The organism is Pseudoalteromonas sp. T1lg65, from assembly GCF_051930985.1.
Lineage (GTDB): Bacteria > Pseudomonadota > Gammaproteobacteria > Enterobacterales > Alteromonadaceae > Pseudoalteromonas.
This window is the reverse complement of record NZ_CP196837.1, coordinates 3863186-3920856: the sequence shown is the minus strand read 5'-3', so window position 1 is coordinate 3920856 and position 57671 is coordinate 3863186. Positions and strand designations below refer to the sequence as shown.

At 42.7% G+C, this 57671-nt stretch carries 50 protein-coding genes and 1 pseudogene (2 of these 51 running past the window's edge); 37 read left to right on the top strand and 14 right to left on the bottom strand.

What is annotated here, in order from left to right; translation table 11 throughout:
* On the top strand, positions 1-805 hold the 3' portion of the coding sequence (locus tag ACSLBF_RS17415) for a site-specific integrase (protein WP_440054599.1). It extends 365 nt beyond the left edge of the window; 805 of the gene's 1170 nt are visible here — the last part of the coding sequence; its start codon lies beyond the left edge, outside the window; its stop codon occupies positions 803-805.
* 82 nt (positions 806-887) lie between these two features.
* Here the strand turns inward: ACSLBF_RS17415 and ACSLBF_RS17410 are convergent, their stop codons facing one another.
* A complete protein-coding gene (locus ACSLBF_RS17410; RefSeq protein WP_014611895.1) occupies positions 888-1037 on the bottom strand; it encodes a hypothetical protein in 150 nt (49 codons plus the stop codon).
* Positions 1038-1275: 238 nt separating this feature from the next.
* Here ACSLBF_RS17410 and ACSLBF_RS17405 point away from each other — a divergent pair, with 238 nt between their 5' ends.
* Complete coding sequence (locus ACSLBF_RS17405) at positions 1276-3582, top strand: AAA family ATPase (RefSeq protein WP_440054598.1); 2307 nt, start codon at positions 1276-1278, stop codon at positions 3580-3582.
* Positions 3579-5534, top strand: a complete 1956-nt coding sequence (locus ACSLBF_RS17400; RefSeq protein ID WP_440054597.1) for a UvrD-helicase domain-containing protein — start codon at positions 3579-3581, stop codon at positions 5532-5534. The genes ACSLBF_RS17405 and ACSLBF_RS17400 overlap by 4 nt, the downstream gene beginning before the upstream one ends.
* Before the next feature lie 92 nt (positions 5535-5626).
* On the opposite strand, the pseudogene ACSLBF_RS17395 reads toward ACSLBF_RS17400, so the two are convergent.
* The 3 genes and pseudogenes from ACSLBF_RS17395 to ACSLBF_RS17385 form a co-directional block, all read right to left on the bottom strand.
* Positions 5627-5970 (bottom strand): annotated as a pseudogene (locus tag ACSLBF_RS17395) (helix-turn-helix transcriptional regulator).
* A 59-nt stretch (positions 5971-6029) separates the two neighbouring features.
* Positions 6030-7706 (bottom strand): DUF927 domain-containing protein, encoded by a 1677-nt coding sequence (locus ACSLBF_RS17390; protein WP_440054596.1) that lies wholly within the window; start codon positions 7704-7706, stop codon positions 6030-6032.
* Between the two features lie 12 nt (positions 7707-7718).
* Positions 7719-7919, bottom strand: coding sequence for a helix-turn-helix transcriptional regulator (locus ACSLBF_RS17385; protein ID WP_000147416.1), 201 nt, complete (start codon positions 7917-7919; stop codon positions 7719-7721).
* A gap of 531 nt (positions 7920-8450) precedes the next feature.
* Between ACSLBF_RS17385 and mobI the strand changes: the two genes are divergently transcribed.
* From mobI to dinD, 4 genes are all read left to right on the top strand, one after another.
* On the top strand, positions 8451-9020 hold the full coding sequence (gene mobI, locus ACSLBF_RS17380; protein ID WP_440054595.1) for a conjugative transfer protein MobI(A/C): 570 nt from the start codon (positions 8451-8453) through the stop codon (positions 9018-9020).
* 447 nt (positions 9021-9467) lie between these two features.
* Positions 9468-10061, top strand: a complete 594-nt coding sequence (locus ACSLBF_RS17375) for a restriction endonuclease subunit S (protein ID WP_054745251.1) — start codon at positions 9468-9470, stop codon at positions 10059-10061.
* Position 10062: 1 nt separating this feature from the next.
* Positions 10063-11595 carry a type I restriction-modification system subunit M gene (locus ACSLBF_RS17370; RefSeq protein ID WP_440054594.1) on the top strand — a complete coding sequence of 511 codons (1533 nt, stop codon included), beginning with the start codon at positions 10063-10065 and terminating at the stop codon, positions 11593-11595.
* A gap of 11 nt (positions 11596-11606) precedes the next feature.
* On the top strand, positions 11607-12467 hold the full coding sequence (gene dinD / locus ACSLBF_RS17365) for a DNA damage-inducible protein D (RefSeq protein WP_069453889.1): 861 nt from the start codon (positions 11607-11609) through the stop codon (positions 12465-12467).
* Between the two features lie 6 nt (positions 12468-12473).
* On the opposite strand, the gene ACSLBF_RS17360 is transcribed toward dinD, so the two are convergent.
* The 4 genes from ACSLBF_RS17360 to ACSLBF_RS17345 form a co-directional block, all read right to left on the bottom strand.
* Entirely contained in the window at positions 12474-13088 is a 615-nt protein-coding gene (locus ACSLBF_RS17360; protein WP_440054593.1) for a recombinase family protein, read from the bottom strand.
* Between the two features lie 133 nt (positions 13089-13221).
* Positions 13222-13659, bottom strand: a complete 438-nt coding sequence (locus tag ACSLBF_RS17355) for a hypothetical protein (protein WP_440054592.1) — start codon at positions 13657-13659, stop codon at positions 13222-13224.
* 125 nt (positions 13660-13784) lie between these two features.
* Positions 13785-14216, bottom strand: a complete 432-nt coding sequence (locus ACSLBF_RS17350) for a hypothetical protein (protein ID WP_440054591.1) — start codon at positions 14214-14216, stop codon at positions 13785-13787.
* Complete coding sequence (locus ACSLBF_RS17345; protein ID WP_440054590.1) at positions 14213-15055, bottom strand: hypothetical protein; 843 nt, start codon at positions 15053-15055, stop codon at positions 14213-14215. The genes ACSLBF_RS17350 and ACSLBF_RS17345 overlap by 4 nt, the downstream gene beginning before the upstream one ends.
* 1080 nt (positions 15056-16135) lie before the next feature.
* On the opposite strand from ACSLBF_RS17345, the gene ACSLBF_RS17340 reads away from it, so the two are divergent.
* The 29 genes from ACSLBF_RS17340 to thpR all read left to right on the top strand — a co-directional run bounded on the left by ACSLBF_RS17340 (position 16136) and on the right by thpR (position 50193).
* Positions 16136-16576 (top strand): flavodoxin domain-containing protein, encoded by a 441-nt coding sequence (locus ACSLBF_RS17340; RefSeq protein ID WP_440054589.1) that lies wholly within the window; start codon positions 16136-16138, stop codon positions 16574-16576.
* Between the two features lie 419 nt (positions 16577-16995).
* A complete protein-coding gene (gene mnmG / locus ACSLBF_RS17335) occupies positions 16996-18885 on the top strand; it encodes a tRNA uridine-5-carboxymethylaminomethyl(34) synthesis enzyme MnmG (RefSeq protein ID WP_440054588.1) in 1890 nt (629 codons plus the stop codon).
* A gap of 15 nt (positions 18886-18900) precedes the next feature.
* A complete protein-coding gene (gene rsmG, locus ACSLBF_RS17330) occupies positions 18901-19521 on the top strand; it encodes a 16S rRNA (guanine(527)-N(7))-methyltransferase RsmG (RefSeq protein WP_440054587.1) in 621 nt (206 codons plus the stop codon).
* A 14-nt stretch (positions 19522-19535) separates the two neighbouring features.
* Positions 19536-20318 carry a ParA family protein gene (locus ACSLBF_RS17325; protein WP_440054586.1) on the top strand — a complete coding sequence of 261 codons (783 nt, stop codon included), beginning with the start codon at positions 19536-19538 and terminating at the stop codon, positions 20316-20318.
* 15 nt (positions 20319-20333) lie between these two features.
* On the top strand, positions 20334-21266 hold the full coding sequence (locus ACSLBF_RS17320; RefSeq protein WP_440054585.1) for a ParB/RepB/Spo0J family partition protein: 933 nt from the start codon (positions 20334-20336) through the stop codon (positions 21264-21266).
* 138 nt (positions 21267-21404) lie between these two features.
* Entirely contained in the window at positions 21405-21785 is a 381-nt protein-coding gene (locus tag ACSLBF_RS17315) for an ATP synthase subunit I (RefSeq protein ID WP_440054584.1), read from the top strand.
* 15 nt (positions 21786-21800) lie between these two features.
* Complete coding sequence (atpB, locus tag ACSLBF_RS17310) at positions 21801-22658, top strand: F0F1 ATP synthase subunit A (protein WP_440054583.1); 858 nt, start codon at positions 21801-21803, stop codon at positions 22656-22658.
* A 58-nt stretch (positions 22659-22716) separates the two neighbouring features.
* Positions 22717-22950: a F0F1 ATP synthase subunit C gene (gene atpE / locus ACSLBF_RS17305; RefSeq protein WP_010604143.1), complete on the top strand. Its 234-nt coding sequence runs from the start codon at positions 22717-22719 to the stop codon at positions 22948-22950.
* A gap of 42 nt (positions 22951-22992) precedes the next feature.
* A complete protein-coding gene (gene atpF / locus ACSLBF_RS17300) occupies positions 22993-23463 on the top strand; it encodes a F0F1 ATP synthase subunit B (RefSeq protein WP_440054582.1) in 471 nt (156 codons plus the stop codon).
* Positions 23464-23479: 16 nt separating this feature from the next.
* On the top strand, positions 23480-24013 hold the full coding sequence (gene atpH / locus ACSLBF_RS17295; RefSeq protein ID WP_440054581.1) for a F0F1 ATP synthase subunit delta: 534 nt from the start codon (positions 23480-23482) through the stop codon (positions 24011-24013).
* A gap of 14 nt (positions 24014-24027) precedes the next feature.
* Positions 24028-25569, top strand: a complete 1542-nt coding sequence (gene atpA, locus ACSLBF_RS17290; protein ID WP_440054580.1) for a F0F1 ATP synthase subunit alpha — start codon at positions 24028-24030, stop codon at positions 25567-25569.
* 52 nt (positions 25570-25621) lie between these two features.
* Positions 25622-26482, top strand: coding sequence for a F0F1 ATP synthase subunit gamma (gene atpG / locus ACSLBF_RS17285; RefSeq protein ID WP_440054579.1), 861 nt, complete (start codon positions 25622-25624; stop codon positions 26480-26482).
* A 32-nt stretch (positions 26483-26514) separates the two neighbouring features.
* Positions 26515-27900 carry a F0F1 ATP synthase subunit beta gene (gene atpD, locus ACSLBF_RS17280; protein ID WP_440054578.1) on the top strand — a complete coding sequence of 462 codons (1386 nt, stop codon included), beginning with the start codon at positions 26515-26517 and terminating at the stop codon, positions 27898-27900.
* A 13-nt stretch (positions 27901-27913) separates the two neighbouring features.
* Positions 27914-28330 (top strand): F0F1 ATP synthase subunit epsilon, encoded by a 417-nt coding sequence (locus ACSLBF_RS17275; RefSeq protein WP_440054577.1) that lies wholly within the window; start codon positions 27914-27916, stop codon positions 28328-28330.
* A 289-nt stretch (positions 28331-28619) separates the two neighbouring features.
* Entirely contained in the window at positions 28620-30701 is a 2082-nt protein-coding gene (locus tag ACSLBF_RS17270) for a winged helix-turn-helix domain-containing protein (RefSeq protein WP_440054576.1), read from the top strand.
* 146 nt (positions 30702-30847) lie between these two features.
* Positions 30848-31018 (top strand): hypothetical protein, encoded by a 171-nt coding sequence (locus ACSLBF_RS17265; RefSeq protein ID WP_440054575.1) that lies wholly within the window; start codon positions 30848-30850, stop codon positions 31016-31018.
* A 235-nt stretch (positions 31019-31253) separates the two neighbouring features.
* Positions 31254-31592: a hypothetical protein gene (locus ACSLBF_RS17260; RefSeq protein ID WP_440054574.1), complete on the top strand. Its 339-nt coding sequence runs from the start codon at positions 31254-31256 to the stop codon at positions 31590-31592.
* A complete protein-coding gene (locus ACSLBF_RS17255; RefSeq protein ID WP_440054573.1) occupies positions 31592-32836 on the top strand; it encodes an HlyD family secretion protein in 1245 nt (414 codons plus the stop codon). The genes ACSLBF_RS17260 and ACSLBF_RS17255 overlap by 1 nt, the downstream gene beginning before the upstream one ends.
* Positions 32836-35058, top strand: coding sequence for a peptidase domain-containing ABC transporter (locus ACSLBF_RS17250; RefSeq protein ID WP_440054572.1), 2223 nt, complete (start codon positions 32836-32838; stop codon positions 35056-35058). The genes ACSLBF_RS17255 and ACSLBF_RS17250 overlap by 1 nt, the downstream gene beginning before the upstream one ends.
* Before the next feature lie 850 nt (positions 35059-35908).
* On the top strand, positions 35909-36073 hold the full coding sequence (locus tag ACSLBF_RS17245; protein ID WP_440054571.1) for a hypothetical protein: 165 nt from the start codon (positions 35909-35911) through the stop codon (positions 36071-36073).
* A gap of 90 nt (positions 36074-36163) precedes the next feature.
* Positions 36164-37594, top strand: coding sequence for a radical SAM protein (locus ACSLBF_RS17240; RefSeq protein WP_440054570.1), 1431 nt, complete (start codon positions 36164-36166; stop codon positions 37592-37594).
* 598 nt (positions 37595-38192) lie between these two features.
* Positions 38193-39551, top strand: coding sequence for a bifunctional UDP-N-acetylglucosamine diphosphorylase/glucosamine-1-phosphate N-acetyltransferase GlmU (glmU, locus tag ACSLBF_RS17235; protein ID WP_440054569.1), 1359 nt, complete (start codon positions 38193-38195; stop codon positions 39549-39551).
* A 193-nt stretch (positions 39552-39744) separates the two neighbouring features.
* On the top strand, positions 39745-40989 hold the full coding sequence (locus ACSLBF_RS17230) for an HlyD family secretion protein (RefSeq protein ID WP_440054568.1): 1245 nt from the start codon (positions 39745-39747) through the stop codon (positions 40987-40989).
* Between the two features lie 15 nt (positions 40990-41004).
* Complete coding sequence (locus tag ACSLBF_RS17225; protein ID WP_440054567.1) at positions 41005-43143, top strand: peptidase domain-containing ABC transporter; 2139 nt, start codon at positions 41005-41007, stop codon at positions 43141-43143.
* Between the two features lie 493 nt (positions 43144-43636).
* On the top strand, positions 43637-44851 hold the full coding sequence (locus ACSLBF_RS17220) for a lanthionine synthetase C family protein (protein WP_440054566.1): 1215 nt from the start codon (positions 43637-43639) through the stop codon (positions 44849-44851).
* 10 nt (positions 44852-44861) lie between these two features.
* Entirely contained in the window at positions 44862-47996 is a 3135-nt protein-coding gene (locus ACSLBF_RS17215; RefSeq protein ID WP_440054565.1) for a lantibiotic dehydratase, read from the top strand.
* Between the two features lie 219 nt (positions 47997-48215).
* Complete coding sequence (locus ACSLBF_RS17210; RefSeq protein ID WP_440054564.1) at positions 48216-48731, top strand: hypothetical protein; 516 nt, start codon at positions 48216-48218, stop codon at positions 48729-48731.
* 148 nt (positions 48732-48879) lie between these two features.
* Positions 48880-49605, top strand: a complete 726-nt coding sequence (locus tag ACSLBF_RS17205; RefSeq protein ID WP_440054563.1) for a helix-turn-helix domain-containing protein — start codon at positions 48880-48882, stop codon at positions 49603-49605.
* 63 nt (positions 49606-49668) lie between these two features.
* Positions 49669-50193, top strand: a complete 525-nt coding sequence (gene thpR / locus ACSLBF_RS17200) for an RNA 2',3'-cyclic phosphodiesterase (RefSeq protein WP_440054562.1) — start codon at positions 49669-49671, stop codon at positions 50191-50193.
* A 2-nt stretch (positions 50194-50195) separates the two neighbouring features.
* On the opposite strand, the gene ACSLBF_RS17195 is transcribed toward thpR, so the two are convergent.
* The 4 genes from ACSLBF_RS17195 to ACSLBF_RS17180 form a co-directional block, all read right to left on the bottom strand.
* Positions 50196-50840 carry a hypothetical protein gene (locus ACSLBF_RS17195; protein ID WP_440054561.1) on the bottom strand — a complete coding sequence of 215 codons (645 nt, stop codon included), beginning with the start codon at positions 50838-50840 and terminating at the stop codon, positions 50196-50198.
* Positions 50801-51520, bottom strand: coding sequence for a hypothetical protein (locus ACSLBF_RS17190; protein ID WP_440054560.1), 720 nt, complete (start codon positions 51518-51520; stop codon positions 50801-50803). Before ACSLBF_RS17190 ends, ACSLBF_RS17195 begins: the two co-directional genes overlap by 40 nt.
* A 41-nt stretch (positions 51521-51561) precedes the next feature.
* Positions 51562-52848, bottom strand: coding sequence for a LysM peptidoglycan-binding domain-containing protein (locus tag ACSLBF_RS17185; protein ID WP_440054559.1), 1287 nt, complete (start codon positions 52846-52848; stop codon positions 51562-51564).
* A gap of 251 nt (positions 52849-53099) precedes the next feature.
* Positions 53100-53954 carry a LytTR family DNA-binding domain-containing protein gene (locus tag ACSLBF_RS17180; protein ID WP_440054558.1) on the bottom strand — a complete coding sequence of 285 codons (855 nt, stop codon included), beginning with the start codon at positions 53952-53954 and terminating at the stop codon, positions 53100-53102.
* Between the two features lie 200 nt (positions 53955-54154).
* On the opposite strand from ACSLBF_RS17180, the gene ACSLBF_RS17175 reads away from it, so the two are divergent.
* Entirely contained in the window at positions 54155-55366 is a 1212-nt protein-coding gene (locus ACSLBF_RS17175; protein ID WP_440054557.1) for an acyltransferase family protein, read from the top strand.
* Positions 55367-55431: 65 nt separating this feature from the next.
* Here ACSLBF_RS17175 and ACSLBF_RS17170 read toward each other — a convergent pair whose 3' ends face one another.
* A complete protein-coding gene (locus ACSLBF_RS17170; RefSeq protein ID WP_440054556.1) occupies positions 55432-57411 on the bottom strand; it encodes a TonB-dependent receptor plug domain-containing protein in 1980 nt (659 codons plus the stop codon).
* A 131-nt stretch (positions 57412-57542) separates the two neighbouring features.
* Positions 57543-57671, bottom strand: the 3' portion of a protein-coding gene (locus tag ACSLBF_RS17165) for a LytR/AlgR family response regulator transcription factor (protein WP_440054555.1). The gene runs 621 nt beyond the window's last position; only the last 129 of its 750 coding nucleotides appear in the window; its start codon lies beyond the right edge, outside the window; its stop codon occupies positions 57543-57545.

Genomic DNA, 57671 nt, shown 5'->3' with positions numbered 1-57671 from the left:
CCATCTCCACCGTTATCACCGCCACGCAGAACTCACTTTTGAACAGGTAGATAAATACTTCTTGGAAGGGTTCCGCCATTACCTACAGCATGAGGCAATGACAAAATCAGATACCGGCCTCTCCAGGAATACCGCCTGTAGCTACTTCAATAAAATTCGGGCAGCACTCAACCAAGCGCAACGAGACCGAATCATCAGAGATAACCCTGTTGAACAAGTCAAATCCATCAAAGCAGAGAGGACACAGCGCACTTACCTCACTCTGGATGAGGTAAAGGCCCTTACCAAGGCAGAATGCCGTTACGATGTGCTACGGAGAGCATTTCTGTTCTCCTGCACGACTGGACTGCGCTGGTCAGACATTCATAAACTGGTGTGGGGTGAAATTGAACTATTTTCCCAAGGTCACTACCGAATCATCTTTTCCCAGATAAAGCTCAAAAATTCTGGCAATGGCCTGCAATATCTCGACTTACCGGATTCAGCAGTACGTTTGCTCAACTTGGAAAACAGGGGTAAATCTACTGAACGGGTTTTTAAGGGTTTACGTTACGACAGCTATAGCAACGTCGCGCTAGTGCAGTGGGCCATACGTGCCGGAATAACCAAACACGTGACCTTTCATGCTGGACGACACACCTTTGCAGTAAACCAACTTGCCCGTGGCTTGGACATCTATTCCCTTTCCAGATTGCTTGGCCACAGCGAACTCAGAACGACAGAAATCTACGCAGACATTCTGGAAACCCGTCGCACAGAGGCCATGCGAACCTTTCCTGATATCTTCGATGAGTCATCAGACTAAGAGCATTATTACGACCAAACGACTACATATTTACAAAGAAAAGGGCACCTCGACAGTGCCCTCCATCAACCACATAAGATCGTTAGTTTTTACAGCCGTTCTTATCGCATGTGATTTTCTCGTGGGAATTAACCCAGTGATCAGCATTTTTCTTTGTGTCAGTGCCGCAGCCAGTGGTGCCGCCTTTAGCACCGCTGTGTACAACACCTGTTGGTGTATGTTTAACAGACATTTTTACCTTCCCTAGCTATTGATGTGTTATTGGTGTCAAATGACACAATAAGGAATAGTAGTCCAAAGCTCATATGTCAAAACAATACGATTACTTTAGGCATAGGCCTGTTATTTAGGTGACTAAATGCACATCGATATATATAAAAGTAACTTATTATACTGAAGTGCAACAGAACACTTCACCAATGAAGTCTTTTAATCTCATAATTTTATAACATTCGCATGGAGGCGTATCAATGCCAGACATCCCCCCTGAGACCGAAGTATCCAAAGGTATTAAACTTCGATTTGTCGAACTTAGTAATTTCCGTCGGCTAGGAAAAGTGCAGCTGAACATTGATGAAAAAACCACAATTTTGGTTGGCGCCAATAATAGTGGAAAAACATCTATTCTTGCGGCGCTACGACATTTCCTTGCAGATGGGTCTCCCTTTAGTGCTTTCGACATCAGTATTTCCAAATGGTCAAAGCTGCGAGCCCTTGGCAAAGTTTGGGAAGAACTGACTGAAGACCCTTTAACTGTTACCGAATCAGAAGAAAAGTGGAAAGATCAACTCCAGATACTGCTAGAAACCATGCCAGTATTGGACCTCTGGTTTGATGCAGATGTTGGAATGTATCACTATGTTGCTCCATTTCTATCCAAATTTAGCTGGAAAGGTGGCGCTGTTGGTATTCGCCTTCGACTGGAGCCGGTCACCAATATTGAAGAGCTCAAGCAATTAGCATGGACTTACTGCTCTGCACGTTCACCAGTTAAAGATATGGGACAAGATTCATTAGCGTGGCCCATAGACCTACTTGATTTTTTTCTGCGTGAGCCATTGAAGCTTGGGCGCGTTCGTGCATACAAATTAGATACCGATAACAACCCGATTACGGAACTGGTATCCTATGAAACTCAGACACTTGATGTCCAGACAAGTCCGATTGACCGAAAGCATCTATCGAGATTGATTCGTGTTGATTTCATCGCAGCTCAGCGTGGATTCGGAAGTGAAGAAACTGAGTCGCGGCCATCATCCGCTCTTCAACGAGTTGGCATGTTTTCAAATCAGCTAATCAAGTTTGCTCAACAACACTTAAACGTTGCTAGCTCCGGACATAGCCAGCGTGTAGACCTTATTAAGGCAGTGGCACTTGCTCAGAAAGAGTTAGACAGTAAGATTCAAGAAGCCATAGCCGATTCAGTTCAGGAAGTGCAAGAGCTTGGTTATCCAGGGTTGCATGACCCTCAAGAGATTCGTTTTCGTACACGTATCCAAACTGCTGACCTTCTCGATCACAGTACTGCGGTCCAGTACAGTATGCAGAAGGATTCAATAGAAGAACTCCTACCAGAATATTCTATTGGACTTGGTTACCAGAATCTCCAATCTCTCAGCTACCAACTAGTTTCATTTAGATCTGCACGACTTAAGCCTGAAAAAGGCTCCCCAGTCCCTGTACACATAGTAATGATTGAGGAGCCTGAAGCCCACCTACATGTTCAGGTGCAGCGTATATTTCCAAGCAAAGCACATAAACTAATTAGTCCTACTGAGAAAGACGCTTCAAGCCTAAATAGCCAATTGATCATAAGCACTCATTCAAGTCATCTAGCTCATTCGGAGAATTTTGACCGGCTCAGATATGTTCGCCGTGTGGCTAAGAGCGATACGATTCCAATGCCGACGACAGAAGTTGTCAATCTAGCCGAAGTCTTTGGTGATGATAAAAAAACACGCCAATTCGCTGAGCGTTACTTCCGTGTTCAACATACGGACCTTTTGTTTGCTAACGCAGCTATTTTTGTGGAAGGAGTCGCGGAGCGAATGTTGGTGCCACTTTTCATAGAGCGTTATTTCAATGAACTGAACAGTCGTTACATTTCCTTTGTTGATATAGGTGGAAGCCATGCCCATCGACTCAAACCTCTCATCGAAAAGCTCCGGATCCCTACAGTAATAATTACAGATATCGATCCTTGCGAAGAAAAGGAAGGCAGGCCTAAGAAAAATGGTGACCCGACCAAGGAACTAGTCGCTGTTGCAAACACCGGGCAACCCGAACTTCAGTGTGGTAACCCTACCTTACGTGGCTGGCATCCGAAACTGCAAAAACTTGATGATTTCAAAACCCCGACTGAAGGTCAGTTGGTATGGAATGAAATCGAAGATTGCCATGTATATTTCGCTTGGCAGTTACCTATAACCAAAGCTAACAATTGTTGGCCCAGCACATTTGAGGATTCACTGGTTCTTACGAATGTCTCTTGGTTCAAAGGGTTGATGGATGAGAAATTCGATGAAAATGGAGTAGAGATTGAAGTTCCCAAAGGGGCTCTTGGCTCTGTTGCAAAAAAGGCGGTAGAAACCGAAGATTTTCAACAGCTACTTAGTGAACTGCACTCTCTGATGCACAGCTCTTTTAATAAAGGCGACTTCTCTGCCAGCGTCTTTGAATTAGTATCTTCAGGCGAGGATATTGAATGTCCGGGGTACATTGCCAATGCATTAACTTGGTTGCAGAAGCAACTTGAACCAAGCGGAGTGATGGAATGAGCAAACAAAGTATCATCACTGACAACGACAGAGATGCGGGAGTAGTCGAAGAAATTTGCGGCTACCTTACTGAAGTTCCTCCTCGCAGCTACTTTCTTTTCGCTGGAGCTGGTTCTGGGAAGACGAGAACTCTCGTAGAGGTCTTGCGGCGGATTACTGGAGTCGTAAAACACGAAAAAGGGGAGCTCCTTGCAAGAAACTTGCGTTTGTATGGGCGTTCAATTCGAGTGATCACATACACGAAAAACGCGGTTGGGGTCATTAACGGGCGCCTAGGGGAGAATGACCTAGTAAAGGTATCTACGATACATGCATTTTGCTGGGAGCTCATTAGTGGATTCAACGATGATATCAAGGCGGCTCTTATTGCAATCAAAGAAGCTCAGCTTGAAAAGGAAACTGAGGAAGCACTTGCAAAACCAAAGGGCATCACTCCTGCTAAACAACGGGATTTGGATGAGATAAGAGAAGATATCGAGGGATTTAGAAACACAGACCTATTTATCTACCACCCGGATCGTATGACATATGGTCCAGGAGCGCTTGCCCACAATCATGTGCTTGACGTAACAGCATGGCTTTTAAAAAACCGACCAACCTTAACGAGGATCCTAAAAGATCAACATCCAATTGTGCTGATTGATGAATCTCAGGACACAATGAAAGGTATGCTGGATGCCTTATTGACTATTGCAGAACCGAGAGGAAGTGGTCTAACTATAGGACTTCTAGGAGATCACCGACAGCGAATATATATGGATGGGCATGCCGATCTTCCGAGTTTAGTTCCTGATAGCTGGGCGATGCCAGAGCTGAAAATGAATCATCGTAGCCAACGCAGAATTGTTGACCTAATTAATACAATTTGGGAAGCGAAGCTAGAAGGACGAACCCAACCTGCTAATGGAATAAGACAGCATTCAAGAACCGAGAAAGCTGGCGGTTTTGTACGAATTTATATAGGTGATACAAAGATATCTCCAGAAGATAAAGCTATCGGTGAACGTTGGTGTGCAGATCAGATGTGTAGCGCAAGTGGCGTTGAGGCTTGGTCAAAAGGAGAATTTCAACTGCTCGCACTTGAGCATAAGCTTGTTGCTACGCGTGGATCTTTTCTTGATATATTTAATGCAATGGTTCTACTAGATCCAAATGCGGCAGCACCCAGTGGCAGTGGAGAGAACAAAGGTCCGGCTATTGTGCAAGCCTTATTGAACGAAATTATCGATTTAGAGGGGTGTATCAATCCCAATGAGACAATTGATGAGTTTAAAGTCACTGAGGTTTTTAGGCGCTATGACTGTCTTGATAGGATACCGGAAGATACAGTAGAGCGAGCAAAGCGTGTTGAAGAAATACTTAGAGCAATTGAAACTTTCGCCGCAGCTTGTGCAAGTCCTCTTGCGACCGTGGGAGAGGTGCTCGAACCAATCTTGAGTGCCAAATTGTTTAACGTTGATAATCGCTTAGCTGTTGGGTATGCAGACAAATCACCTCCACCTTCTGTGCCAGCGAGAGGTGAAGAAGAATCCAAACAAGATAGGTTGCGTCGCGGATTGTGTGCACTATTTTCAGCCCCTTGGAATCAATTAAAAAAATACTGCAACTATCTATCTGGCAATTCAGTTTTAGCTACTCACCAAGTAGTAAAAGGTTCAGAATTTCCACATGTGATGGTTGTCATGGATGATAAGTTGGCTGGTGGCAACCTTTTTTGTTACGACAAGATTTTTGGTGGTGTTAATCTAAGCAAAAGCGACAGCGAAAACATAAATAAAGGCAAAGAAACAACCATTGATCGAACACTACGTTTACTTTACGTAACATGCAGTAGAGCTGAAGAGTCTCTCGCTCTTGTGCTTTGGTCATCAGATCCAACAGCAGCCCTAGAAAGAGTAAAGAATAGTGGTTGGTTTATTGGCAAAGAAGTTGAGGCTATACCATCCCCGTAAAAACATCATATCGTTACATGTCACGATAGCATAGTCGTGACATGTAACGCTCAATTCTACGAATTTTTACTTTCATAAAGTTAAAGCAATATTTAGTATCTCCGGCCATACAATTTTCGGTTAGCAACTAGATGATCAGCAGCGGCTTTATCAATCTCATCAGAAGACGCCACACGATTACTCTGCAGCCAAGCCAAGATATCTGCTCGCCTGAAGAACACCCGATTGCCATTAGGTTTGAAAAATGGGATCTTGCGTTCGTGAGTCAACCGGTACAAAGTGCTTTTCTTTAACCCTGTCAGCTCAGCACATTCCTCAACTGTCAGGATTTCCTTTGTTGTGTCAGGACGTTGCTCGTTTTTGATATGATCGGTAATCATTTTTTAAGCAATGACATATCCATCAGCATGCGCTGAAGCATCTCTTTTTCAGTCATGTTGATACTCCTTTACCTCAAAATCGAACAGGGAAATGTGGGAAAGTGGGAACACTGAGCTAGTCGTCATGTTCAACCCTCTCTAAATCTTCAAGATGGCGCCTAACTTGGTCAGGTTTGAGCGCAAAAAAACGTTGAAACTCACCATTAATCCGCGTCTTATAGGTTCCCCTAGAGCGCTCATTCGTTACCAAGCAATTGCGTTGTAACAGCACCTCCACTTCCCTCATGTAATGGGTCGGCAGTCCGAGCCGCTTCAGGAAGTGCGATTTATAAATCAACCACAACTCACATCCCTCGTGCGAGCGTCGAAAACCAGCTCCCCCATGACCTCTCGCTTGCTCAATATCACTGAGACTGCGCTCCCAGACTTTCATTGCTCGTTCCAGCGCTTTGAGAAGCCGGAATTCCTCGGAATTTCTGGAGTGGCCTCGATTGTCCAGCCAAGCCTTCAAGGTTCGGTGGACGGCTGCCAAGGACTCTTCCTCGCTCCAAGGGAGGATAAAATTCCTACTACCGAGACAAAGTGCCGCCCCGATGAGGGCAAACCGACTGATGACTCGTTGCACCTGCGATGCCATCTGGTCGCTTATCCAAATACCGCTTAGGCGACCAATTTCGTGACTCAGGTAGCTATTCAGCTCGTCATGACGCTCGGTCAGTAACGAAATCCACTCGCGAATTACGGTGCCATGGTAGTGCTGACAAGACGATTTAAGCTCGTCCACAAATTGCTGAGAATGCTTGTGACCATGCAATTCGTCGAACGCACCGTAGGTCCCAAACACAGGGAGCTCCACCAGGCGTATCTGCTGACCAGCGCGTAACGGTTTACCGATCTGCTGAAGTAGCTCTGCAATCCAGACTTCTCCACTACTTAACACCAGCGTTCGCCAATGAGAAGTCATGGCCAGCTCGCCGGAAACGTTGGCGCGTAGCTTCCCAGAGCCGTTCATGATCTGATAAATGGCTGTATCGATGTCTTCCGGGCGTGCCATTCCGATTTCGTCCAACGGCAACAACATGTCGTTATGCTCTGAAGAGACTGCCGCTAGTCCGTTACTGGTTGAAATCCAACTGCGGACATAGCGGTTGCTCCCATAGACGCTGGCCGCCAATTGCAACAAGGTCGTTTTCCCAGTCGACGATGCCCCAACCAGATGAATGGCGCCATTTTCCATACCAGAAGATGCGATTAGTGGGGCAGCCAGCGCCGTTCCAATACTGAATATTGCTAACGGGTTGCCTCGGCATAGCTGACCGACATAAGTCTGCCAATCGCTGAGACTTCCGGATTCCTCTAACGTTGTAGAACCAGATAGCTGACCTACGAAATGGTGCGGTTCGTCAGCTGAACCGATAGTCCAGTTACAGGTTGCAAACACTGAACCATGCCAGCCTGTTCGATTAACCACTGTCGCCGGAGCAGCAAGAGCCATCTGTTCTATTAGATAATGTTGAAGCCTACTCCAACTTGACTGGCCAGGAGTTAAGGGATACCCAGTATCGACCAGCATATCCCTGATCTGACGTGCATTATCACTATTCAGGTCTCTGGCATACACAACTTCACGTAACCTAACCCCATCAAAATTTTGCCACTCTAGCAGCGCTCCATGCCCATGTCGTTTGTCAGTTAAACGAGTGCGAGCCAACACCTGAATCCAACCACCTATTCGCAGCCACCGATCAGAGGACAAGCAATAGAGCCCATCATCCTGCAACTTATATTGCATCACTAACCCCCATCACAAATCACTCAACCAAGCTGTGATGTCGCTGTACCGAAAGCGAACAGTACGACCATTGGGATTGGGTTTTATTGGAGGAGGAAAACGTCCATCGCGCACGTAACGGCGAAGTGTGGCTTGTGACGTTTGCAAAACGTCACACACTTCAGCATAAGTCAGTAACCGTTCTTCTTGTTTAGGTTGGTTATTACCCGTCATGATGACTCCTGTTTATTATCTAACTTGCAGGAGCAATCATCTCGAAAAAGACAAACTAAGCAGACCGCTGGAACTGTCCTTTTTTGGAACTTCAATAATAAATTTCAAGATGCTGATATTTAATGACATTTATTCAACATGTAGATTAAAAACAGCCACTGAAGAGCAAAAATCTAAGCCACCAATGAGTTGCCCGACATAACCGTATCAATTTGTGCGCCAGTGAATACCCAGAGAAAAACTTTCACATGTGAAAGCTTAGAGACCTGTCGATTTACACCTCTTAAAGCCATGTCCCCCATTAAAAATGGAATCGTTTAGCTCAGGTCTTTTATTGGCGATAAAGCTTGTATGGAATAAACCTGTCCAGGTCCCCCATCAGATAATTATCTGGATAGGAATTGGCTAGGTCTTCTGGCTAAGTCGCCATAACAAAAGACCTAGGTGCCCAAAAAGGGCATGAAGACGGCGGATGAAAGTGGGCATGTAGCAATAGACTGACTCTGTATTTACGACACAGAGGATAATTCTATGACTGACACTTCTAATCCATTTACGACTTTGGAAAAACAAATTGCTGCTTGGAATACTTTTGTCTCAAGCGATGACAAGAAGATAGATCACGACGAGGCAATGCTTTTCACCCATTCGTCATCACAACAGTATTTACGTTACGTACACAAGTCTGTTGAGCTGGAACAACTGCGTTATTACTACATAGCACGCCGGATTTCAGATCTATTTTGGCAACATAACAAAGCTCATCGAGGTAAGGAAACACCCGGTTATCCGGGACACTACGGCTGCAGAGCACGACTACGAGATAGAAAGTTTGAAATGTACTGGTTCTACAATGAGTTCACTCGTAAAAAAGGAACTGATGGCTATAACGTCATCAGCCATTATCTACCTCGTGGTGACCAATATCGCTACCTACGATCAACCTTTTCCCTTGCTCAGGATTGGGAAAAACCAGTCATAGAGTTCGTTGAAGACAACTTTGCCGTCATTCGTCGAGCAAATGCCAATCTGATGCGGATACGACAATTGTGTCGTTGGAACGAAAATAAGCTCGTTGAAATGACAGATAGCCTTAATTAGTGGAAATAAAGAGAAAAACGTTCTGAACAAACAAAAATAAAAATCCTTTATTTTCATTATGATAAAGGAAAATCATTAAAAAACACAAAACTAGGAGGGCCGTACTACTTGCGGTGCATCAAAAAGAGATCTAATATCATCCTGTAACTAGGAGAGTTCTCCTAGTGTACGAGGGAGGGGCAACTCCCTCGTACAGATACACCTTTAATCAAGGAGACTAAAATTCATGCACAGAATAAATTATCAAAATACTGGGACAAATGCTACAAAGAACGACAAACGACCAATGCTAGTAAGATTAACCTTTTTTATTCTTCTTCACATAGCATCTACCACACCTATTAACTATGACTTATCTGTTCACATTGGTGAAGTTTCAATTTATCAATCTGTTAGTATCAATCAACATGAAGGAAAAGGGGAGTAACTCCCCCTTCTGTTAACCTTATGAACATATCCAAAACACTAGCTGAGATAACAACGATAAAACTTGGCATGGCATTTACCTCAGCAATCAAAGACAAGGGTAATGAGGGTTCGTGCTATCTCATTCAGACAAAAGATATTACGCTTGATGGCAGTATAACAGCCAACACACTGGCAAAAGTGATTCCGGAGGGTAGTCCTGATCGTCATTACTTAAGACCTGGAGATCTTTTATTTCGTTTGAGAGGGCCAGTGTTTTCTGCGGCGATCTTTAGTGAGGAATGGGATAGACCTACCATAACAACCAATCAAACCGCGGTGATACGCTGCAATCACAACCTTATTTCACCTTATTATTTACAGTGGTACATCAACTCATTGTTAGGGCAACGTTACTTTAATGGAATGAGTGAAGGAACCAACATTAATAAAGTGACCGCAAAAATTCTGGCTGCAATGCCGATAGATTTACCACCATTAGAGCAACAGTACCAAATCGAAAAAATCCACAGAAACTGGCTTGCACAAAAAGAAACCTATCAGCGTCTAATTGTTAATGGCGATATTTATTTTGACCAGTTATGTACGCAGATTCAGTTAGGAAATCAGTCATAAAATGAACGAAAATATCAATCAAGACAGAATAAACAAAGCATTGTGGGACTCTTGTAACATTTTCCGTGGCACTACCGACGCAGATGATTACATAGACTTAATCCTAACCATGTTATTTCTTAAGTACATTTCTGATGTATGGCAAGACCATTACGATGGTTACAAAGCTCAGTATGGTGATGCTTCAGAGCTCATCAAAGAGACGATGAAGTACGAGCGTTTTGCGCTACCCAAAAACGCCAGCTTCTATTATTTGTACGAACATCGTTATGAACCTGGCAATGGTAAGCGCATTGATCAAGCACTGCATGCCATTGAAGAAGCCAATGGCACTAAACTCAGAGATTCAGGGAAAAGCGTGTTCCAAGATATCTCTTTCAACACCGACCGCTTAGGTGAAGATAAACAGAAGAACAACATCCTACGTTATCTGCTGGAAGTCTTTGCTAAGCCGGAACTCAACCTCAAACCTAGTCGCGTCAGTACATTGGATGTAATTGGTAATGCCTATGAATACTTAATCAAAAACTTCGCAGTAAGTAGTGGCAAGAAATCCGGTGAATTTTATACCCCACCAGAAGTCAGTGACTTGATTGCAGAGTTGCTTGAACCGCAGCCAGGCGACAGTATCTGCGATCCTACCTGTGGTTCTGGCTCACTATTGATAAAATGTGGAAATAAAGTACGAACAAAATTTGATAGTAAAAACTACGCTCTCTATGGACAGGAGATGAATGGTTCAACTTGGTCACGGGCCAAAATGAATATGTTCCTGCACGGTGAAGACAACCACAAAATCGAATGGGGCGATACCATTCGCAATCCTAAGTTGTTGGATAAAAACGGCGACTTAATGATGTTTGATATTGTAGCGGCCAACCCGCCGTTTTCTGTAGTTCAATGGGGACATGAGGACGCTGAAAATGACAAGTTAAACCGTTTTCGTCGTGGTATACCGCCAAAAACTAAAGGCGACTATGCCTTCATTCTACATATGATAGAGACACTTAAACCTAAGACTGGTCGCATGGGGGTAATTGTTCCCCACGGTGTGCTATTCCGAGGCTCAACTGAGGGCAAAATCCGCCAGCAATTGATTGACGAAAATCTACTGGATGCAGTGATTGGCCTGCCAGATAAGCTCTTTTATGGAACCGGCATTCCAGCCGTAATTCTGATTTTCAAAAAAGAAAAGGTTGATGACAACGTCCTATTTATCGATGCCTCACACGAGTTTAAACCCGGTAAAAACCAGAACCAACTCAGTGCCGACAATATCGCAAAAATCGTCGCAACCTACAAAGCGAATGAAAACGTCGATAAATACGCCTATCTTGCCAGTCTGAAAGATATCCAAGATAACGACTACAACCTCAACATTCCACGTTATGTAGATACTTTCGAAGAAGAGAAAAAAATCGACCTGATGGCTGTACATGCTGAGCGTGAACAACTTAAAGCCCACTTAGCTAGTTTGGAGGATGAAATGACAGGTTATTTGGCCAAATTGGGCTTTGGGAACAAGGCAAAATAAGGAGGGACAAAATGGAACAACAACAAATTCAAACACTCACAACAACCTTTGAAGGTCATGCTCAGCAAACCGAAAATGGTGTTGAATATTGGTTAGCGAGAGATCTGCAACACCTATTGGGCTATGGGAAATGGGATAACTTTGTCAGCGTCATATCAAAAGCTAAAACTGCCTGCGAAATAAGCGGCCATGCCATTGTGGACCATTTTGCCGACGTCGGGAAAATGGTCGAGCTAGGTTCAGGCAGCCAACGAGAAATCGACGATGTAATGCTTACTCGTTACGCTTGCTATCTGGTTGCACAAAACGGTGATTCACGTAAACAAGAAATAGCCTTCGCACAAACCTATTTTGCAATGCAAACCCGTAAAGCAGAGTTAATTGAACAACGTTTGCTAGAAGCTGAACGAGTGCTAGCACGGCAAAAACTATCAGCCACCGAAAAAGAGCTCTCCAGTGTTATATTTGAACAAACTGGCGGTAACCAAAACTTTGCATTGATCCGCAGCAAAGGTGACACTGCACTGTTTGGTAAAAGCACACAAGCAATGAAAGCCCAATGGCAAGTGCCCGATAACCGCCCGCTAGCCGACTTTGCACCAACGATTATTCTCAAAGCCAAAGACTTTGCCACTGAGATCACTATCCACAATGCACGAACACAGCAGATGACCCGCGAGCAGCAAATATCCATCGAGCATGTAACCAATAACGATGCTGTACGCCAAACACTATTAAGCCGAGGTATACGACCAGAACATTTACCACCTTCAGAAGATGTGAAAAAGGTCGAGCGACGATTAGCATCCGCAGACAAAAAGTCATTGAAAAACCCGGACACGCTAAGTGATGGGGATACAAACAATGAATAATTTGAACTAGTCCATACTCTTCGAGATAGTAGCAATCAGATGCCGCGAACACCCCAACATATCTTGAATGTCACTATAGCTATGCCCAGATTTCAGTAGGCTGGCTATGTGATGGTGACGTTTGAGATCTGGCTGACGCCCATTATACTTACCATCGGATTTAGCCTTTGCGATCCCCTGTGATTGGCGACGTCGCCGGTCATCATAATCTTTGCGGGCAACCGCCGCGAGCATGTCCAACATCATGGCATTGACCGCCTGTAAAATAGCGCCGGTAAAGTCAGTTTCGCTATGTTGTTGCAAAGCCAGCCAACTGGTAGGAAGTTCCGGTGAAACAATGGCTAGACGTTTGCTGGCCAGCTTTTGTTTCAACGTATCCCAATCACTTTGCTTGAGCCGCGCCAGACGGTCGATTTGTTCAACCAGCACAATGTCACCCTCGCCTGACTCGGCAATCAAGCGCATCAACTCAGGCCTGTGCAGCGTGGCACCAGAAACATTCTCAATATAAAAAGCGGCGATTCGCTGGCCATGCTGAGTAGCAAACTGAATCAAGGACTCGCGAGCCCGTTCAGCATTTTGTTCTTTGGTTGATGCGCGAAGGTAAGCTCGAATGAACATCTAAGTCTCCACAGTCTGTTATAAGTGGTGCTTTATCTCTGGTCTGGTTTAGGTGCTTCTATTGGTAGTAAAACCAGTCTGATGGCTAGTTCCGTTGATGTGTACTCAAAAGGAACCAGCTAAGAGCTAAAAATCAATCATCAAACCCAATATGGTTTCGGTAGTCGTAATCAAAGCTATCTGGAAGCCCACAACCTACATGACGACCTATTTGAGTCGAAATATACTCATCGTAATCATCCATTTTTCTTTTACGGCTTTTAGTTTTTCGTCGAATTGGTGCTGGATAATTTTCATTTAACTCCATCATATTTCTGACAAACGCAACGAATAGATAGCCAGCCCAAAGTGCCAAAGACATTTGCCAACATAAATAAGTAAGTGCACACCAAAAAGGAACAGCTAACCACCATCTGCGTTGGATAAATGTGAAAGCTTTAAAGCACCAAATGACCAATGGCAAACCTGCAAGCAAGAATCCCCATACAGAGTCTTGAGCCAGCATCAATCCGAATAGCAGAACACCAAGCAACATTATATTTACTAAATCACTTTTGAGATTTTGAATCATGTTTCCCCTCCCACTCTTCAGCTTGAGGTTTGCTTTGGCCTGACAATTTCTGGTTGGCTCTATAGCTGTAAAGACACCAGAAGGTGACCAAACTAAAAAATAGGAATAGCCCAAGCATTCCCCACTCAAATGCAGTCATAGCTACCTCCGCTCACTCGAATATCCAGTCCTTGCAAACTGAATAACTTGGAAAACATAAAATCAGTCATTTCATCGAGTTCAGATGGTTCAAATTCAGGCACGGTAAGGGGCATACCGAAATACTGAAGGTTCCGGTAGGATGATGGCTCGAAAATGCCCTGCGGATAGCGGTCGAACGTGTTGAAAGCCTGATTCAGTCTGAGATCAACAATCCAACCGCCTGGAAGCTCAATCCAGCTATGGGGATAGACTAGTTCTCCCGTGATCTTGCATTTGACACATCCCACTCTAGGCTGATGGAACACCGAATTTCTCGTCAATAGATGACTGATCAGGTAAGTAAGAATGACGGGGTCCATTTGGACTTCATCCATCGCCAAAACAATATTGTCTAGCTCCTGATATTCACTTTTCATAATGCAGACTCCTTAAACAGCAGTTGTTCCCCTTGCTCATACAACACTGGATATGGGAGAGACTGGCCATCCTTAACCACATGGTTTGGTGGAAAATAGATCACCATCCACGATGGCAATGCAGCACTGACGGCTCTATAAAACTCATCAATTGGAAAGTCTTGTGATCCTGACTGACGGAACACAAAGCGAGAATAGTTCTTCAGGTGATTAACAGCGATGTTATAGCTTTCTGACTCACCATCTTTAATGTAGAGCGGGCTCTTCCAGAGATAAGGAGTCGTAATGTTGTAAGCAACCACACATTGACCAATACCGCATCCATGCTCGGCGCTTTCAACAGACCAAAGAATCATGGGATGACCATCAATTTCTGGCGTTTCTACATTACTCAGTTTAGTGACATTCAACGCCATATCATCGGCCACATGCTGAATTGCCAGATCGACAAGATGCACATATTTCTCATAAGCCTGAGATTCTGAGGTAGCAGCAGATGCGGGCATCCATCCCATTAGACTTGGTCTAGCCGAGGGATTGTCTGGTGTCATCATTATATCGGTAGCGTTAAACACGAACGTCTGCGTACCAGAAAGACGCAGAAGCGGATCATTAAATGAAGTCGTTAGCCTAGCGAGCCCAAGTAATGGAACCAACATACCTTTGCTATAAGAGTGGACACCATCGTGGGAATCTCTCAAATCCAAATCGTAGATGCCCCCGGCTCGCGCTAGATTTAAAGCCCGAGATTCATCTTGAACATAATGACGGGGTCCGGTTACGCAACCAGACAAGGACACACATAAAGCGATTAATGATAAAGATGGGTATTTTTTCATGATTACCTCCAGCTTTATAAAGATTCGCATGGAGATAGTAAAACGCAAGCTATTTTGATAAATAATTATTAAAAATCAATACTTTGTACTGATAGTGCAAACTTCAAAATGGGTAACAATAAAGATAATAATTTTGTCCCACTTTCCCAGATATCCCACTTTAAAAATGCTGCAAATCGCCTAGAATGGGTTCTTCCATGGCAAAACCTAACAAAAGGTTGCACTCCACATGTGCGCCAATAGCTTTCTAACACTTTGAGTGTTTTTACATTTTTAGTTTCTGTATCGGTAAATAACCACTGCTGAGGATAAGAGTTTTGAAAGTGTTAATATTTAAAAACCGACGATTCTTCTAATCCAACGAAGAAATTATTGGGCAAATTCGCTTATCCACAGTTGAGATTAAGTAACAAACAACCATAACAGACGTAGTTTTCTACTGCGTCTGCCTCATTATTATTTAATAACTTTATACTGTATACCCCTACCTTTAACACCCATCAACAGTGCTATTGAATGTTACTGAGTACAAAACACAGCTATGAAAACGCAATTAGCTTCACAGCTTTGCAAAGATAGCGGCGTGTTTATCGGCACTGTTACCAGCCAAACTCACTAAGCAAAACAGATTATATTCCAGCAACCACTGGGATCAACCGTTGTAAAAACAAACAATCAGTATTAATTGTCCTATTTTTTTAGATTCTTTTAATATAAGGATCTAGCTATAAAGATCTAAAAAAACGGATCGATTTCAACCCATTAGATCCTTATCCACATAACTTCATCCACAAAGCAATTTTTATACTGAAAATAGCATCTCAGTGATTCACTAGGGTTAATAAAAGCAACGAATGGATATGGGTTAAACTCAACTACTTCATAGAATATCCACAAATAACTCACTGAAAACGCAGGTGGAATAATTTATTTAGTCTTTATAATTCAAATAGATAAATTTAAATATATATTTTTGCCTAGTTTTCACCCGTTAATTTTTATTCAGTTGTTCAAACAGGCTCTTTACATATTCACGCGAACAGATAATATGGCGCCCATTAGAGGATTGGGCCACTGTCTATGCAAGCTATCGATATCATTGTTGGAAGCCAAATGGGATCAGCAGAATATGTTGCTGAACAACTATTAGAATCTTTGGAAAATCAAGGGATTAATGCTGTTCTCCACGAGCAACCAGATCTTTCACAATGTACGAATTCATATTGGCTACTCGTAACTTCAACGTATGGAGCCGGAGACTACCCTGATAACCTGCTTCCTTTTATAGAAGCACTGAACGGCACAGAGACCATGGCAGATCGATGCTTTTCAGTGGTTGGGATCGGGGATTCAAACTACGACACTTTCAATCATGCAGCCAATAATTTAGCGACTTTACTAAAGGAAAAAGGAGCAAAACAATTATTGGAGGTGAAGAAAATCGACGTACAAGATCCCGAGTTACCAGAAGATACCGCTCTGGCTTGGTTGCCACAGTTTGTGGAAAGCTTACCTCAGTGAGGTAGATCTAAGATACACATAAGTTATACACAATTTTTAGTATTTTTAGATCCCATTGTGGATAAACACTGATCTAACTGCTGATCTAAGCATACTTATCCATTGGATAAAAAAACTCAGATCTACCCCTGTGTATAAAAGAGCTATTTGATCAGAGGTTCTAAGCTGGTTGATCCGATCTAATTCACATCATTTGATCTAAGCTAACGCTATGGATCTAGTAAGAAATTAGAAACTATTCACAGAAATGCTGGGCAGTAGTAGTAAGATCAATAAAGATCTTTAAAAAGATCCTTATATATATTAAGTGATCTCTTTTTAGACTTGTATAAACTTTAACCATTTCCCTTCTGGATATTTCTAGGTAGAATACCCATCCTTTCAAAACAGACTTGGTTGTTATAAGTAGGATCCCGTTAATGATTTATCATGAACATTTTGATGTCATCGTAGTTGGTGGTGGCCACGCTGGTACTGAAGCTGCTCTAGCAGCCGCGCGTATGGGAATGAACACCCTATTATTGACGCATAACATGGATACACTGGGACAGATGTCGTGTAATCCAGCGATCGGCGGGATCGGTAAAGGTCATTTGGTTAAAGAGATCGATGCACTTGGTGGCGCGATGGCCAAGGCAATTGACAAAGGTGGCATCCAATTTAGAACATTAAACTCTTCTAAAGGACCAGCTGTTCGAGCAACTCGAGCTCAAGCAGATCGGGCTTTGTATAAAGCTGCAATTCAAGAAACTTTACAACATCAAGAAAACCTAAAGATCTTTCAGCAATCCTGTGATGATCTAATTGTTGAAGGTGATCAAGTTAAAGGCGTAGTTACACAAATGGGACTACGTTTTGGCGCAAATTCCGTAGTATTAACGGTGGGTACTTTCTTAGGTGGTCAGATTCATATTGGTTTAGAAAACTTTAAAGGTGGCCGAGCTGGTGATCCTCCTTCTATCGCTCTAGCTGAGCGCCTACGTGAAATGCCATTTCGCGTTGATAGGCTAAAAACCGGAACTCCACCACGTATCGATGCTAGAACCGTTGATTTCTCTGTAATGCAGGAACAGCCTGGAGATACACCTACTCCGGTATTTTCATTTATGGGTAAGGTTTCTGATCACCCAAAACAGATCCCTTGTTATATCACCTATACCAACGAAAAAACCCATGATGTGATCCGTGAGAATTTACATCGTTCTCCTATGTATGCTGGCGTCATAGAGGGTATTGGTCCACGTTACTGCCCTTCTATCGAAGATAAAATAGTACGCTTTGCGGACAAAGAAAAGCATCAGATCTTTGTTGAGCCCGAAGGATTGACCTCTTATGAGTTATATCCGAATGGTATATCAACGAGTTTACCTTTTGATATTCAACTTGAAATCGTCCGCTCAATTAAAGGATTTGAGAATGCGCATATCTGTCGACCAGGTTATGCGATTGAATATGACTTCTTTGACCCAAGAGATCTCAAACAGTCTCTGGAAACAAAGTTTATTAACGGTTTATTCTTTGCTGGTCAAATAAACGGTACTACTGGTTATGAAGAAGCTGGTGCGCAAGGCTTGATTGCTGGTATGAATGCAGCCCTTCAAGTGCAAGGCCGAGAAGCTTGGACTCCACGTCGGGATGAAGCGTATGCGGGTGTGCTTATTGATGACCTTGCGACATTAGGAACCAAAGAACCGTATCGTATGTTTACATCGCGAGCGGAATATCGTCTGCTATTACGAGAAGATAATGCCGATCTGCGTTTAACTGAAAAAGGTCGTGAACTTGGCTTGGTTGATGATGAGCGTTGGGCTGCTTATAACAATAAATTAGAAGTAATGGAATTAGAAACACAGCGCTTGCGTAATACCTGGATCCATAAAGATCATCCAGCACTAGATCAAGTCAATACATTACTTAAATCTCCACTAGCCCGCGAAGCGAGTTTAGAGGATCTGATCCGTCGCCCTGAAGTAAATTATCATGACCTGATGAAGATTGAAGGATTGGCATCTGATCTCGATAATATCCAAGCGTTGGAACAAGTTGAGATCCAAACCAAGTATGCTGGTTACATCGCTAGACAGTTAGATGAAGTTAATAAGCAACTTCGTCATGAGGAAACTCAACTCCCAGCTGATTTTGATTATCGTCAAGTTAGCGGCTTGTCAAACGAAGTAGTTGCCAAGCTAACTGATGCGCGTCCACAAACAATTGGTCAAGCATCGCGTATTTCTGGTATCACCCCTGCTGCGATTTCGCTATTATTAGTGTATCTGAAAAAGCAAGGGCTACTGCGCAAGTCTGCGTAGTCGCAACGGAATACCGTGTTACTAGAGCAATTAAACAATTTACTCTCACAAACTAATATTGAGCTAAGTGAAAATCAAAAACAGCAGCTGGTCGACTATGTCCAGCTGCTTGATAAATGGAACAAGGCTTATAATCTAACTTCTGTCCGCGATCCCAAAGAAATGATGGTTAAACACATCATGGATTCTTTGGTAGTGGCTCCACACTTAAGCGGTAAAAATTACATTGATGTCGGTACTGGACCTGGCCTACCAGGAATGGTGTTGGCCATCGCCCGCCCTGATATTCAATTTGTGTTGTTAGATAGTTTGGGCAAACGTGTTCGATTTTTAATGCAAGTAAAACATGCACTTGGTATTGAAAATGTGGAACCTGTTCAGTCTCGTGTTGAAGAATATCAAGCAAGTGTTAAATTAGACGGGGTACTCAGCCGTGCATTTGCTTCATTACAAGATATGGTGCAGTGGTGTTCGCACTTAATCGATAGCGATGGCGTATATTTAGCCTTAAAGGGACAATTTCCTGACGAAGAGTTAGCAAATCTGCCTACTGGCGTGAGTTTGTCGCAAGACATCAACCTTGTGGTGCCACAACTTGAAGGTGAGCGCCATTTGATCATTCTTTCAAAAGATTAATAGTCGAGGATAGTGTGGCAAGAGTCATTGCAATAGCAAACCAAAAAGGTGGTGTAGGAAAAACCACCACCGCGGTGAATTTGGCCGCGTCTATGGCAGCAACAAAGCGCAAAGTGCTGTTGATCGATTTAGACCCACAAGGTAACGCAACCATGGGAAGCGGTGTTGATAAGTATGATGAAGTAGCAACCATCTATGACTTATTAATTGAAGATATGCCAATAGACAAAGTTATTTGTACCGAAACTAGTGGTGAATATCATCTTATTGCTGCTAACGGCGATGTTACCGCTGCTGAAGTGAAGCTTATGGAGCTATTTGCTCGTGAAGTTCGTCTTCGCAACGCACTTGAGTCAGTACAAGATAAATATGAATTTATTTTTATTGATTGTCCGCCCTCTCTAAACATGCTCACGGTTAACGCCATGGCTGCAGCCGATGCGGTATTGGTACCTATGCAATGTGAATACTATGCGCTTGAGGGATTAACCGCATTGATGGATACCATTACTCAATTGGGTAAGTTAGTAAATCCAAATTTACAAATTGAAGGGATATTGCGCACTATGTACGATCCGAGAAATCGTTTAGCCAACGACGTATCGGAGCAGCTAAAACAGCATTTTGGTGATAAAGTATATCGCACTGTCATTCCACGCAATGTGCGTCTTGCTGAAGCGCCAAGTTTTGGTGCCCCAGCCATGTATTATGATAGAGCTTCTAGCGGCGCCAAAGCATATTTAGCTTTGGCCGGAGAAATGTTAAGACGTAAAGAAAAGCAAGCTGCTGTTGCTTAAGAGGATAATAAAAACATGTCGGTTAAAAAACGTGGTTTAGGTCGAGGGTTGGATGCCCTGTTAAGTTCTTCTAAACCTTCGCAACCTGCTACTCCCTCAACGGAATTACAAGACTCTGTATCTCCGGGTGACTATGTGACTCAATCATCGGAAGAACAAGAATTAAAACGACTTCCTATCGAGTGGTTCAAGCCTGGCAAGTATCAACCTCGCAAAGACATGTCGGAGCAAGCACTAGAAGAACTTGCTAACTCGATCCGTGCGCAAGGTATTTTACAGCCAATTGTGGCGCGTAAAATTGATCAACAAAGTTATGAAATAATTGCTGGTGAGCGTCGTTGGCGTGCTGCACAGTTGGCGCAGTTAGACACGATACCCTGTGTAATTAAAGATGTACCAGACGAAGCGGCAGTCGCTATTGCGCTGATTGAGAATATCCAACGAGAAGATTTAAATGCAATGGAAGAAGCCATTGCCTTGAATCGTTTGTTACATGAATTTGAACTAACTCATCAGCAAGTCGCCGAAGCTGTAGGTAAATCGAGAACAGCTGTAACTAACTTGTTGCGTCTCAATAATCTCAATGATGATGTAAAAATTTTGTTAGAGCATGGCGATATCGAAATGGGACATGCTCGTTGTTTATTAGCGCTTGAAGGCGAAGCTCAGTCCGATGCCGCGCGCACTGTCGCAGCAAAAGGGCTAACAGTCAGAGAAACTGAAAAATTGGTTCGCACTCTTTTAGAACCGGTGGCTAAAAAAGAAGCAAAAGCCAAAGATCCAGATGTTAAGTTGCTAGAACAACAACTTGGTGAAAATTTAGGCGCTAAAGTAGAAATAAACTACAACCAAAAAGGGAAAGGAAAATTGGTTATTTCCTACGCCAACCTTGATGAATTGGATGGGATCTTAGGGCGCATTAACCCAGATTTAAAAGAACCTTCCTAACCCTCACTATTTAACGGAATGTGGCGTCTAAAAAACGTCACATTTTGTCCCGTCAAGTTGCAAATTAGGCAGAAACAAGTATAATTTCGCCAGTTTTCATACCCTGATAAAATTAAATGTCATTAAGGTTAATATAAAGTGACTCAATCGTTAGCCCGCCCATACCGGCGAGCCGCATTAAAAAGCGTATTAATTCAGGGTATCGTAGCAATTTTAGCTGCAGTAATCGTTTTCATAGGTTGGGGAGTACAAGCAGGCGTTTCAGCGTTGGCTGGCGGTCTGGTTATGGTACTCCCTAATTTTGTATTTGCCGTTTATGCATTCCGATTTATGGGAGCGTCTAAGGCAAATCAAGTGTATTCCTCGATTAAACGAGGAAACGGATTAAAATTTTTGCTAACTGTTGTGCTCTTTGCGCTGATTTTTAAGCATTTTTCAGTGGTTATGTTGCCCTTTTTTGGCGCTTATATACTGGTAATGTTCGCACAATGGTTCGCCCTTATTTTTTTTAATCATTAACTTTTGGGATAAAACATGGCTGCAGAAGAAGTTACTATATCGAGCCATATTCAGCACCACTTGACGAATGCCAAGATGTGCTCGACCGATGCCGGTCTAGCCTTCAATAAAGCATGTGCGGATAGTGGTTTCTGGGCATGGAATATAGATACCCTCGCATGGTCAATCGGCTTAGGTCTTATTTTCTTATGGATCTTCCGAAGTGCCGCTAAAAAATCCACTACAGGTGTTCCTGGTAAGTTCCAGTGCTTTATTGAAATGATAGTTGAGTTCGTTGGTGACAACGTACGCGATACCTATCATGGTAAAAGTGCACTGATCGCTCCTTTGGCCCTAACTATCTTTGTTTGGGTGTTCTTAATGAACTTAATGGACTTGATTCCTGTTGATTTCTTACCTGCTTTCGCTGGCTTTGTCGGTGAGCAAGCATTTGGGGTAGATTCTCACGACGTATATATGAAGATTGTACCAACTACTGACGTGAATATGACCGCGGCACTGGCTATCGGTGTATTTATTCTGATGATCGGTTATTCAATCAAAATCAAAGGTATCGGTGGTTTTATTGCTGAACTAACACTTCATCCGTTCAGCACCAAAAACAAGATTGGTATGTTGTTCTTAATTCCTTGTAACTTGTTACTTGAAACCATTGCTTTGGTTGCGAAGCCGTTCTCATTGGCACTGCGTTTGTTTGGTAACTTATATGCGGGTGAATTGATCTTCATCTTGATTGGTACAATTGGTTTAATGCAGTTACCGCTGCACTTTATTTGGGCGGTATTCCATATTTTGGTTATCGTATTGCAAGCATTCGTATTTATGATGCTGACAATCGTATACCTAAGCATGGCAAGTTCAGACAACCACTAACAGATTTTTTAAAAATTAACTTTAACTTTAATTTACAATTGAAACTTTGGAGAAAAAAATGGAACTAGTATTAGGCCTTAAGTTTATCGCTGTTGCTCTACTAATCGGCTTTGGTGCAATCGGTACCGCTATCGGTTTCGGTAACATGGGTGGTAAATTCCTTGAAGCTTGTGCTCGTCAACCTGAGCTTGCGCCTTCACTACAGGTTAAAATGTTCATCCTTGCTGGTCTAATCGATGCGGTAGCTATGATCGGTGTTGGTATCGCAATGGTAATCCTGTTCGTACTTTAATTCTAATTTTTGAACAGCTTACTATTTTAAGGAGGAGTGGTTGTGGATATTAACCTCACTCTAATCGGTGAATTAATTGCGTTTACGGTATTCGTACTTTTCTGTATGAAATTTGTATGGCCGCCGCTAAATGATGCAATTGAAGCTCGCCAGAAAAAGATCGAAGATGGTTTGGCTGCCTCTGATAAGGCTGAAAAAGATCTTGAGCTTGCGCGTGAAAAAGCTGCTGAGCAGCTTAAAGAAGCAAAAGCACAAGCGGCTGAAATTATCGAACAAGCTAAGAAGCGTGCTGCGCTGATTGTTGATGAAGAGACTACTCGTGGTCAACAAGAGCGTGAAAACATCATTGCTCAGGGACACTCTGAAATTGAGTCTGAGCGCAACCGCGTAAAAGAAGAGCTACGTACTCAAGTAGCTGCACTTTCTATCGCTGGCGCTGAGAAGATTTTAGAGCGTGAAATCAATCAAGCCGCACATAGTGACATCGTTGAAAAACTTGTCGCTGAGCTTTAAGTAGGAGGGTATGAGCATGTCTGAATTGACTACTATCGCTCGCCCATACGCTAAAGCGGCTTTTGAACTTGCTGTTGAAAAAGGCACAGTTGAAGCTTGGAATGAAATGCTGTTCTTCGCAGGTCAAGTGACCCGCGATGAACAGGTTCAGACTTTATTAGGCTCTATCTCTTTAGGGTCTGAGCAAGCTGAAATCATTATCAAGCTATGTGCAGAACAACTCAACGAGCAAGGCCAAAACCTTATCAAGCTGATGGCCGAAAATGAGCGTTTAGCCGCCATTCCAGCTGTTGCAGACTTGTTTGCTGAACTAAAAGCAGACTACGAAAAAGAAATCGATGTTGATGTGATTTCAGCAACAGTGCTTGCAGATGATGCGCAAGCAAAATTGGTCGCGGCACTTGAAAAACGTTTCGCACGCAAAGTTAAGCTGAATTGTAGCATCGACGAAGCCCTTGTAAGTGGTCTAGTTATCAAAGCCGGTGATACCGTCATTGATGGTTCAGTTCGCGGCAAATTAGATCGTCTTGCGACGTCGCTACAATCGTAATTGGGAAAAAGAGCATGCAACTTAATTCCACAGAAATTTCTGCACTGATCAAGCAACGCATTGAACAGTTTGAAGTTGTAAGTGAAGCGCGTAACGAAGGTACAATCGTATCTGTTACCGATGGTATCATCCGCATCCACGGTCTAGCTGACTGTATGCAAGGTGAGATGATTGAGCTTCCTGGCAACCGTTATGCTATCGCATTGAACCTTGAGCGTGACTCAGTAGGTGCGGTAGTTATGGGTCCATACGCAGACCTAAAAGAAGGCGTAAAAGTTAAATCAACTGGTCGTATCCTTGAAGTACCAGTCGGTCGTGGTCTACTTGGTCGTGTTGTTAACACGCTAGGTGCACCGATCGATGGTAAAGGCGCTATCGACAATGACGGTTTTGAACCAGTTGAAAAAATCGCACCTGGCGTAATCGAGCGTCAGTCAGTAGATGAGCCAGTACAAACTGGTTATAAGTCTATCGATGCGATGATCCCAGTAGGTCGTGGTCAGCGTGAACTTGTTATCGGTGACCGCCAAACTGGTAAAACAGCATTAGCTATCGATGCTATCATCAACCAAAAAGACACAGGCGTTAAGTGTGTGTACGTAGCGGTTGGTCAAAAAGCATCTACTATCGCTAACGTAGTACGTAAACTAGAAGAGCACGGTGCACTTGCTAACACTATCGTTGTTGTAGCATCTGCGTCAGAATCTGCTGCGCTACAATACCTAGCGCCGTTCTCTGGTTGTACTATGGGTGAATACTTCCGTGACCGTGGTGAAGACGCGCTAATCGTATATGATGATTTGTCTAAGCAAGCAGTTGCTTACCGTCAAATCTCACTACTACTTAAGCGTCCACCGGGCCGTGAAGCTTACCCTGGTGACGTATTCTACCTTCACTCACGTCTTCTAGAGCGTGCATCACGTGTAAACGCTGATTACGTTGAGAAGTTCACAAATGGTGAAGTGAAAGGTAAAACAGGTTCATTGACGGCATTGCCAATCATTGAAACTCAAGGTGGTGACGTTTCTGCATTCGTACCTACCAACGTTATCTCAATCACTGATGGTCAGATCTTCTTAGAAACTGACTTGTTCAACGCAGGTATCCGTCCAGCTGTTAACGCTGGTATCTCGGTATCTCGTGTAGGTGGTGCTGCTCAAACTAAGATCGTTAAGAAACTAGGTGGTGGTATCCGTCTAGCGTTAGCTCAATACCGTGAACTAGCAGCGTTCTCTCAGTTCGCTTCTGATCTTGATGATGCAACACGTGCACAGCTTGAGCACGGTGAGCGTGTAACAGAGCTAATGAAGCAGAAACAGTACGCACCAATGTCTGTTGCTGACATGTCATTATCGTTGTTCGCTGTTGAAAAAGGCTTCCTTAAAGATATCGAAATCAACAAAATTCTTGATTTCGAAGCAAGCCTAATCGCATTTGCGAAGAGCGAGTACGCAGAGCTAATGGCTCAAATCAATGAAACTGGTAACTACAACGCCGAGATCGAAGCACAGCTTAAAGAGCTTCTTGAGAAGTTTAAAGCAACGCAAACTTGGTAATGTGTTATTAAGGTGAGTAGGTAACTACTCACCGAGATTCGGAGAGAGAGTCATGGCCAGCGGAAAAGAGATAAAAAGCAAGATCGGGAGTATCAAGAATACTCAAAAGATCACCAGCGCAATGGAGATGGTTGCCGCTTCAAAAATGAAGAAGGCACAAGAACGCGTAGCGTCAAGTCGTCCATACGCTGAAAACTTACGCAAAGTGATCGGTCGTATTGCTCAGGCTAATCTTGATTTCAATCATCCGTTCCTTGAAGAACGTGATGTGAAACGAGTTGGTTACATTGTTATCTCTACCGACCGTGGTCTATGTGGCGGTTTGAACTCGAATGAGTTTAAACGAGTAGTAAGAGACGCAAAAGCGTGGAAAGACAAAGGGGTTGAGGCAACGTTCGCAACTCTTGGCAGCAAAGCTGCTGGATTCTTTAAACGTTTTGGTGGTGAACTAGAAGCCAAAAAGACTGGGTTAGGAGATGCACCTTCTGTTCAGGATGTTATCGGTCCTGTGAAAGTGATGCTTAATGCATACGAAGAAGGCAAAATTGACCGCTTATTCGTTGTGTACAACAAGTTTGTCAACACAATGAAACAAGAGCCTGTTATCGATCAGTTATTACCTTTGCCTAAAGCTGAAGAAGATGTATCAGCTCACGCTTGGGATTACTTATATGAGCCAAGCCCAGAGGCGATTTTAGAGACACTATTAGTGCGCTTTATTGAGTCTCAGGTCTACCAAGGTGTAGTTGAGAATGCTGCCTCTGAACAAGCTGCCCGTATGGTTGCGATGAAAGCCGCAACTGATAACGCAGGTGGCCTGATTGATGAGCTACAGCTGGTATACAACAAGGCACGTCAAGCCGCAATCACACAAGAAATCAGTGAGATTGTGAGCGGTTCGGCTGCCGTGTAACGCTTCGGCAAAGTTTAATAAGAGGAATAGACATGAGTTTAGGTAAGGTCGTCCAAATTATCGGCGCCGTTGTGGACATCGAGTTTCCACAAGACAACGTGCCAGCCGTATATGACGCACTAAAAGTTACAGAAGGCGACTTAGCTGGTTTGACACTAGAAGTGCAACAGCAGCTAGGTGGCGGTGTGGTACGTGGTATCGCACTAGGTAGTACTGACGGTCTACGTCGTGGTACTCCAGTACAAGGTACAGCTGAGCCAATCAAGGTTCCAGTTGGTACAGCAACACTAGGTCGTATCATGAACGTACTTGGTGACGCGATTGATGAAGCGGGTCCTATCGGTGAAGAAGAGCGTTGGTCTATTCACCGTGCAGCACCAACATACGAAGAGCAAAGCAACTCAGTTGAGCTTCTAGAGACTGGTATCAAGGTTATCGACCTTGTATGTCCATTCGCTAAAGGTGGTAAAGTTGGTCTATTCGGTGGTGCGGGTGTAGGTAAAACCGTAAACATGATGGAACTTATCCGTAACATCGCAATCGAGCACAGCGGTTACTCAGTATTCGCAGGTGTTGGTGAGCGTACTCGTGAGGGTAATGACTTCTACCATGAGATGAACGACTCAAACGTACTAGACAAAGTATCGCTAGTATATGGTCAGATGAACGAGCCGCCAGGTAACCGTCTACGTGTTGCACTAACTGGTCTAACAATGGCTGAGAAGTTCCGTGACGAAGGTCGTGACGTACTATTCTTCGTAGATAACATCTATCGTTATACACTAGCAGGTACTGAAGTATCAGCACTTCTAGGCCGTATGCCTTCAGCGGTAGGTTACCAGCCTACACTAGCTGAAGAAATGGGTGTTCTACAGGAGCGTATCGCATCAACTAAGACAGGTTCAATCACTTCAATCCAAGCGGTATACGTACCTGCGGATGACTTGACTGACCCATCTCCAGCAACAACGTTTGCTCACTTAGATGCGACAGTAGTACTTTCTCGTGATATCGCATCTCTAGGTATCTACCCGGCGGTAGACCCTCTAGATTCAACATCACGTCAACTTGACCCACAAGTTATCGGTCAAGAGCACTACGACACTGCACGTGGCGTTCAGACAGTTCTACAGCGTTATAAAGAACTAAAAGACATCATCGCGATTCTAGGTATGGACGAGCTTTCTGACGAAGATAAGCAAGTTGTATCTCGTGCACGTAAAATCCAGCGTTTCCTATCTCAGCCATTCTTCGTAGCTGAAGTATTCACAGGTGCACCTGGTAAATACGTATCTCTTAAAGACACAATCTCTGGCTTTAAGGGTATCCTAAACGGTGAATACGATGATATGCCTGAGCAGGCATTCTACATGGTTGGCTCAATCGACGAAGCGATCGATAAAGCTAAAAACATGTAATTAGGAGGTTGTTATGGCAATGACAGTACACCTTGACGTAGTAAGTGCAGAAGAGAATCTATTCTCTGGTGCTGTGGCTACGATTCAAGTGACAGGTAGTGAAGGTGAACTTGGTATTCACCCAGGTCACGCACCACTACTGACTGGCCTAAAACCTGGTATGGTACGTTTGGTTAAAGCTGATGGCTCTGAAGAAGTTATCTATGTTGCCGGCGGTACGCTTGAAGTTCAGCCCAAAACAGTAACGGTTCTAGCAGACGTTGCTATTCGTGCGGAAGAACTAGACGAGCAAGCAGCTGAAGACGCTAAACGTGAGGCGGAAGCGCAATTGGCTTCAGGCACTGCTGGCGAGCTGGATTACCAGCGTGCTGCTATACAGCTTGAAGAAGCCCTTGCCCAGCTACGTCTTCTACGCCAGCTGCGAAAATAAGCAGCCACCTATCTGGTTTAAAAACCCACGCACACAGCGTGGGTTTTTTATTTTGTAAGTTTATGAATCTACGTATCGCTACATATTTGAACAAATATGTTTTGTTGAAGGGTGTATAATTGGCCTAAAAAAGCAAGAAATTAAGTATTTATTCTATAAAATTCATCAACTTAATATTTTGTTTCTTTTACTAATACATTGGTCTCATATAACCTGATAGTGTATATTACCAATAACTGACTTAGTCTGTCGTTGATGACTAGTTTTAATAGAAAAGTATGTGGCGTTTATGAAAGAAGTTAACTTCTCCAGAGCTGTAAAAGAAGTCAAGTTTGCTGCATGGACTCTGGACCCAAAGAAGCAGACCATCTCTGATGGAGACAGCGAACGCGAACTAGAACCTCTGTTATACAGAGTGTTGTGCTATTTACTTCTCAATACTGATCAAATCGTTACCCGCCAAGATTTAGTTGATGACGTATGGTGTCAACATTATGTTGATGATAACGCTATCAACCGCGCCATGTCAGAACTTCGTAAAGTACTAAAGTCTGAGAAGTACAAAGGCGTTATTATTAAAACACATTACCGAAAAGGGTATAGCCTTGCAGTAGATCATCAGGTAGTACTTCATGATACTCAATCAGAATCAGTAGTTAAAAATGAGCAGCCTGATATTCCTGTAAAGGATAAAGTAATAAACAAAATGCGCTTTGTCGCATTATTCACTATCGCAGTCGTAGCTTTTATCATAGCGACTGTATCATGGTACTTATTAAGTGAAAATCCAGTATACACACCAGAAAAATATACGTTTACTGATTATAAAAAATCTATTTTAACAGTGGAAAAAGCGAACTTTCAGTCGTTAGCTGTTCACCCTGAAGGAAATGTATTCGCTTATACCGTCTTCGAAGAAGACAAAGAATCCATTGTTGTGCGTTCGCTTTTAGGTAGTGAAATCTACCGTTTCTCATTTCCAGATAGTCTGCTAACTCCTCTGGGGTTTGCAAGTGCAGGTAAAGATCTTTTCTATAAAAAATTGGATAACAGTGACAATTGCCATATTTTTCGTCGAGATTATGTTGCTGGCACAGATGAAGTGATAGATTTACCCTGTGATGAGTATATGAATAGGTTGATCGAAATCGAGGGACGCTACTTTGTTTATGAAAAAAGTGGCTACAGAGGTAGGCAGCAAATTTTAGCCATCTACGTTTACGATCAACTCAGAGAAGTAGAATATCGTATCTCTTCACCCAATATGACCTCATACGGAGATGAACTTTTACATTACGATATAGAGTCGAAACGGGTGTATTTTTCGCGAATACAGGGAGGATATACCGATATATTTTACACAGATATAGAAGGTTCTTTCCAAACTTTGGTAACGAGAACACCTGATGCTTTATTTAGCTTCAGAAAAATAGCACAGTTCTTGTATTGGTTTGACTACAAAAAGCAAGCACTAGTTAAATTTGATGAGTCTAAAAAGCGAGTTGTAGAAGTAGTCGAAAAGAAGACCGAAGGGATCTATCGTTCTATCGATGCGTTAACCGATTCTGTTTTTATCGCTTTGGATGGGGACGGTAAAACTTACTCGGGGATTGTTTCTGATAGCAATATCTACTTTCATAATAACGATTTTATTATTGATGTAACAGAATCCGCGTTAACTGGCCATTATATAACTTTATCTGGGCAAGCACATATAGAGCGATTTGATCTCACTTGGTATGACTCTCAAGGTGAAATCGCACAGCAGGCTTCGTTCCCAAACCGAGGCTATCAGGTCGAAAGTAGTCCTTCAGGAACTCATATTTATGTCAGAAAAAATAAGAGTATAGATATTTACTCTCATACAGCTGAACTCATTAAATCCGTGAGCTTTGACAACAAAGTATTGTCTATTTCGGCAATAGATGAGCGGCACTTAGCTGTAGTCCTCAAAGACGATACGCAAAACTATGCAGTGATACTCGATCAAATTGATGAAACACAACAATTGTTGCCTATAAATGATGTAGTATGGTTTGGCTGTATGAATTTAGAAGTATGTTTCGTTAAAGATACCTTAAGTCAGTTATCTAAATATAATTTAATATCAGGCCAATTTGAAGGTGAAAAATTACCAATAGAGTACACTTTTGCGAAGCCCTCATATCGCCATGGTAGTTTAATTTATTCAGATTTAAAGGCAATTTATAAGATAGACCCAACTACAATGACGAAAGAGCTGGTTCACCATCATGATGGTAGAGAATTATTTTTAAATGTAAAACAAGTTTCCAAGGCGCAGCACTTTATTGCCGTATTTGCGAGAGCGAAGAATAACAGTGTCTTCTTGCTAAGAAAAAATGAACTATGACAGATTTAATAGCTTTACACCTAAGGTCTTTTTGAAAAACGTACGCGCTTAGGTTTTAGTCATATAATCTAAGTTTTCAGCCCTTGCACTTTTATTAAAAAAAACACAAAATTGCTTTATTCTGTTTTACCTATAAAGGAAACGTTATGAAGCTCTCACTAAAAAAGAAAAAGCTTAAAAAATTAAACAATCAAGACCTTGCTAAAGTATATGGAATGGGTCAGGGTACGGTCGGTTCTGTCGTATCTAACAATAGTAAATTGTGTAATGATACTGGTACCTATGATGATACAACAAAGGACCAGACAAAGATGTAAATTGTATGTCTAAACATTGGGCTAATGTTACTTATCGCTTTGTCTCACATTGGCCCGAGTTCCCTTAATTGCGTTGATAACCTACCTTCTCAAATAATCATCATACCATTTCATATTATTTATACTTTATTTATTGATTTATATGGATATGTTGTTTATGTCGCTATTTCTATATCCCAGAAAACTGTGTAATACTGCCGCTTGTTTCAAATAACGGTATATGTGTAGGACAGCAATGACGTTGCGCGAATATTTCGAAGAGTATTATCGTATATTAAGTCAGGATGATCTCGAAAAACTGGATGTGTTTTTCTGTACTGATTCCCCTTTATTGCAAAGTACTAAACAGCAGTTTTCAGCTATGCGGCAGCAGTATGAATTGACACTTACCTTACTAGAAGTCAGCGTTTTGTCGAAGCAAGATGATGTGTTGATTGTGCGAGATGGATTGAAGTTTTGCATCGAGAGTAATGACAAAAAAAATGAATACACCAGTACCAACATTCATACCTTTGTGAATGAAGATAATAGCTGGAAAATTCACAATAGTGCAGGTTTACCAAGGCGTGGTTGATGTTTGAGCTATTTAGAAAGGAGGCCATCTCTCATCAGGGCCACAAGCTTGATGGTGAAGTATGTATCGCAACGCATGTTTCCTTCAATTGGATACTTGCGGTGATCGTACTGGTTGTTTTATTAGGTGGTAGTTATTTATTTCTTAGTGATTATCAAAGAAAAGAAGTCGTTTCAGGTTACCTTCGTCCAGCTCAAGGGATAAGCAAAATTTATGCTGCCGATGCGGGCGTCATTGATCAACTGTTTGTCGAAGAGGGACAATTGGTTTCGAAAGGGGAAGTCTTAGCTCGAGTAAAAATAGACCGTGTTTTGACATCTGGAGACGACCTCAATACTTCTATTCTAGTTGAACTAGAGCAACAACAAAGTTTGTTAAAAGATAGCTTAAAGAATCAATCAGCACTGTTTGAAGTAAACAAAGAAAAATTAGACGCGCAAATAAAAAGTACAGACTTTCAATTACAAAAAGCCGAAAAGCAACTCACTTTACTAGAGCAGCGAATTCAAATTAGTCAGAATCGCGTTGTAGATATGCAGGCGTTGATAGAAAAAGGGTTTGCATCACAACAGGATGTAGACATTTTGAAAGACAACTTACTTGCTTTGTCACAACAGCAAGAAGATTTAATGTCTCAGGAAGTTCGGCTGAGACAACAATTGAGTGAATTGCATTTTGAGCTGACCCAACAACCTGTAAGACACAAAGAAACACTGGCCGATCTGCATTCAGAGTTATCTGATATCAATAGACAGATCCGTCAGTATCAAGGCCAACAAAGCTATCACATTATCAGTCAACGCGCAGGTAAAGTGACTAATATCCAGATTAAACCAGGTATGGTGGTGACACAACAAACTCCGGTAATGACGGTATTACCTGAACATTCAGAGCTTGAAGCCATACTCTTTGTTCCTACTCGCGCCTATGGGTTTTTGGAACCTGATCAAACCACGCGGATCCGCTTTCAAGCTTTTCCTTACCAACGATTCGGAATTTATGAGGGAAAGATCAGTTCGGTTTCTAAATCAATTTTGCTGCCAAAAGAAGCTCAGGTGCCGGTCTCCTTGGTTGAACCTGTCTATCAAATCGTTGTGAAGTTAGACTCACAAACCGTATCTGCCTATGGCAACGAGATTCCCTTACAAGCAGGAATGTTACTCGAAGCCGATGTATTAGTGGATAGTCGAAGTTTGTTTGAATGGTTGTTTGAACCGTTGTATAGCATAAAGGGAAGCATGTAATGGAAAATCCAATGCATTTGTTAAAGTTCAGTGCGGCTAAACGCTTACCTGTTATTTTGCAAAGTGAAGCTGCGGAATGTGGACTTGCTAGCTTAGCAATGGTCGCAGCCTACTATGGCTATAAAACGGACTTAACAACGCTTAGACAGCAGCATGAAATATCGTTAAAAGGTTCAAATCTAGAAGAGCTAATGCAAATTGCAGACAAACTTAAATTGAGCTGTCGTGCATTAAGGTTAGAACTTGAACACCTACATAAACTCAAAACTCCCTGTATTTTGCATTGGGACCTCAATCACTTTGTTGTATTGAAACGCGTATCCAAAAACACTGTTGAGATCCACGATCCTGCTATTGGAGTTCGCAAATACAGTGTTAGCGAATTTTCGAAACATTTTACTGGGGTTGCGCTTGAATTAACGCCGACCGAGGAGTTTAGATCGGAAGACTCCAGAGTGAACTTAAAGCTGTCGGACTTTTGGAGTAAAGTGACCGGCTTTAAATCAGCGTTAGTGAAAGTATTTATTCTTTCTTTACTGCTTCAGGTGTTTGCAATAGCGACGCCCTATTATATGCAATTGGTCGTGGATGAAGTGGTATTAAGTTACGACAAAAACCTATTAGCTATATTAGCGATTGGTTTTGCTTTACTGATGTTTGTCGAAATGATCACCAATGCGGTGCGGAGTATTCTGTTGCTGCATTTTGGTAATCTGATGAGTATTCAGCTTGGCGCTAACCTGTTCTACCATCTGATCAGATTACCATTACGTTACTTTGAAAAACGCCATATTGGCGATGTGGTGTCACGTTTTGGTTCTTTGCAGCAAGTCAAAGAGCTGCTGACTCAAGGCGTTATCGAAGCACTTATTGACGGGCTAATGGCGTTAGCGACTTTGGTCATGATATTCATCTACAGCCCGAAATTAAGTGCCGTTGTAATGATGGCGATTTGTTTATATGCCTGTGTAAGAATTGCGCTTTATCGACCGCTTCGACAGACTTCAGAAGAGATGATTGTTAACTCGGCCCGTGAGCAGTCGAACTTTATGGAAACAGTGCGAGGCATTCAAACGATAAAGTTGTTTGGTCGAGAAGTGCAAAGGCAAAGTGTATGGCACAACAAATATGCGGATAGCCTAAACTCTGAAATTCGAGTCGGTCATCTAAATATCGGATATGCAGCGTTAAACAAAGTCATTTTCGGATTGGAAAATGTACTTGTAGTCTATATCGCAGCGTTGCTTGTGATGGATGGTGACTTAACCATCGGAATGCTATTTGCGTTTATGGCTTATAAACGACAATTTATCGATAAGACAGCAGGTCTTATAGAAAAAGCGATTGAGTTTAAAATGCTAAATTTGCATTTCAATCGCCTTGGTGACATTTCACTGACTGAGAAAGAGCAACATATTTGTGGCGATGGTAGTCACCGAAAACTCACGGGACAATTAACCCTAAAAAACATTGCTTATCGCTATAGTCAAAAGGAAGAGCCGATATTTAGAAACTTTAACCTTGATATCGAACCAGGGGAGTCTATCGCAATAGTCGGCCCATCGGGCTGTGGTAAAACGACCTTATTAAAGATTATGCTGGGACTATTTGAACCTGATGACGGTAAGGTATTGGTTGATGGTACTGATATTCGTCAACTTGGACTAAGTTCATTTAGGTCGCAAATTGCAGGGGTAATGCAAGATGACCAGCTATTGTCAGGCTCTATCGCTGACAACATTTCCTTCTTTGATCCTCTTTTGGATATGGAAAAAGTAAAATGGGCGGCAAAAATCGCAGCCGTTGATAAAGATATTCAAAGTATGACTATGGGTTACAACACATTGGTTGGAGATATGGGAGCAGCATTATCTGGAGGGCAAATACAACGTGTGTTGCTTGCCAGAGCGTTATATCGTGAACCCAAAATACTGTTTATGGATGAAGCAACGAGTAACCTAGATACAAACTTGGAAAGTATTGTCAATAATGCGGTCAAAGCGTTAGATATTACCAGAGTCATTATTGCTCACCGACCAGAAACGATTGCGAGCGCAGATAGAGTCGTCGAGCTTCGTGCAGGTTTGGCTGTGGAAATAGAGAAGCCCGTGTTAGCAGAGAATAGAACGCAGTATGTCGAGAAAAAGCAACCGATTGTATTAAATATAGACAATGAAGTTTTTGTTGATACCTCAGATACCGAAGACTTTGTCATTGCTTAACGCTAGTTGGTTTTCGTTATGTTGTTAAAGTGGTTGCTAGCCAATAACTAGCGCAAGTGATAATGACTCTCGAGTCGTTTATTCAAACGCCATAGCGGCCCAAAGCATCTATTAATATCTACCGGTTAGCCTTGCTATTTATTACCTTGGTTAAGGCATTAACTTGGTATGGCTTAATACGGGATTAAATGACTACATGTTCTAGGCTGCGAGCTCGCCTGCTCAAATATAGAGTGGTATATCAAAATTGGCCTGAAGTTGGTACGTAATCAATAGCAAAAAATTTGACATAGTAGCGAGACCCCAATGCGTCTTTCTTAACCCTCATATAACGTAATGACTGATACCTTTTTGTTTCTAAAACATTACCATCTAAGTGACTTCTCTTCGCTGTTAAAAAAGCGTCTTTTATCCATATTGATTCAATAAAATAAGCTTATCTCTTAGTAATTATAAAGGTTAAGTGATTGAATTTGTTTGCTATTTATATTTTTCCGCTGATTTGATTAGTTTTGATTTTACCCACATTATACAAATCACTTGCTACGTGAAGCCCGGTGCAGTGTTTGTATTTAGTGATGTGCGAGATTGGACTTTGGCATTGTTAAGCGGTTGCGTGCTGAATCGGCTTCAATGTAGTGAGTGATAGAGAGCTGGAAATGCGACTCTCACAGACTCTCTATCAGTAGCATGTATAGGTATGCCGACTTTCATTATGTAAGCTTTTAACTAAAAAGCAACATTTTGAATTTCATTGATTACATTTTAGGAACGGTAGTCAAAACTTGTATATGTATTTTAAAAGCATACGGCGATGCCGTATTACACAGTTTTGTATAGGAAAATGAAAATGAAAGAACAATATCAAGATCTACACGACGTAACTGAAGCAAAAGAACTTCTAGAAAAAGTTGAAGGTGGCGTGAGCCGTGGTGACGTAGTTGCACCTTGTAACTGGAAACTATGCCCACAGCCTCTATACGGCGTGATCATTGATCCACCACTAGAGTACTAATTTCACTACCAACAATTGTTGGTGTTGAGATTTCAGGTGGTACGCAGTTTGTACCACCAACTTTGTCAATAATTAAGAGGCGGTTCAGTTATGTCAGCAAATTTGGAAGGCGCAGGAATCAAAGTAAATACGTTATCGCGCCAGACCTACGCGGTGTGGGAGATCACCTTAAAGTGCAATTTAGCCTGTAGCCATTGTGGCTCGAGGGCTGGAGATAGTCGAGTTAATGAATTAACCACTACCGAAGCATTGGACTTAGTCCAGCAAATGGCTGACCTGGGCATCGAAGAAATCTCTTTAATTGGCGGTGAAGCGTTTATGCGACCAGATTGGTTGATGATAGCTTCTGAAATTACACGTCTTGGCATGAAAGCGACAATGACGACGGGTGGCTTCGGAATTTCTGAAGGCACGGCGAAAAGAATGAAACAAGCCGGTATCTCTGCGGTTTCAGTTTCTATCGATGGATTAGAAAAAGAACATGATTTATTGCGTGGTAAACCTGGCGCTTGGAAACAGTGCTTTATTACCATGCAAAGACTGAGAGATGTCGGGATCAGCGTAGGTTGTAATACCCAGATTAATCGCTATTCGGCAACTCAGTTACCTCTGATTTATGAAAAACTAGTTGAAGTTGGCGCAAGAGCGTGGCAGTTGCAGTTAACAGTGCCTATGGGCAACGCTGCAGACAATGATGGCATGTTGCTACAACCCTATGAATTATTGGATGTATTTCCAATGCTTAACTATCTATCACAGCGCGGTGAAAAAGATAGAATATCAGTTCAAGCTGGTAATAATATTGGCTACTTTGGACCTTTCGAGCGTCAACTCAGAGACAATAAAGTGACAAACTCTGATTGGGCGTTTTATCGCGGTTGTGGCGCAGGACAAAATACCTTAGGGATTGAAGCCGACGGTAGTATCAAAGGTTGTCCGTCTTTACCAACCAACGCCTACACCGGCGGTAATATCCGAGAGCGTAGCTTAAAAGACATCTACGAAAATACCCCAGAGCTTAGGTTCAATGATGTGAATAAGCCAGAAGACAGAACCAAACATCTATGGGGCGAATGTGCCAGCTGTGAATTTGCCAAGGTATGTCGAGGTGGATGTAATTGGACCTCTCACGTGTTCTTTGGAAAACGCGGTAATAATCCTTATTGCCATCACCGAGCAATCAAAATGGCAGTAAGAGGCAAACAAGAGCGATTTTTCCTAAAAGAAAAAGCATCCGGAGACCCGTTTGATCACGGTGTATTCGAATTGGTTGTTGAGGATTATCAAGCGCACGACCCACAAGACACCAGTCGCTTTAGTCTTGGACAAGTTCAGTTTCCAGACTATTGGCTTGAAGCCGAACCTAACTTGGTCAATCGCCTATTCACCGAGCGTGGCTTAGCGATGAAACAATATGTTGATTCTGGACTGATCCCCAAAGAAGAATCTCCGTGGTTTGACCCAGTACAACGTGAAGCGTTAATGGCAAAGTCAGCGAGTCCTGAATACGCACCCATTTAAATGTGCTAACCGCTTTGTGGCGGTTAGAACCAGTTTCAAGGAAGGTCTTGTGTAAAAGGATTTACATCTAACTGTTTTGTGTGGCAGTTGGTTACCTAGGTTTGTCTCTTCAGGAAGAAGAAATAAAAAACCAAGGAAATTGAAAACACAAATGTCAAGGAACTGAATCTTAGAAGGAAACTAACTAATAACAATGAAGGAAACCAGTTTTGGGGAAGGAATCAATCTTATGAAGGATTGATATTTGGAAAAAGGATTTTTTTCCTATTCTAAGGTGATTAACTTGCCACTCTATCGAATCAACGTTTTGTTTTGAAACAGATATTTCTTTTTCGTGAAGTGACAAGCAAAACATAGCGAAGGTGCTTTGCGTATGTTAGTTCACCACTCACCGTCTGATTGCCATTGACTCCCTGTTTGCAGCACTTACTAATGGTTGAAAATCCCGCTACAATATCGCGCAATTTGCATCGAGTATGTTTTTTGAGTCTGCCTTCCAACTCGGTCTTGTTGTGCACAATGACGTGACAATATTAAAGCCTTAAAAAATTGAAAAATGCGCGAGATTAACTGACACAAGAATAAGGATCCTGTGTTCATGCCATTAAATACAATCATCCTAGCTGCGGGTAAAGGCACCCGCATGCGATCTAAACTGCCGAAAGTACTGCATTCGATTGCAGGCAAACCCATGGTGCAGCATGTTATAGACAATGCCATAGCCTTGGGAGCGAGAGCTACAAACTTGGTCTATGGCCATGGCGCTGAGCAGCTACAGATAGCCTTGGCAGAAAATGCAGTAAATTGGGTCCATCAGGCTGAGCAATTAGGTACTGGACATGCAGTGGCGGTTGCTCAAGAACAAATAGCTGACGATGATACCGTCTTGATCTTATACGGTGATGTTCCGCTGACGAAGCAATCTACGTTACAGCGTCTACTTGATGTTACCCCTGCTGAAGGGCTTGCGGTGCTAACCGTGGACGTCCCCAATCCATCTGGTTATGGGCGCATGCTGCGCGAAAATGGTAAGTTGGTTGGGATTGTTGAGCAAAAAGATGCGACACCTGAGCAGTTACGTATCAGCGAGATAAACACGGGCATTATGGCTGCGAACGGCAAACTGCTAAAAAAGTGGTTAAGTCAGTTGTCTAACGATAACGCGCAAGGTGAATATTACCTCACAGATATTGTCGCCATGGCACATCAAGAGGGGATTGAAATAACTTCGGCGCAGCCAGATGAAGTGATGGAAGTTGAAGGTGCTAATAATCGGGTACAACTTGCTGCTTTGGAGCGCGCGTATCAAAAATGGCAAGCTGAGAGCTTAATGATCAATGGCGCGAGTTTGGCCGATCCCGCTCGGATTGATGTGCGCGGTACAGTTACGACTGGACAAGACGTACAAATTGATGTGAACGTGATTTTTGAAGGCCTAGTCGAGATTGGTGATGATGTAGTGATTGGACCAAATTGCGTGCTGAAAAACTGTAAAATCGGTAATGGTGTGGTTATCAAAGCAAACACGTTAATTGAAGATGCACAGGTTGCCGACAACTGTACTTTAGGCCCGTTTGCTCGGCTTCGACCGGGTGCAATTATGGAAGAAGACTCGCACATTGGTAATTTTGTCGAGATGAAAAAGTCACGGCTGGGCAAAGGGTCAAAAGCGAACCACCTGACCTACCTAGGCGATGCGGAAATCGGTGAAAAGGTCAATATTGGTGCGGGTACAATCACTTGTAACTATGACGGTGTGAATAAGTCAAAGACTATTATCGGTGATAATGCGTTTATTGGTTCTAATTCTTCACTAGTTGCACCGGTTGAAATTGGTCATACCGCGACGGTTGGCGCCGGTTCGGTAATCACATCAAACGTTGCTGATCAACAGCTTGCAGTTGCCAGAGGTAAACAGCGTAATTTAGAGGGGTGGCAACGTCCGACCAAGAAGTAACGCTTTTCGCTGTATCGTTTTATTAAAATGGCTGCCGTTCAGGTGGCCATTTTTTCTTAATATGAAAACGCTTACAAAACAATGTGAATATTGCGTTGAATAAGTACAACTAACGTTATTTCTTTATGAACGTCTGCGTGTTACATTGTTGTTCCGAAAAAAGATTTTTATTAAACGAATAATTGATTAAGCCATGGAAAATTTATTTCGCCGTGAAGTGCTGGAACACAAACAGCATCGGCTAGAAGGCACGATTAGTTTAATACAACCTCCCGTTTTCAAAGTGTTAGCTTTGCTTATCCTTGTGGTTGTATTGATTAGCCTCGTGTTTTTATCACTAGGTAACTATACCCGTAAGGAACGCGTATCAGGCGTTATTGAACCAAGCGGTGGGTTATTGCGGGTGTCGGCAATACAAGCCGGCGTTGTGTCTGATATATTGGTCAAAGAGGGTCAATATGTAACAGCTGGTCAACCTTTGCTGCGGATTGCTTCGGCGAAACACAGCACAGAAAGTGCAGAGCTGAACCAAGCTTTGTTGACCCAATATCGCTTTCAGCAGAATAGTTTGAATCAACAAATTGAGCAGCTAAAGTCGCAACATAAACTTGAGTTTTCTGATTTGGAGGAGCAACTACAAACCGCCAAAGACAAGCTGGTCGAGCTCGAGAATCAAGCAAAGACTTTCGCCAAGCGGTTAAAGCTCAATGAAGAATTAGTGACACAAATAGCGACTTTGCAGGGAACCGGTTATATTTCTGAACTGGAATTACAAAGACAAAAAGACACTCTGCTGTCTTTGCAACAGCAATCATCGTCCCTTCAATCTGAGCGTATAGCGCTTCAATCACAGATTAAAAACCTGACTAATCAACTGGCTAAAATGCCTATAGAGCAGCAAACGCGGATGGCCCAGTTGGAGTCGCAACGTGCGGATCTGAGAATTCAAATTTCTTCTATCGAACAGCAGCGGTTAGGGGAAATTCGCGCTTCTAAGTCGGGAGTTGTTACTGGCTTGCTGGCTAAAGTCGGAAAAAATATCAATCAAGGTCAGCACTTACTGACGTTGATACCAGAAAATAGCGAGATGCAGGCGGTGGTGTATGTCCCTACTTCAGCATTTGGATTCATCAAAGAAGGCCAACCTACTAAACTGAGATACCATGCCTTTCCTTATGAAAAATTTGGTATTTATGAAGGGCAGGTTATCCAGTTGAGCAGCAGTGTTATTTTACCGGAAGAAACCTCTATTCCGGGAGTAATTAAAGAGCCCGCTTATCGTATTGTCGTGGCACTGAACAGCCAAACCGTTAAGGCCTATGGAAAAGAAACCGCTTTGCGTGCCGGTATGACATTGGAAGCGGATATTGTGGTTGAAGAGCGTTCGCTATTGAGGTGGTTGTTCGATCCCGTGTTTAGTATTAAAGGGCAGTTATAGGACGGAAGATAGGGTATGGAAGTAGAAAACCAATCTGTGGTCAGTAAATTAGAATTTTGGTCACGTAAGTCGCTGCCAATTATTTTGCAATCGGAAGCTGCTGAATGTGGCCTTGCAAGCCTTGCTATGGTGGCTGGATATCATGGACACCACACAGACTTAACACGGCTTCGCCAACGTTTTAATATTTCAATTGAAGGTGCGACGCTACTCGACATAATGCACTTTGCTGAGAAGCTAAATTTAACTTCTCGGCCACTGCGAATAGAGCTAGAAGACCTCGACGCACTACAAACGCCAGCAATCTTGCATTGGGATATGAATCACTTTGTGGTGCTGAAAAAAGCCAATGAGAAACGCATTGTGATCCACGACCCAGCCAAAGGTGAACGTACGTTCACCTTAGCTGAAGCATCAAAGCACTTTACCGGTGTGGCATTGGAGCTTACACCAACAAAAGAATTCGAAAAGGTTGAGAAAAAACCAAGTCTGCGTTTTTCTGATTTCTGGAGTCGTATTACCGGGCTGAAGCGCTCATTGATACTGATTTTTATGTTGTCGATTCTGTTGCAGGTGTTCACGCTTGCTTCACCCTATTATATTCAGCTAGTGATCGATGACGTTATTTTGTCGAGTGACACCTCTTTGCTTACCGTACTTGCCGCAGGTTTTTTCTTGGTGTTGATTTTCGAGATTGCAACCAATGCACTGCGGGGCTTTACGTTACTGCACTTCGGTAACCAAATGAACATCCAGCTCGGTGCTAACCTATTTCACCATCTCGTCCGGCTACCAATATCGTACTTCGAAAAGCGTCACATGGGTGATGTGGTTTCTCGATTTGGTTCCTTACAACAAGTCAAGCAGCTGCTTACCACGGGGGTAATTGAAGCCATTATTGACGGTATCATGGCGATTGTGACTTTGGCGATGATCTTTTTCTACAGTCCCGTGTTATCTGCCGTTGTACTGGTTGCAGTGTGTGCCTACGCTGGTGTGCGTATTGCCATGTATAAACCGTTTCGTAATATCAGCGAACAAGAAATCATGGCGCGCGCAGAGGAAAACTCCAACTTCATGGAGACCGTGCGTGGTATTCAAACCATAAAGCTGTTTGGCTCTGAGGTAAAACGCGAAGGGCAGTGGCAAAACCGTTATGCTAGCGCGATTAATCAAAACATTCGTTTGGGTAACTTCCAAATTGGCTATGATGCGATTAACCGTGCGTTATTCGGCATTGAAAACATTGTGGTGGTTTATTTGGCTGCACACCTCGTTATTGCTGGTGGTTTTAGTACTGGGATGTTGTTTGCCTTTATGTCTTATAAACGTCAGTTTATGGACAAAACCGCCAACCTGATTGAAAAACTAATTGAATTTAAAATGTTGGGTCTGCACTTCGACCGTATTGCTGACATCGCATTAACCGAAAAGGAAGAATTGCAGCCTGATCAGTTCCGTCGTCATACAGTCGAGGGAAAAATTGAAGTCAAAAACGTTTCCTTCTCTTATTCTGATGCAACATCGTTGGTTCTAGATAATCTTAACTTGACGATACAAGCTGGGGAATCGGTTGCGATTACAGGCCCATCTGGTTGTGGTAAATCGACGCTATTAAAGTTGATGTTGGGGCTGAACAAGCCAAAGAGTGGAGAAATCCTCATTGATGGGGTACCGCTTGAGCAGATAGGTGCGCGCCAATATCGCCAGCAAATCGCTGCGGTGATGCAGGACGATGAGCTGTTGTCAGGTACTGTTTCTGACAATATCGCATTTTTTGATACGCCAATAGATATGGAAAAAGTGGTGTATTGTGCACAACTCGCTGCCATTCATGACGATATCAGCCAAATGCCGATGGGTTATGATAGCTTGATTGGCGATATGGGATCGAGTCTATCAGGTGGTCAAAAGCAGCGGATAATTCTCGCGCGTGCACTGTATAAAGACCCGAAAATTCTCTTTATGGATGAAGCCACCAGCCACTTAGATACCGGTTTGGAAGAGGATATCAATGAGGCCGTATCACGCTTGAAAATTACCCGAGTGATCATTGCACACCGTAAAGAAACCATCGCCTCGGCGGATCGGGAAATAAAACTCAAAAAGCCTGAAAAGATGAACGCGGAAGTTGAAGAATCTACGTCTGAATAGGTCGTGGGAGCAAGCTGGAAACATGCTTGCTCCATTTATCTGAACATTTTTCCTTTTATCGCTTTGTCTCCATTTGGCGTTAGTAAGCCGTATTCTAGCCAAATATGGAGGGCATAATGCAAAAACGAATTAGAGCAAGTGTTGAAAAAGATGACCGTTGAAGCAGCGCTTAACGCTGAAATGGATGAACACCTTGGCTATGTAAAACACCAACCGTCTAAATCTAGACTATCCAACCCTGATTTACCTACCTAGAAATAATGCGTTAAATAAGAACAATTGTGTCGACGGGTAGTATCGATATTGGATACGGGAATGTCAACAATAGCCAATCATGAGCTAATAAAGGAACATATGTTAAGGTTTGGTTTTGATATGGGTGTAATGTTTTGTCAAAGTTAATTGTGTGATGCTAATTTGCCATTTGTAATTATCGTTGTAAAAGGTTAATTTACCTAAATATAAAACAGACGAAGTAAAACAAAGGAATTTTATGTTTGAATCACTATCAGTTGAAAAAAAAGAACAAATAACGGCTATTATTGAGCATCTCGTTGAAGTTACAGAAGACAGAATTAAAACAACGAATGAAAATGGTTTGCTGGGCGGTATCGCAGGTAAGTTACTGTTTTTATTCAATGCTGCACAATATAAAAGTGGCTCAGTTGATGAAGAGCTGTTTGCCGAAAGACTTGATAAATTACAAGAAGAATTAGTCAATCAATCACCAGAGTTGAGCTCTGGTTTAGCAGGTCAAGTCTGGTTGCTGGAGTTACTGAATCAATCAGAACAAGATGATTACGATCCGGCGCTATTACAAGATATAGATGAGTTGTTTGCCGATGCGCTCGATTTCTCTCCTTGGACTGGCGAGATTGAGATGGTGTTAGGACTAAGTGGTTACGCACCGTATGTCGCAAGACGAGCCAGAAAAACCGATCAAAGTGTGTTGTTCGATCGCCTACTAACAGGCTTTGAAACAACACTGACGGAATTAGACGACAATAAAGTCACTTGGTCTCAGCCTCTGCAGTCTATGTATCGTATGGATCGCGAAGAAGAAAATGGTCCAGAAGGCGCAGAGTATAATCTAGGTTTGGCCCATGGGGTGCCCGGTATTATAGCTGCAATTTTACCAGCCTTATCCTGTCCAACTCATCATGATAGAGCGAAACGTTTGCTTGAAGGGGCTTGTGATTGGTTGTTGGAGCAACAACTGGAAAACACTCATGCCGCTTCTTGTTTTGGTACTTGTGCTGGTAAAGATCATGGCTCGCGTTTGGGTTGGTGTTATGGTGACTTACCAATCGCGGTAACGCTTGCTCGGGCGGGCAAGGCATTAGATAGACCCAGTTATGTTGATAAAGCGCTGGAAATTACCTTAAAAAATACTTCGCGTGATGAAGAGAGCGGCCATATTTACGATGCTGGTTTATGCCATGGTTACTTTGGTCTTGTTACTATGTTTCAAGTACTCTATCACCATTTTCCACACCCTGAAATAGCGCAAGCTGCCCAAAAGTGGTTGGATTATGGCCTCGAGAAATACCAGCAAAAAGGGCTGGAATCTCTCTATGCATACCGTGGAGACACGAAAGATTATCGAGAAGATACCGGGTTTTTGATGGGCTATCCGGGGGTTGGTTTAGCATTATTGAGCGTGCTAACTGACGATCTTGATTGGGCAGATTGTTTGTTGTTGAACTAAGGAGAGCGGTATGTCAGGAACTATGCTAACGGATTCATTTTTTGTTGTCCGTACTCCGAAATTGCCCGTTGAAACACTGTTTAATCAGCAAGATACTGACAGCCTGTTAAGTGGCTGGCTAGCGACTCCGGGTGTGATGGAAGCAATTTATTTAGCGAGTCCGTCTTTATTAGAGCGGATCGATCTTTGGCGCACTAAACCCGACTCCAAGCAGGGTAAAAAGGTTGCTTCAGCACTATTGCGATATTTGATACGGATGGCGTCTAGACCTACTCCATTTGGGCTATTCTCGGGCATTCATAAGGGCGAGATTACCGAGCAAAACCAGCTGTTGTGTAAATCACACCTTGAGGATGATAGAAAAACGCGACTGGATATGTTTTTACTGTCAGCAATTCGCTCACACATTGCTCAGTCATGTGCCAAGTCGGCGGCGTTAAAGTATATTCCTAACCCCTCTCATTATTTTATTGATGATCAGTGCCGCTACATCGAAACTTACTTATCTGATGAAACGATGCAGTATCGTTTGAGCGCTGTAGATAGTGACGAATATTTTCGCTGTATGCTAGAGCTCGCTAAACCGGGTAAGAGCTTTTCTGAGCTGATGACTGCGTTTTCTGACAAATACCAAGAAGCGGATAGTGAGGATGTTGAGGCATATCTACAAGATTTAATCGACGAAGGTGTTCTAGTTGCCAATATCCCATTACCGTTAACTGGGGAGAGTGCAGATAAGTCATTGCTCGAGTCTATTTCGACTATTGCGCCTACAGAGGTAACCCAAGAGCTCGCTGATGCGATTGCAAAATTGGCTCAATTGGATGCCAGCAAAGAAGTCGCAATTTCTGAATATAAAGCTTTATTTGAATCTCTGTCTAAGCTGCCGGTAAAGGTACAAGAGAATAAGCTGTTCCAAGCGGATATTTATCGCGCGTTTTCACACTGTGAATTATCCGCACAAGAGGTGACGAGAGTTCAACGACAGCTGGAGTTAATCTCACAACTTAATACCACTTCAAGCAAAAATGCGTTGGAACAATTCATTAGCAAGTTTAATAGCCGCTTTGAAGGGCAATTTGTGCGTTTGGATGTGCTGCTTGATGATGAATCAGGGATCAGTGTTTCTAATGAAACCGGATACGAAGCGCCGCTGGTTGGAGGCTTACAGCTAGGGCGAGCAACAGCTTCAGGTCAGTCAGCACCAGAAGTAAGTATGTTGGACCGGATCATTGAGCGTAACATTAGCTTGCCGGAGAACCTCGGTAAAGACGTGGTTAAACTCACCAGTAAAGAGTTAAAAAAATCGCTATCTAAAACTCAAGAGCCACGCGATGTTCCTTACTCATTTGCCACCATGCTGAGTTTGTACCAAGATGATAACCAGCGTCCTGTCTATAAGTTTAATGGGTGTTATGGTCCTTCTGCGGCAAACTTATTGGGTCGTTTTTGTCATTTAGATACAGGACTTAAAGACTCAGTGGTCACGCACTTGGAAAAAGAACAAGCGCACAGTGAAGAAGTGATTTTCGCAGAGGTTGTACACTTGCCAGAAGGTCGTCCTGGAAACGTGATTGCCAGACCACATTTACGCCAGTATGAAATTGTATTTATGGCCGACAGTTCGCTACAAGATGAGTTTCAAATCCCACTCAGTGATTTGTTTGTGTGGATTGAAGGCGGCAAAGTAAAGCTGTGGAGTAAACGATTAAATAAACGCATTATTCCTCGTTTATCCAGTGCCCACAACTATTCTTCAAGAAGTTTAAGTGCCTATAAATTCCTGTGTATGTTACAGCATCAAGAAGGACGAGCGCCGCACTTCTCAATGCCAGACTCTGTGAGTAACGCCGCATTTACCCCTCGAGTACAGCTAGATAACTTGATCTTGAGTGAAAAAACTTGGCGTATTGAGCACAAAGAGCTATCGGAATTATTGAACAAACAAGGTGAATTAGATCAGCAAAAACTCGAGGCATTACAAACAAAATATCGTGTGGATGATTGGGTGAACTTTGCAGTTTCAGATAATGTACTGACATTGAACCTTAAGAATCCAATGATGGTAGAAATATTGCTTTCAGAATCAAAAGGCTACGGTGTTGTTGAACTTAAGGAAGTGTTGCTAAATCAATTTGAGTCACTGGTTAAAGATGAGCACCAGCAAAATTACGCCAATGAAGTAATTGTGCCGATGTTCCATCAAGGTGCGCAACCACAACGTCATTTTACCGAAAAACCATTGGATAATATTAATGCAGCCCCATTAAAAAGGCGCTTTAGCGCTGGCTCTGAATGGTTGAGCTTAAAAATCTATTCAGGGAACACTATTGTTGAGCAGTTATTATACGAAAAACTGTTACCGTTTATTGCCGAGCATCAGAGCTTGTATGAAAAATGGTTCTTTATTCGCTATGGTGATCCAGATTGGCATTTACGTTTGCGCTTTTACGGTGATCCACTCGTGCTATGTGGGACTCTATTGCCTGCACTACATGGTTTGCTTGATCCCATGGTGGAATCCGGCTCATTGCATAAAGTTGAGTTGATGACCTATGAACGTGAGGTCGAGCGTTATGGTGGCCCTGCGTCTATGGCGTTGGTCGAAAGCTTGTTTATGTATGATAGTCAACTAATTGCCAACAGCTGTCAGCTGGTAGAAGAATATGGTGAAGAGGTACGCTGGCGAGTTGCGGTTGCTTACACTGATCGTTTGCTTAGTGCTTTTGCTTATGATGCCAATGATAAACTGACATTGATATCATCATTACGCGAAGGCTTTGGAAAAGAGTTCAACGAAAGCAGCGCGCTGCGTAAGCAGTTGGGTAATCGTTTCCGTGATTATCAGACGCAGCTCGAAGATGACTTTGTCAAACTAGACCGACAACAGCTGGAGTCATGTAATGAGTCTCAGCAAGCCATTCTTGCTCTGCTTGAAACTTGGCAACAGCAGGCGGCACCGGTGGTGTCAGAAATTCTGAAGCTCGACGAAGTAGGTAAACTCAATTGCAGTAAAAACTCATTGTTAGGCTCATTGCTGCATATGCATAACAACCGTATTTTTAAGGCCTATGGTCGTGAGCAAGAGTTTGTTATTCATGACATGGTAAGGCGTAAGTATTTCTCTGACTCCAAGCAGAAGTAATACACAATTATGGAAGGTGCAAACAAGGCTGTTTGCACCTTTTGCTTACTATCCCACCCTAGACCCTAGAAACACTTCATACTGCTCTAAATAATCTCAACCACTTTTGACTTTACGCCAATTGTGTACCTTGCTTTGCAATGTATTAGCTTTAATAACAAGCTTATACTTTCAAGACGGTGTTCACGGTGAATTGGATGGATATAAAGGAGATTTGTTATGTTTAAATTCTTTTTAATATGGCTAGGTTTGGTCTCTATGAGCTGTTTTTCTGCTCCTCAGTTAGATGAAAAGCTCGCTGTATTTGCGCCTTATCTGGGCACTTGGCAGAGTGACTTTGAGGTTAAGTCTGGGCAACCAAAAGTACAGGATATTTCTAAATGGGAGCGTGCACTAAATGGTAAAGCGATCCGCACATTGCACTCAATCAATGAGGGAATGTATGGTGGTGAGTCGCTTATCTTTTGGGATCAAAGTCAGCAAAGTTTGAAATTCTATTATTTTACTACGGCAGGGTTTTACACTCATGGCACGTTAGAAGTTGTCAGCCCGACTGAGTTCGTTGCTTTTGAAGAGGTCACAAACAGCAAAGAGGGGATCACTCAAGTGAAATCATCAAGTCACTTTACTGAAAATGCCTTTATCGTATCCACGCAGTACTTAAAAAATGGTCAATGGACCAAACCTGAAAAAAGGCACTACACACCCAGCAAAAAGCAGGTTGTGTTCAAATAATCAGCACTTTTACTAAATGTGTTGAATCTGACAATGAATTTGGTTGAAGAGTTTGGAATATTCATGGGTATTCCATAATATTCACCTTGGTATTAATCTATGACTAACCAAGAATAGCGTTGCATTACAAAACAAAAGGAAAATAATCATGACGTTAGGACAATATATTCGCCAGTTACGCACCGCTAAAGGATACAGTCAGCCAGATCTTGCTGAGTTGATGAACGTAGAACAAAGCTATTTATCTAAGTTAGAAAACGATAAATCAGTGCCTTCCAATGACATGTTTAGGAAGCTGCTCACGGCATTCAATCTAACATTAGATGAATGCATGCAAGTATTGGCAAAACAAGGTTCGGTAGATACATTAAAACAGATCCCGGATATAGAGCACTGGTTTAAACAACAAAAGCAAAAATTTAGCCGTCAATATCGTCAGCTATTAACCGTGGCAATAGCCTTGGTTGCACTTGGGCTATCGGTATTTTGGAGTGGCTATCAACAGTTGTTTTTTAGCATGACTCATCATGAATATGTCTCTGAAGGGGTGTTAAAAGAAGGTGAACCGGTAAATCTGTATCAAAAATGGGACAGATTGCTCATACCTCATGATAAAAGCGCAGACAGGGATTTTCGAAATGAAATGTATAAGCAAATGAGCTTACGCAAAAACTCGGATTTTATAATTAGTTCAGAGTACTTAGGTGAAGAATTTACTCGTGAAGTAGCAGAAGGTCGCCGTTACTATAAGTACGAAGGACAAAGAGTTTTCGAACGTGTTGAAAATGCTTGGCTACAGTTTTTCGGTGTATTATTTTTATCCTCAGGTGTTATGTTAAGCTTTTTAGCGCACCGTTTAATCGCGAGACAATAAAAAGCAGCTGAGCGAGCTTTACTTGCTCAGCACAATAAAACAGATAAAACAGGAATAATCAGGATGGAACAAAGGCTCTTCTTTGGTATTGGATTAGATGACGACACGCGTACCCAAATCGGTCAGTGGTTGGTGGAAAACGTGACAGCGACTAAACCGAGTACCCATCCTGATAATTGGCACCTTACACTGGCGTTTTTAGCCATGGTTCAAGAATCACAAGTGGATACGTTAGTGGATTTTGCCAGCAGCCTTGAAGGTAAAGCTTTCGATTTGCGCTTTAGTGAAACTGGGTTTTGGAGCAACAATGGCATTTTCTACCTTAAACCGGATAATCAGCCTCAGCCGTTACTAGATTTGGCGCATCCACTACGTGCATTGGCGAAAAAAATGGATTTATATCACGATAACCGACCATTTTCGCCGCATATTACGCTATTTAGGGGATGTAAAACACAACCACAACTGGGCAATAAAATAACACCGTTTACATTACGGGTATCAAAATTCCACTTGTATCATTCTCATCGCAACGAAAAAGGATTGGTTTACGAGCCTATCGCCTCATTTCTACTTAACCATAGCTGAGATTAGCCAATTAAGTCTGATAGTTTATCAAGCAAACTAAATCGATATTTAGGAAACTTTTGACAATCCAAAAACAGCTTTTTCGTTGCCTCATTCCTGCTTGGGCTAGTGTTTTTTCTTACACACACCTCACTGGCAGCTTCCCAATCTTGCGCTTGAATCGCATCGAATAGTTCTGGAAAACCAGTGATCAGTTTTTCTACGCCATCTAAGCTAAAAGCCATGTCTAACAAGGCTGTCTTTGCTGGGGCGGGGAGTTTTTTATACGGAATACATAGACCTTTGCGGCTATCGAGATAGTTCCCCAGCTTTTTCTCATATCGCTCAAACTGCTCACGCAGAAGCTCTCGAGTGACTTGTGGTGATAAAGTAAGTTTGGTGTGAGCAGCATACCAAGAAGGGCGATAACCACGAGGCAGCAGACGGATACGCTTGTGTTCATCCAGCCTTTGCTGCATGGTTGAGTTGCGCTTGGACTTTCTGTCTTTCAGCGGCAGCTGACAAAATCGCTCTGCGTTCGGAACTTGGTAATTGATACCAATAGTCGGTATGCCATCGACATTAAGATATAAGTGAAATACTTCAACCTCGTATTTTAAAACGTGGTTTATGGCTGCGCCGTATTTTTTAGTTCTTTCTGTGAACAATTCTTCACCTCTGATATCTCAGCTTTATCATTCGTGGTGTAGCATTGTTTCAGTATAGAACAGTAACATGCTGTCGCTGAAAAAAGGTGGCGTTGTTTATCAATTTTATTCCATAACCCACTATTAAAGTTGCTCTTTTGCATGGTGAACAGGTTAAAGTTGTCCCCATCAGCAAGCAGTACTTTTTGAGGTAGGCTCGACACGTACCAGCCGAACTTCTTTAAAAAATTAATGTTATCTTCTTCTGCCTGTGCTGATTGCAAGGCTTGTTGATACGCGTTGAGGTTACAACACGCGTCCATCAAATCGGTGATGTCGGTGAATTGCTGGCCGTCATAAAAATAGTGAATATAGTGCACGATAGCGGGGCCAGTACCTGAATTTCGAATTTCTACCTTAATCGTTGGCTTTGTCGCTTCCAAATCAAAATTGCTATAGCTAAATTGCAACCAAGGCCATGTTTCGGTTCTTAGCTGCATTTCAGCCGCGCTCACTTGTTCTTGAGCGGCTTTCGCTTGCAGATAAGTGGCATAAAACGAGGCGGCAGATATCAGCATCGCGCAAAGCGCCAGTACGGTATTCATTTTAGAGCGAGAGAGCTTTAAATTTCTGATAGAGCGACGTCTATTGTTATGATGAGTCGTTTGTAGTTGCTCGTTATTATCGGGTTGCTCTGACATGGCGTACTTCCTTTTATCAATTATGGTGCATAATTTGGTCGTTATGGAGCGGATAAAAACACCTGTAGTGTATCGCCAATTTTCAGCACGTCAGTAGATAACTGATTCCATGCCTTTAACTTTGCGATCGAAACGCCAAATTGATTCGCGATTCGCCACAGGCTATCACCTGCTTTTACCGTATAATCGAGTTGTTTGTCAGCTAAAATCGGCAAAATCAGCGTTTTTCCTGCCCGAATGCGATCGCTTTTTAGTTGATTAAAGGTTTTTAGTTCAGCCACACTTAACGAAAACCGGGATGCGATGGTGCTCAGACTATCTCCACGTTGAATGGTATATTGTTGCCATGTATCGGCAGGCACTTGTGGCTGATTTGCTAACATCGCTAACCACTGGCTCTCCCTATTGATTGGTAAAACGATGTGTTCTGGACCGCCGATGAGCGCAGGAAAACGTGTATAACCCGGGTTTAATGCTTCAACATCTTGCCACTCTTTGCTTTGCTGCAATACCGTTTGCTGGGTGAAAGGGTGTATTTGGATTGCCGGTTGGTTAGCAATAGCGGGAAACTTCATTAAGTCGTGCTTTAGTAGTTGTGCAGCTGCCAGTAATTTAGGCACATAATGGCGTGTTTGTTTGGGCAGTTCTAATTCAAAGAAGTCAATGGACCTTCCTTGTTTTTCGTTTTTACGTATCGCCGATATGACTCGGCCTTCACCCGTATTGTAAGCTGCAATGGCGTGATACCAGTTGCCATCAAAACGCTTATGCAAGTAACTTAAAAAATTCAAGGCGACCTGCGTTGCATCGACAATATCTTGTCTGCCGTCATACCAGGAATTGATTTTGATCCCGTAATGTTTGGCGATGAGCGGGGTCAGTTGCCAAAGACCGGATGCGTGCTTGTAAGAGTATGCTTCAAGGTTAAAATCGGATTCAATGAGCGGCATTAGCGCAAGTTCAATGGGCATATCGCGCTTTTCGACTTCGCTAACGATGTAGTGCAACACAGGAGAAGCTCTTCTACTGATCTCTTCCATGTAATTCGGGTGCTGTAAATACCAATCTACTCTTTCAGTCACCCTTGGATGCTGCGAGTCAGGAAACGATAATTGGACTTTGATCCGCTTCCATACATCGTCTAATTCTGTCACTGAGATATCTGGTGCTGGTTTGGTTTTGGAATGCGTGATTGGCTGAGCGGGTATTTTTTCTTGTTTATCTATGTTAGCTACGGGCGTTGAATGAACCTCAGGCTCAGGTTCTGTCGTTTTGCAGCCTGAGAGTAGTAATAACGAGAGAAGGAGAATAGAAAAAAAAAGGCGCATAGTGTTATTGTTTTTATATTTGGTCCGTCGATTGTATAGAAATACAAAGTAAATGCAAAAAGAGAAACAAGGCAAAATAACGGACTCCGTAACTAGCTGTATTTGAAAAGGTTGAAACAAGTTAAGTGAGTAAGTATTTACATTTGCTGAATTCTGCACTTGGCTTTAAGCATTTCTAATCGGTGTAGAGAAACAGTATATAGTTGAGCTAAGCTCCTTATAGCGCGCCACGAATAAATTGATTAACATCATCAGTGCAAAAAGGCTTTAAATTGCGCTTTGTATCTTCGGCTCAGGTTGAGTCGCTCTCCATTTTGGAGTTTGATTTCACTGTCTCCGCTGGGAAGCGGCGTGATGCTGTCGATTTGGCCTAAATTCACCGCATAAGAGCGATGAATTCTTACAATTCCTGTTTCTTCAAGCTGTTCGCATAAGGTTGATAGCGTGCTCCTGATCGGGTAGAGACGGCTATTTATATGCAGGTTTACATAGTTGCCCGCTGCTTGTAACCACTCTATGTCTTCGACATTGACGATAAATTCCTTGCCTAACTTTCTCACCAACAAATGTTTAAGTTGTTTACCATTTACGGAGGTTAATGGCTCACCTTCAACATTTATCGGGTTTGCCTCTCCCAGCATCTGCGATGTCAGTGTTTGATAGCCCTTGATGAGTAAAATAAAGAACACAAAGCTCCATGCATCTTTATGATATTCATAGATAAATTCAAAAAGTGAGAAGTTAAAGTCATAGCCTCTACCGAGTATTAAATAGACGCTTTTTCTGAGTAATACCATTAACCCAATATGGGCAATACTGAAAAACACCGACATGCCAAAATACAACAAAGCGGTTTTCGTCAATGCTTTCCAGTTTATCGGGTAGTGAGCAAGAAACTGTACCAACACAGGGATAAGTACGATAAAAGCAATGGCACTGCTGTACTCCCAGACAAAGTATTCCCATTGAGCGTGCGCTTCTACTGCTTCTCGCTGTGCGTCCATTACCAACGTGATCGCATTGATGGTGTTGTTGAGCAGCAAATAGAGGCTTAAGGCAATAAATCCAAGCTTGCCATGATGAGACTGAAAAAAAGAAAATAGCATGATTACGCCTTTTGCATTAGGTATCACTTTATCCCGGCTAAACTTCGTGGTCGCTGTATTTATCCCTGAATGCCACCGCTTATCCCTAGCTGTTGTTTACTAAGCATATTTCTATTTTATCTTATCGCCAAGTCAATAATGCTGTGGCAACCGCTTAGTTATCAGATCCTCAGCTGAGGTTAACACAATAAAGGTGAAGCATGGATATTACGCAAACCACAATGTCCCGACGTGTGGAATTAGACTGGCTTAGAGTCATTGCCTTTGGGGCGTTAATTTTCTACCACATTGGTATGTTATATTCCCCCAATTGGGGCTTTCATTACAAAAGTGCCTATCTCGCGCCTTGGACAGAGTATCTGATGCTGTTGTTCTCGCCTTGGCGGATGTTGTTGATTTGGTTTATTTCTGGTGTGGCTCTGCGGTTTATCTTAGATAAATACGGACCGGCCAAGACTTTGTTGCAGCGAACCCCGCTGTTACTGTTGCCATTACTCTTTGGGGTTTGGTTTGTCGTACCGGTGCAGCTATTTGCTGAAATGGTGCAAGATGGCGCAATTTCGCTGACTTTTCCCGAGTTTTACCGACACTTTTTCGACTTGGATAGTCGCTACTTTACTGACTACCAGAGCGGTATTTGGCCACACGTTGACGTAAACCATCTTTGGTATTTGCGTGAACTCTGGCGCTTTACACTAATCATAGCGATCGGTCATTGGCTATTTACTTCACAACCGCTCGCTGCGATTAAACCTTACTTAACCTCTCAGGTTGGTGGTGTTTTGATATCCTGTTTTGCATTCATTGTGTTGTTGTGGGCACAGATATCTTTAGCCGGAGATGCAAAGCGAGAAGTGCAAGGGTTTATCTTTCTGGCGTTTGGTTATTTCATTGCCAGAAACGACTGCTTCTTTGAGATGCTCGCGAATAATCGAAAATTACTGATGTGGGTTTGCCTATTAAACGCGACGTTGTTATTACTGCTTTATCATTTTTATTGGTTGCCCAACAATGTCAGTAAGATGATAAAAGTCCTCGGGTTGCTCTCCTTGAGCGTGCAGCAGGTGGCAGCGGTTCTGGGGATCCTCGCATTGGCTGGTTACTATCTGAATCGACCTCATCCAATACTTCACAAGCTGAATCGCGCGGTATTTCCCGTTTATATTTGGCATCAAAGTGTGATCATTGCAGTCGCCTTTTGGCTTAGCCAGTATCAGCTTGGAGGCATGTTGGAATTTATCTTGATCGTGGTCGCCAATATTGTGGTGGCTTTAGCGTGTTTTGTACTCATACCCAAAATGGGGGTTTTGGGGCTGTTGATGGGATATCGAGCCAAGCATTTGCCTCTGCAAACTTGGTTTTGGCTGTTAGGTTGCTTGGTGGTCACACCGGTGATTTTAAGAATACTATAAATCACCAGATCACCGCGTGTTTAGCGGTGCTCTTGAGCTTACTGGCGACAAATATGTAAACGTTTTTACCAGCTTCCGCTGAGGGTAACGCTTAGCTCTGATGGCACGGTTTCCCTGACGTTCTCATACTCCCCTTTTGGCTGATCACGCAAACCTTGATAGTACTGCCTATGGTAATCATTAAATGCTTTATGTGGCGTGATATCGACTCGAATGTCTAGCTTTTCGGTAATTTTCCACTCCGTGTAAAGCTCGGCGAGCCAATGTGTACGCTCTTCTTCCACTTCACTCAAATAGAAATTTTGGATTGTCGTCGGGGCAGTTAGTTCTATTCCCCAGGCAAGGCCAGACTGTTGATAACGTAATGCCAGCGAAAATTCGTGCGGGGTTAAGCCTGTAATGGCTCTATTGCCAGAGACGGGATCATTGAAGCGAGCATGTTGGTAGCGATAAGAAATGTCTAACTTAAGCGATTGATAAATTGCATTAATATCTAATGTGACTTCTGTCTCAATACCAAATAACTCCGCTTTACCTGCATTACCAATACCACTGACACCATCACCTAGCGCTATGGTTTCGTGAATATCACGTTGCCATTGATAAAATGGTTTTACGCGATAGCTATGGCCTTGCATCGTATCGCCATCAAACTGGATCGCAAACTCGGTATAGCGCATGGGCTCTAAGCGGGTATTTGCCATATTAAAACGATCGAAGCTGGTATTTCTTGAGGGGAGAAATAACGCAAAATCGAGTTGCTCAACCGTGTGTTCTAGTTGCATGGAGGTACGTAACTGCTCGGTAAGTTTGCCGCTTATACGTAACATTGGCTTAAGAATTTGGTGGTCTCTTTGATAATCTGTGTCGGCTTGACTGGATAAGTTAGCCTGTTCAAGCACCAGTTTGCCGTAGAGTTGCCATTGTTCCGCTAAGGAAGTTGTAAAAGCAGCGTACGGTTCAATACGTGTCTCGGTAACACGGAAGCTTTGCCAGGTTGTTGACAGCAGAGCGTCGGCCATAGTTTGGTTGTAGCTGATTTCTATGCCTAATTCTGGTGCATAGTTAAGGTTGGGTTGATTAAACGCCAATCTTAGTACACTCTCCTTGTCGCGACGTAGACGAGAAAAGCTCAGTTGAGGGGAAAAATCGCCATGTTCCTGATCTTGTATAGACAAGTCATCTCGCTGATATTGGTGATAGCCGCTGATGCTTCCAACCCACTGGTAAAAAGGGATTTCTGACCAGTCCAAGCCCACTTCTACGCGTTTGGTTTTGGCATCTTCATGGGTATATTCGGTTGAGCGAATAGAGTCGACAAGGTTGTGAATTTGCCAATCGAAATCGGCTCGCCAGTGATTGTGTTTGGCGAATGCGCGCCAATCTAATTTGCCTAACGCAAGTGATTTTGCTGCAGTGAATTTAAATTCGCTGATGGTGTCGAATTCAATGTACTGATCTTGCGTTACCGTTGTTAGCTTGGTATTTGCATTGAATAACTTTGACAGAGTTTTACTTTGCCATTGAAATTCATTGTGTGTTAGCTGGGTATTGAATGACCAATCTTGCCAATTATCAGAGTAGCTGATAGTCATTTCATCTGGCTTATCCAGTGGTTGTCTATCTGCAAATGCCAAGCGCCAGTTGAGTTCGGCGTCAGATGTGTTGCGTATAATATTCACCACCTGGTTATATTGACTCAATGCGCTGTAAGGATGTGCACCGGAATACAGGTCTACACGCGTGATCTGGTTGCTTGGCAGCTGTCGTAAGTAGTCTTCCAGATTACCTGACTTTATCAGTAATGGCGTGCCGTTAATGAGCACGTTGCCATAGGCACTAGAGAGCCCGCGTGCATTGCTGCCTTCTTGTAATTGAAAGGCGGGTAGTTGTTCTAATAGTGCAAGTCCGTTGTGCACTTCCAACGCTCTGATCTCGGCGGCTTCATAGCTGCGACTAGGAGAGTCTTGATGTTCGTTTGCATTGGCAAAGACGGCAAACGTCAAAATCACAGGTGTACAAAAAAGAATGGTATGTTGGTTCATTATTGGTTTTTTACTCTATCAAATCCTGTTGTTCATTAAATAAAAACAAAGTTTATTTAACAATGAGTTATACGTGTGCGTCCGATAGTAGGGACGAATCGACCAATAATCTATAGGCGATTTGTTGCTTATTATGGTTGCTTGAGATTCTTTACCTGATATTGGTGTCTTACTTGCTTCTTGTAAGCTTTGCTTAAAGCGACTTCAGCACCTGAAGTTAATCTAACCGTCGCATTGCCCGAAGGTTTCACTTTAATTCG

What these genes read in the sequence shown, in the direction of transcription:
- ACSLBF_RS17215 (WP_440054565.1), top strand. Translation starts at nt 44,862, where the DNA reads ATGTCAGGAACTATGCTAACGGATTCATTTTTTGTTGTCCGTACTCCG.
- atpB (WP_440054583.1), top strand. Translation starts at nt 21,801, where the DNA reads ATGGCTGCAGAAGAAGTTACTATATCGAGCCATATTCAGCACCACTTG.
- ACSLBF_RS17210 (WP_440054564.1), top strand. Translation starts at nt 48,216, where the DNA reads ATGTTTAAATTCTTTTTAATATGGCTAGGTTTGGTCTCTATGAGCTGT.
- atpA (WP_440054580.1), top strand. Translation starts at nt 24,028, where the DNA reads ATGCAACTTAATTCCACAGAAATTTCTGCACTGATCAAGCAACGCATT.
- ACSLBF_RS17350 (WP_440054591.1), bottom strand. Translation starts at nt 14,216, where the DNA reads ATGAAAAGTGAATATCAGGAGCTAGACAATATTGTTTTGGCGATGGAT.
- ACSLBF_RS17170 (WP_440054556.1), bottom strand. Translation starts at nt 57,411, where the DNA reads ATGAACCAACATACCATTCTTTTTTGTACACCTGTGATTTTGACGTTT.
- atpG (WP_440054579.1), top strand. Translation starts at nt 25,622, where the DNA reads ATGGCCAGCGGAAAAGAGATAAAAAGCAAGATCGGGAGTATCAAGAAT.
- ACSLBF_RS17245 (WP_440054571.1), top strand. Translation starts at nt 35,909, where the DNA reads ATGAAAGAACAATATCAAGATCTACACGACGTAACTGAAGCAAAAGAA.
- ACSLBF_RS17370 (WP_440054594.1), top strand. Translation starts at nt 10,063, where the DNA reads ATGAACGAAAATATCAATCAAGACAGAATAAACAAAGCATTGTGGGAC.
- ACSLBF_RS17185 (WP_440054559.1), bottom strand. Translation starts at nt 52,848, where the DNA reads ATGCGCCTTTTTTTTTCTATTCTCCTTCTCTCGTTATTACTACTCTCA.
- ACSLBF_RS17360 (WP_440054593.1), bottom strand. Translation starts at nt 13,088, where the DNA reads ATGTTCATTCGAGCTTACCTTCGCGCATCAACCAAAGAACAAAATGCT.
- atpE (WP_010604143.1), top strand. Translation starts at nt 22,717, where the DNA reads ATGGAACTAGTATTAGGCCTTAAGTTTATCGCTGTTGCTCTACTAATC.
- ACSLBF_RS17190 (WP_440054560.1), bottom strand. Translation starts at nt 51,520, where the DNA reads ATGTCAGAGCAACCCGATAATAACGAGCAACTACAAACGACTCATCAT.
- ACSLBF_RS17375 (WP_054745251.1), top strand. Translation starts at nt 9,468, where the DNA reads ATGAACATATCCAAAACACTAGCTGAGATAACAACGATAAAACTTGGC.
- atpD (WP_440054578.1), top strand. Translation starts at nt 26,515, where the DNA reads ATGAGTTTAGGTAAGGTCGTCCAAATTATCGGCGCCGTTGTGGACATC.
- ACSLBF_RS17270 (WP_440054576.1), top strand. Translation starts at nt 28,620, where the DNA reads ATGAAAGAAGTTAACTTCTCCAGAGCTGTAAAAGAAGTCAAGTTTGCT.
- ACSLBF_RS17400 (WP_440054597.1), top strand. Translation starts at nt 3,579, where the DNA reads ATGAGCAAACAAAGTATCATCACTGACAACGACAGAGATGCGGGAGTA.
- ACSLBF_RS17260 (WP_440054574.1), top strand. Translation starts at nt 31,254, where the DNA reads ATGACGTTGCGCGAATATTTCGAAGAGTATTATCGTATATTAAGTCAG.
- ACSLBF_RS17265 (WP_440054575.1), top strand. Translation starts at nt 30,848, where the DNA reads ATGAAGCTCTCACTAAAAAAGAAAAAGCTTAAAAAATTAAACAATCAA.
- mobI (WP_440054595.1), top strand. Translation starts at nt 8,451, where the DNA reads ATGACTGACACTTCTAATCCATTTACGACTTTGGAAAAACAAATTGCT.
- ACSLBF_RS17390 (WP_440054596.1), bottom strand. Translation starts at nt 7,706, where the DNA reads ATGCAATATAAGTTGCAGGATGATGGGCTCTATTGCTTGTCCTCTGAT.
- ACSLBF_RS17205 (WP_440054563.1), top strand. Translation starts at nt 48,880, where the DNA reads ATGACGTTAGGACAATATATTCGCCAGTTACGCACCGCTAAAGGATAC.
- ACSLBF_RS17180 (WP_440054558.1), bottom strand. Translation starts at nt 53,954, where the DNA reads ATGCTATTTTCTTTTTTTCAGTCTCATCATGGCAAGCTTGGATTTATT.
- ACSLBF_RS17320 (WP_440054585.1), top strand. Translation starts at nt 20,334, where the DNA reads ATGTCGGTTAAAAAACGTGGTTTAGGTCGAGGGTTGGATGCCCTGTTA.
- ACSLBF_RS17250 (WP_440054572.1), top strand. Translation starts at nt 32,836, where the DNA reads ATGGAAAATCCAATGCATTTGTTAAAGTTCAGTGCGGCTAAACGCTTA.
- dinD (WP_069453889.1), top strand. Translation starts at nt 11,607, where the DNA reads ATGGAACAACAACAAATTCAAACACTCACAACAACCTTTGAAGGTCAT.
- thpR (WP_440054562.1), top strand. Translation starts at nt 49,669, where the DNA reads ATGGAACAAAGGCTCTTCTTTGGTATTGGATTAGATGACGACACGCGT.
- glmU (WP_440054569.1), top strand. Translation starts at nt 38,193, where the DNA reads ATGCCATTAAATACAATCATCCTAGCTGCGGGTAAAGGCACCCGCATG.
- ACSLBF_RS17340 (WP_440054589.1), top strand. Translation starts at nt 16,136, where the DNA reads ATGCAAGCTATCGATATCATTGTTGGAAGCCAAATGGGATCAGCAGAA.
- ACSLBF_RS17410 (WP_014611895.1), bottom strand. Translation starts at nt 1,037, where the DNA reads ATGTCTGTTAAACATACACCAACAGGTGTTGTACACAGCGGTGCTAAA.
- ACSLBF_RS17355 (WP_440054592.1), bottom strand. Translation starts at nt 13,659, where the DNA reads ATGATTCAAAATCTCAAAAGTGATTTAGTAAATATAATGTTGCTTGGT.
- mnmG (WP_440054588.1), top strand. Translation starts at nt 16,996, where the DNA reads ATGATTTATCATGAACATTTTGATGTCATCGTAGTTGGTGGTGGCCAC.
- ACSLBF_RS17225 (WP_440054567.1), top strand. Translation starts at nt 41,005, where the DNA reads ATGGAAGTAGAAAACCAATCTGTGGTCAGTAAATTAGAATTTTGGTCA.
- ACSLBF_RS17240 (WP_440054570.1), top strand. Translation starts at nt 36,164, where the DNA reads ATGTCAGCAAATTTGGAAGGCGCAGGAATCAAAGTAAATACGTTATCG.
- ACSLBF_RS17255 (WP_440054573.1), top strand. Translation starts at nt 31,592, where the DNA reads ATGTTTGAGCTATTTAGAAAGGAGGCCATCTCTCATCAGGGCCACAAG.
- ACSLBF_RS17175 (WP_440054557.1), top strand. Translation starts at nt 54,155, where the DNA reads ATGGATATTACGCAAACCACAATGTCCCGACGTGTGGAATTAGACTGG.
- ACSLBF_RS17385 (WP_000147416.1), bottom strand. Translation starts at nt 7,919, where the DNA reads ATGACGGGTAATAACCAACCTAAACAAGAAGAACGGTTACTGACTTAT.
- ACSLBF_RS17345 (WP_440054590.1), bottom strand. Translation starts at nt 15,055, where the DNA reads ATGAAAAAATACCCATCTTTATCATTAATCGCTTTATGTGTGTCCTTG.
- atpH (WP_440054581.1), top strand. Translation starts at nt 23,480, where the DNA reads ATGTCTGAATTGACTACTATCGCTCGCCCATACGCTAAAGCGGCTTTT.
- ACSLBF_RS17230 (WP_440054568.1), top strand. Translation starts at nt 39,745, where the DNA reads ATGGAAAATTTATTTCGCCGTGAAGTGCTGGAACACAAACAGCATCGG.
- ACSLBF_RS17220 (WP_440054566.1), top strand. Translation starts at nt 43,637, where the DNA reads ATGTTTGAATCACTATCAGTTGAAAAAAAAGAACAAATAACGGCTATT.
- ACSLBF_RS17405 (WP_440054598.1), top strand. Translation starts at nt 1,276, where the DNA reads ATGCCAGACATCCCCCCTGAGACCGAAGTATCCAAAGGTATTAAACTT.
- ACSLBF_RS17275 (WP_440054577.1), top strand. Translation starts at nt 27,914, where the DNA reads ATGGCAATGACAGTACACCTTGACGTAGTAAGTGCAGAAGAGAATCTA.